The 57,671-nt window shown below is 69.7% G+C and carries 50 protein-coding genes, 5 tRNA genes and 1 riboswitch (2 of these 56 cut by a window edge); of the genes, 45 read left to right on the top strand and 10 right to left on the bottom strand.

Translation table 11 applies throughout. The annotated features are described in order from the left end of the window. The 14 genes from ftsW to nrdR all read left to right on the top strand — a co-directional run. Window positions 1-401, top strand: partial view of a putative lipid II flippase FtsW gene (ftsW, locus tag SD455_RS08370; RefSeq protein ID WP_445507802.1) — the end only. Its footprint begins 1,351 nt before the window's first position; only the last 401 of its 1,752 coding nucleotides appear in the window; its start codon lies beyond the left edge, outside the window; the stop codon is at window positions 399-401. Then, window positions 398-1,504, top strand: coding sequence for an undecaprenyldiphospho-muramoylpentapeptide beta-N-acetylglucosaminyltransferase (gene murG, locus SD455_RS08365; RefSeq protein ID WP_311023924.1), 1,107 nt, complete (start codon window positions 398-400; stop codon window positions 1,502-1,504). Before ftsW ends, murG begins: the two co-directional genes overlap by 4 nt. After that, entirely contained in the window at window positions 1,501-3,042 is a 1,542-nt protein-coding gene (gene murC / locus SD455_RS08360) for a UDP-N-acetylmuramate--L-alanine ligase (RefSeq protein WP_445507801.1), read from the top strand. The genes murG and murC overlap by 4 nt, the downstream gene beginning before the upstream one ends. A 68-nt stretch (window positions 3,043-3,110) precedes the next feature. Next, a complete protein-coding gene (locus SD455_RS08355) occupies window positions 3,111-4,142 on the top strand; it encodes a cell division protein FtsQ/DivIB (protein ID WP_445507800.1) in 1,032 nt (343 codons plus the stop codon). Between the two features lie 407 nt (window positions 4,143-4,549). Continuing rightward, entirely contained in the window at window positions 4,550-5,833 is a 1,284-nt protein-coding gene (gene ftsZ, locus SD455_RS08350) for a cell division protein FtsZ (protein WP_311023927.1), read from the top strand. A gap of 10 nt (window positions 5,834-5,843) precedes the next feature. Next, window positions 5,844-6,614 carry a polyphenol oxidase family protein gene (locus SD455_RS08345; RefSeq protein WP_445507799.1) on the top strand — a complete coding sequence of 257 codons (771 nt, stop codon included), beginning with the start codon at window positions 5,844-5,846 and terminating at the stop codon, window positions 6,612-6,614. Window positions 6,615-6,655: 41 nt separating this feature from the next. Further along, window positions 6,656-7,471 (top strand): YggS family pyridoxal phosphate enzyme, encoded by an 816-nt coding sequence (locus SD455_RS08340; RefSeq protein WP_445507798.1) that lies wholly within the window; start codon window positions 6,656-6,658, stop codon window positions 7,469-7,471. 105 nt (window positions 7,472-7,576) lie between these two features. After that, entirely contained in the window at window positions 7,577-8,281 is a 705-nt protein-coding gene (locus SD455_RS08335) for a cell division protein SepF (protein WP_070162386.1), read from the top strand. 87 nt (window positions 8,282-8,368) lie between these two features. After that, entirely contained in the window at window positions 8,369-8,662 is a 294-nt protein-coding gene (locus SD455_RS08330; protein WP_070162384.1) for a YggT family protein, read from the top strand. A 178-nt stretch (window positions 8,663-8,840) separates the two neighbouring features. Next, window positions 8,841-9,911, top strand: a complete 1,071-nt coding sequence (locus SD455_RS08325; RefSeq protein ID WP_085437819.1) for a DivIVA domain-containing protein — start codon at window positions 8,841-8,843, stop codon at window positions 9,909-9,911. Between the two features lie 20 nt (window positions 9,912-9,931). Continuing rightward, complete coding sequence (gene lspA / locus SD455_RS08320; RefSeq protein WP_083277781.1) at window positions 9,932-10,507, top strand: signal peptidase II; 576 nt, start codon at window positions 9,932-9,934, stop codon at window positions 10,505-10,507. Then, window positions 10,504-11,460: an RluA family pseudouridine synthase gene (locus tag SD455_RS08315; RefSeq protein WP_445507797.1), complete on the top strand. Its 957-nt coding sequence runs from the start codon at window positions 10,504-10,506 to the stop codon at window positions 11,458-11,460. Before lspA ends, SD455_RS08315 begins: the two co-directional genes overlap by 4 nt. Window positions 11,461-11,462: 2 nt before the next feature. Then, window positions 11,463-14,993, top strand: a complete 3,531-nt coding sequence (dnaE, locus tag SD455_RS08310; protein ID WP_445507796.1) for a DNA polymerase III subunit alpha — start codon at window positions 11,463-11,465, stop codon at window positions 14,991-14,993. 114 nt (window positions 14,994-15,107) lie between these two features. Next, entirely contained in the window at window positions 15,108-15,611 is a 504-nt protein-coding gene (gene nrdR, locus SD455_RS08305) for a transcriptional regulator NrdR (RefSeq protein ID WP_070162374.1), read from the top strand. Window positions 15,612-15,723: 112 nt separating this feature from the next. Here the strand turns inward: nrdR and rpe are convergent, their stop codons facing one another. The 5 genes from rpe to SD455_RS08280 all read right to left on the bottom strand — a co-directional run bounded on the left by rpe (window position 15,724) and on the right by SD455_RS08280 (window position 20,849). After that, window positions 15,724-16,401 carry a ribulose-phosphate 3-epimerase gene (gene rpe, locus SD455_RS08300; protein WP_445507807.1) on the bottom strand — a complete coding sequence of 226 codons (678 nt, stop codon included), beginning with the start codon at window positions 16,399-16,401 and terminating at the stop codon, window positions 15,724-15,726. A gap of 71 nt (window positions 16,402-16,472) precedes the next feature. Beyond that, window positions 16,473-18,125, bottom strand: coding sequence for an RsmB/NOP family class I SAM-dependent RNA methyltransferase (locus SD455_RS08295; RefSeq protein WP_445507795.1), 1,653 nt, complete (start codon window positions 18,123-18,125; stop codon window positions 16,473-16,475). Further along, window positions 18,122-19,240, bottom strand: a complete 1,119-nt coding sequence (gene fmt / locus SD455_RS08290) for a methionyl-tRNA formyltransferase (protein WP_445507794.1) — start codon at window positions 19,238-19,240, stop codon at window positions 18,122-18,124. Before fmt ends, SD455_RS08295 begins: the two co-directional genes overlap by 4 nt. Window positions 19,241-19,254: 14 nt before the next feature. Next, window positions 19,255-19,878, bottom strand: coding sequence for a peptide deformylase (def, locus tag SD455_RS08285; protein ID WP_070162191.1), 624 nt, complete (start codon window positions 19,876-19,878; stop codon window positions 19,255-19,257). A gap of 50 nt (window positions 19,879-19,928) precedes the next feature. Further along, window positions 19,929-20,849 (bottom strand): cytochrome, encoded by a 921-nt coding sequence (locus SD455_RS08280; protein WP_445507793.1) that lies wholly within the window; start codon window positions 20,847-20,849, stop codon window positions 19,929-19,931. Between the two features lie 281 nt (window positions 20,850-21,130). On the opposite strand from SD455_RS08280, the gene SD455_RS08275 reads away from it, so the two are divergent. The 14 genes from SD455_RS08275 (at window position 21,131) to SD455_RS08210 (ending at window position 31,062) form a co-directional block, all read left to right on the top strand. Continuing rightward, window positions 21,131-21,204, top strand: a tRNA-Gly gene (locus SD455_RS08275). A 44-nt stretch (window positions 21,205-21,248) separates the two neighbouring features. Then, window positions 21,249-21,319, top strand: a tRNA-Cys gene (locus tag SD455_RS08270). A gap of 35 nt (window positions 21,320-21,354) precedes the next feature. After that, window positions 21,355-21,426 (top strand) — tRNA-Val (locus SD455_RS08265). A 26-nt stretch (window positions 21,427-21,452) separates the two neighbouring features. Then, window positions 21,453-21,526, top strand: a tRNA-Gly gene (locus SD455_RS08260). A 72-nt stretch (window positions 21,527-21,598) separates the two neighbouring features. Beyond that, a riboswitch (FMN riboswitch) is annotated at window positions 21,599-21,730 on the top strand. Between the two features lie 114 nt (window positions 21,731-21,844). After that, a complete protein-coding gene (pnuC, locus tag SD455_RS08255) occupies window positions 21,845-22,615 on the top strand; it encodes a nicotinamide riboside transporter PnuC (RefSeq protein ID WP_311023946.1) in 771 nt (256 codons plus the stop codon). Further along, entirely contained in the window at window positions 22,608-23,864 is a 1,257-nt protein-coding gene (gene ribD, locus SD455_RS08250; RefSeq protein ID WP_237090060.1) for a bifunctional diaminohydroxyphosphoribosylaminopyrimidine deaminase/5-amino-6-(5-phosphoribosylamino)uracil reductase RibD, read from the top strand. The genes pnuC and ribD overlap by 8 nt, the downstream gene beginning before the upstream one ends. Next, window positions 23,846-25,972 (top strand): 3,4-dihydroxy-2-butanone-4-phosphate synthase, encoded by a 2,127-nt coding sequence (ribB, locus tag SD455_RS08245; RefSeq protein WP_445507792.1) that lies wholly within the window; start codon window positions 23,846-23,848, stop codon window positions 25,970-25,972. The genes ribD and ribB overlap by 19 nt, the downstream gene beginning before the upstream one ends. Beyond that, on the top strand, window positions 25,969-26,469 hold the full coding sequence (ribH, locus tag SD455_RS08240) for a 6,7-dimethyl-8-ribityllumazine synthase (RefSeq protein WP_445507791.1): 501 nt from the start codon (window positions 25,969-25,971) through the stop codon (window positions 26,467-26,469). Before ribB ends, ribH begins: the two co-directional genes overlap by 4 nt. A 65-nt stretch (window positions 26,470-26,534) precedes the next feature. Further along, window positions 26,535-26,798: a phosphoribosyl-ATP diphosphatase gene (locus SD455_RS08235; RefSeq protein ID WP_445507790.1), complete on the top strand. Its 264-nt coding sequence runs from the start codon at window positions 26,535-26,537 to the stop codon at window positions 26,796-26,798. Window positions 26,799-26,867: 69 nt separating this feature from the next. Next, window positions 26,868-27,719, top strand: a complete 852-nt coding sequence (gene hisG / locus SD455_RS08230) for an ATP phosphoribosyltransferase (RefSeq protein ID WP_311023952.1) — start codon at window positions 26,868-26,870, stop codon at window positions 27,717-27,719. A gap of 18 nt (window positions 27,720-27,737) precedes the next feature. Further along, entirely contained in the window at window positions 27,738-28,508 is a 771-nt protein-coding gene (gene hisF / locus SD455_RS08225) for an imidazole glycerol phosphate synthase subunit HisF (protein ID WP_445507789.1), read from the top strand. A gap of 49 nt (window positions 28,509-28,557) precedes the next feature. Beyond that, window positions 28,558-28,929 (top strand): phosphoribosyl-AMP cyclohydrolase, encoded by a 372-nt coding sequence (gene hisI, locus SD455_RS08220; protein WP_070162209.1) that lies wholly within the window; start codon window positions 28,558-28,560, stop codon window positions 28,927-28,929. Next, complete coding sequence (locus SD455_RS08215) at window positions 28,916-30,487, top strand: anthranilate synthase component I (RefSeq protein WP_445507788.1); 1,572 nt, start codon at window positions 28,916-28,918, stop codon at window positions 30,485-30,487. The genes hisI and SD455_RS08215 overlap by 14 nt, the downstream gene beginning before the upstream one ends. After that, window positions 30,484-31,062: a Trp biosynthesis-associated membrane protein gene (locus SD455_RS08210; protein ID WP_311023959.1), complete on the top strand. Its 579-nt coding sequence runs from the start codon at window positions 30,484-30,486 to the stop codon at window positions 31,060-31,062. Before SD455_RS08215 ends, SD455_RS08210 begins: the two co-directional genes overlap by 4 nt. 147 nt (window positions 31,063-31,209) lie before the next feature. Here the strand turns inward: SD455_RS08210 and SD455_RS08205 are convergent, their stop codons facing one another. Continuing rightward, window positions 31,210-32,091 (bottom strand): sulfurtransferase, encoded by an 882-nt coding sequence (locus tag SD455_RS08205; RefSeq protein WP_445507787.1) that lies wholly within the window; start codon window positions 32,089-32,091, stop codon window positions 31,210-31,212. Between the two features lie 153 nt (window positions 32,092-32,244). Between SD455_RS08205 and SD455_RS08200 the strand changes: the two genes are divergently transcribed. The 8 genes from SD455_RS08200 (at window position 32,245) to pyk (ending at window position 45,092) form a co-directional block, all read left to right on the top strand. Beyond that, on the top strand, window positions 32,245-32,634 hold the full coding sequence (locus SD455_RS08200) for an HGxxPAAW family protein (protein WP_311023962.1): 390 nt from the start codon (window positions 32,245-32,247) through the stop codon (window positions 32,632-32,634). A gap of 7 nt (window positions 32,635-32,641) precedes the next feature. After that, the gene (gene trpC / locus SD455_RS08195; protein ID WP_445507786.1) at window positions 32,642-33,478 is read left to right on the top strand and encodes an indole-3-glycerol phosphate synthase TrpC; all 837 of its coding nucleotides are present in this window, start codon (window positions 32,642-32,644) and stop codon (window positions 33,476-33,478) included. A 60-nt stretch (window positions 33,479-33,538) separates the two neighbouring features. Continuing rightward, window positions 33,539-34,849, top strand: coding sequence for a tryptophan synthase subunit beta (gene trpB, locus SD455_RS08190; protein ID WP_311023965.1), 1,311 nt, complete (start codon window positions 33,539-33,541; stop codon window positions 34,847-34,849). Beyond that, a complete protein-coding gene (trpA, locus tag SD455_RS08185; RefSeq protein WP_311023966.1) occupies window positions 34,846-35,664 on the top strand; it encodes a tryptophan synthase subunit alpha in 819 nt (272 codons plus the stop codon). Before trpB ends, trpA begins: the two co-directional genes overlap by 4 nt. 140 nt (window positions 35,665-35,804) lie before the next feature. Beyond that, window positions 35,805-36,980, top strand: coding sequence for a prolipoprotein diacylglyceryl transferase (lgt, locus tag SD455_RS08180; protein WP_445507785.1), 1,176 nt, complete (start codon window positions 35,805-35,807; stop codon window positions 36,978-36,980). Window positions 36,981-37,337: 357 nt separating this feature from the next. Continuing rightward, window positions 37,338-41,996 carry a glutamate synthase large subunit gene (gltB, locus tag SD455_RS08175; protein ID WP_311023970.1) on the top strand — a complete coding sequence of 1,553 codons (4,659 nt, stop codon included), beginning with the start codon at window positions 37,338-37,340 and terminating at the stop codon, window positions 41,994-41,996. Then, a complete protein-coding gene (locus SD455_RS08170) occupies window positions 41,989-43,455 on the top strand; it encodes a glutamate synthase subunit beta (RefSeq protein ID WP_311023972.1) in 1,467 nt (488 codons plus the stop codon). Before gltB ends, SD455_RS08170 begins: the two co-directional genes overlap by 8 nt. Window positions 43,456-43,580: 125 nt before the next feature. After that, window positions 43,581-45,092 carry a pyruvate kinase gene (gene pyk / locus SD455_RS08165; RefSeq protein WP_445507784.1) on the top strand — a complete coding sequence of 504 codons (1,512 nt, stop codon included), beginning with the start codon at window positions 43,581-43,583 and terminating at the stop codon, window positions 45,090-45,092. A gap of 166 nt (window positions 45,093-45,258) precedes the next feature. On the opposite strand, the gene SD455_RS08160 is transcribed toward pyk, so the two are convergent. After that, window positions 45,259-45,858, bottom strand: coding sequence for a hypothetical protein (locus tag SD455_RS08160; RefSeq protein ID WP_070159506.1), 600 nt, complete (start codon window positions 45,856-45,858; stop codon window positions 45,259-45,261). A 56-nt stretch (window positions 45,859-45,914) separates the two neighbouring features. Continuing rightward, window positions 45,915-46,175: a hypothetical protein gene (locus SD455_RS08155; protein WP_139827706.1), complete on the bottom strand. Its 261-nt coding sequence runs from the start codon at window positions 46,173-46,175 to the stop codon at window positions 45,915-45,917. Between the two features lie 197 nt (window positions 46,176-46,372). Here SD455_RS08155 and SD455_RS08150 point away from each other — a divergent pair, with 197 nt between their 5' ends. Next, window positions 46,373-46,780, top strand: coding sequence for a four-helix bundle copper-binding protein (locus SD455_RS08150; protein WP_445507783.1), 408 nt, complete (start codon window positions 46,373-46,375; stop codon window positions 46,778-46,780). A gap of 420 nt (window positions 46,781-47,200) precedes the next feature. Continuing rightward, complete coding sequence (locus SD455_RS08145) at window positions 47,201-47,356, top strand: hypothetical protein (protein ID WP_445507782.1); 156 nt, start codon at window positions 47,201-47,203, stop codon at window positions 47,354-47,356. Window positions 47,357-47,632: 276 nt separating this feature from the next. Here the strand turns inward: SD455_RS08145 and SD455_RS08140 are convergent. Continuing rightward, a tRNA-Leu gene (locus SD455_RS08140) sits at window positions 47,633-47,713 on the bottom strand. Between the two features lie 154 nt (window positions 47,714-47,867). Here SD455_RS08140 and SD455_RS08135 point away from each other — a divergent pair. Next, on the top strand, window positions 47,868-48,488 hold the full coding sequence (locus SD455_RS08135; RefSeq protein ID WP_070159513.1) for an ANTAR domain-containing response regulator: 621 nt from the start codon (window positions 47,868-47,870) through the stop codon (window positions 48,486-48,488). A 289-nt stretch (window positions 48,489-48,777) separates the two neighbouring features. Here SD455_RS08135 and SD455_RS08130 read toward each other — a convergent pair whose 3' ends face one another. Continuing rightward, on the bottom strand, window positions 48,778-50,022 hold the full coding sequence (locus SD455_RS08130; protein WP_445507781.1) for a LysR substrate-binding domain-containing protein: 1,245 nt from the start codon (window positions 50,020-50,022) through the stop codon (window positions 48,778-48,780). A gap of 94 nt (window positions 50,023-50,116) precedes the next feature. Here SD455_RS08130 and SD455_RS08125 point away from each other — a divergent pair, with 94 nt between their 5' ends. The 6 genes from SD455_RS08125 to serA form a co-directional block, all read left to right on the top strand. After that, window positions 50,117-51,169, top strand: a complete 1,053-nt coding sequence (locus SD455_RS08125) for an EamA family transporter (protein ID WP_445507780.1) — start codon at window positions 50,117-50,119, stop codon at window positions 51,167-51,169. Further along, the gene (ilvD, locus tag SD455_RS08120; protein WP_070159518.1) at window positions 51,150-52,898 is read left to right on the top strand and encodes a dihydroxy-acid dehydratase; all 1,749 of its coding nucleotides are present in this window, start codon (window positions 51,150-51,152) and stop codon (window positions 52,896-52,898) included. Before SD455_RS08125 ends, ilvD begins: the two co-directional genes overlap by 20 nt. Before the next feature lie 302 nt (window positions 52,899-53,200). After that, window positions 53,201-55,078, top strand: coding sequence for an acetolactate synthase large subunit (locus SD455_RS08115; protein ID WP_311023978.1), 1,878 nt, complete (start codon window positions 53,201-53,203; stop codon window positions 55,076-55,078). Between the two features lie 2 nt (window positions 55,079-55,080). Continuing rightward, window positions 55,081-55,614, top strand: coding sequence for an acetolactate synthase small subunit (gene ilvN / locus SD455_RS08110; RefSeq protein ID WP_085437541.1), 534 nt, complete (start codon window positions 55,081-55,083; stop codon window positions 55,612-55,614). A gap of 58 nt (window positions 55,615-55,672) precedes the next feature. Further along, on the top strand, window positions 55,673-56,698 hold the full coding sequence (gene ilvC / locus SD455_RS08105; RefSeq protein WP_070159520.1) for a ketol-acid reductoisomerase: 1,026 nt from the start codon (window positions 55,673-55,675) through the stop codon (window positions 56,696-56,698). A 95-nt stretch (window positions 56,699-56,793) separates the two neighbouring features. Then, window positions 56,794-57,671, top strand: the 5' portion of a protein-coding gene (gene serA / locus SD455_RS08100) for a phosphoglycerate dehydrogenase (protein ID WP_344685375.1). The gene runs 724 nt beyond the window's last position; the window shows 878 of its 1,602 coding nt (coding positions 1-878); it begins with the start codon at window positions 56,794-56,796; the stop codon falls past the right edge of the window.

The following is a 57,671-nucleotide window of genomic DNA, read 5'->3' as shown; positions in this document are numbered from 1 at the left end:
CTCGCCTGGCCTGCATGGGCATCGCTGCCTGGCTGGTGGGCCAGGCCTTCATCAACATCGGCATGGTCACGGGGCTGCTTCCCGTCATCGGTGTGCCGCTGCCGTTCATCTCCTATGGCGGGTCGGCGCTGACCTGTGCCCTGCTGGCGGTCGGCGTGGTGCTGAACTTCGCCCACCGGCGTCGGCGGCAGGAACGTGCCCAGGATCCTGCCGATCCGAGGGAGGCCGCCCCTGCGGACGTCGCGACGTCCGCGGAGGGACCCGCCCCGGCGCCTTCGGCACCGGCCCGCGCGCCCCGCGGCGCTCCCCCTTCCGTGAGTCTCCCCACCGCACACCGTCGGCGCCCGGCGAGGATCCGCCTCGGCGCCGGCGACGACAGGAAGAAGGCCGACACACCATGAGCACTCTGTCCGTGGTCCTGGCCGGCGGCGGCACCGCCGGCCACGTCTCACCGATGATCGCGATCGCCCACGCCGTCGGGCGCCTCGCTCCCGAGGCGGAGGTGTCGATGATCGGCACCGAGACCGGGCTGGAGACCCGCCTGGTCCCGGAGGCGGGCTTCTCGCTGGACACGATCGAGAAGGTCCCCATGCCGCGTCGACCGTCGCGGGACATGCTGCGCTTCCCCGGACGCTTCCGGGCAGCGATCGACGACGCCGCAGAGATCCTCACCCGGCGCGGGGCCGACGTCGTGATCGGCGTCGGCGGCTACGTCTGCACCCCCGTCTATCTGGCCGCGCGCCGGATCGGCGTGCCGATCATCGTGCATGAGGCCAATGCCAGGCCTGGGCTGGCCAACCGCCTGGGCTCTCGGGTGGCGGCGTTCATCGGCGTGGCGTTCGAGGGCACTCCCTTGAAGGGGGCGCAGTGGGTGGGGATGCCCATGTCCCGGGGGATCTCTCAGTTGGACCGCACCGCCGCCCGCGCCTCGGCCCGTGAGGATCTGGGCTTGGAGCCGGATCGGACGACGCTGGTGGTGACCGGGGGGTCCTCCGGGGCTGCCTCGGTCAACCGGGCCGTGGCGGAGTCGCTGGATGACCTGCTGGCCACGGGAGCACAGGTGCTGCACCTGACCGGCCGGGACAAGGCTGTGCTCGGCGACGACGGTTCCCCGGTCCGCCGGGAGGGGTACCATCAGCGCGAGTACCTGGACGGCATGCAGCGGGCCTATGCCGCCGCCGACCTCATCATCGCCCGGTCCGGTGCCGCGAGCGTGTGCGAGATCGCCGCCGTGCGGCTGCCCGCTGTGTTCGTGCCGCTGCCGATCGGCAACGGGGAGCAGGAGCTCAACGCGAGGGAGCTGGTCGACGCCGGCGGCGCCCTGCTGGTCAAGGACGAGCACCTGACCAGGGAGTGGCTCGGCCGCAATGTGGTGCCTCTGCTGGAGGATCCGCGACTGCTGCGGACCATGGAGGGCCACGCCGCAGAACGCGGCATCACTGACGCCGACGATCGTATGGCGCAGGCGGCGCTCAACGCCGCCCGCCGGGAGGGACAGGCATGACCACCGCCACCGGCTCCGAGCCGAGCCCCGCCGGGGAGCCCGGCCGCGACCCGCTGACCCCGGCCCAGCTGGGGCGGGTGCATCTGCTGGGACTCGCCGGGGTGGGGGTCTCTGCCGTGGCACGCCTGCTGCAGGCGGCAGGAGTGCCCATCTCCGGCACTGACGGCAAGGAGCTGCCGGTCCTGGACGAGTTCCGTGCTGCCGGAGCGCCTGTCCGGGTCGGCTACCGGGCTGAGAACCTGTCCTCGGTGGAGGAGGAGACGGGGGAGCCGATCACCACGATCATCGCCTCCTCCATCGCGACGGCCGGAAACCCGGAACATGACGAGGCGGTGCGCCGCGGTCTGCGGGTCCTTCACCGTTCCGAGGGGCTTGCCGCCGTCATGTCGGGCCGCCGTTCCGTCGCGGTGGCGGGCACGCACGGCAAGACCACCACCTCCTCCATGACGACGGTGCTGCTCGAACAGGCCGGTCTCGAGCCCAGCTTCGCCGTGGGGGCGACGGTCGCCGGCCTCGGTGTCAACGCCGCCGCCGGCGGCGGGGAGTGGTTCGTGGCCGAAGCCGACGAATCGGACGGCTCGTTGCTGAACTATCGGCCCGAGGTGGCGGTCATCACCAATGTGGAGGCTGATCACCTCGATCACCACGGCACAGCCGAGGCGGTGCACCAGGTCTTCGTCGACTTCACCGAGCGCATCCTCGACGGCGGCGAGCTCATCATCTGCCAGGACGACGACGGGGCACGGCGCCTGCTGGCAGAGGTCAGCCCGGCACTGGCCAGGCGTGGCGTCACGGTCACCACCTACGGCTCCTCCGTGGAGGCGGACCTGCGCCTGGGGGAGCACATCGAAGCGGCCGTCGGCGCCCTGGGCCAGCGGTTCGTCGTCACGCGGGCCGGGAACGGTGAGGACTCCGGGGTGACCGCGGGCACGTCGGGGGTGCCGGAGCACCGGGAGAGCGCCGAGGTGCAGCTGGCCGTCCCAGGCCGTCACAATGCGCTGAACGCCCTCGCGGCCCTGGCCGTCGGCCTGCGGGCGGGCCTGGATCTGCACGAGGGCGCCCAGGCGCTCGAGCACTTCCAAGGGGCGGCCCGCCGTTTCGACCACCGGGGCGAGCACCGGGGTGTGCGCGTCTATGACGACTATGCCCACCATCCCACCGAGGTGGCCGCCGTGCTCGCCGCCGCCCGTTCCGCGGTGGGGGAGCACGGGCAGGTCCACGCGGTCTTCCAGCCGCACCTGTTCAGCCGGACGAGTCTCTTCGCCGAGGAGTTCGCCGAGGCCCTGGCCGCGGCCGACACGGTCGCCGTGCTGGAGATCTATCCTGCCCGGGAGGAGCCGCTGCCGGGAGTCACCTCGGGGCTCATCGCTGACCCGCTCTTCGCTCGGGACGACGCTCCACGGGGTGCCCGGATGGGCCGGGAGGACGCGGTGCGGGCGGTGGCCGACGCGGCCCGTTCCGGCGACATCGTCCTCACGCTCGGGGCGGGGGACGTGACCGCCCTGGGGCCGGACCTCGTGGAGGCTCTGCGCGGATGAGCCCCCGCCCACCGCGCCCACCGCGCCGACCTCGTCGACCGACGGGGGCCGCGGCGAGGCCCCCGTCGGTGGACGGGGACGCCGGCGCCGAGCCGCCACAGGACGACGTCTCCCAGGAGGCCCCTGCGCAGGAGACCGCCTCACGGGTCGCCGAGAGCGGCCCGGCAGGGGCCGGGCCCACCGAGGGGGACGTCGTCGTGCCTCTCGAGACCGAGATGCCGCGCCGATCACGGCGCACTGCCGAGGAGGTCTTCGAGGACCCCGGTGACGCGCCTCCGCAACGATCGAGCAGTCGCCCGGTCGCGGGGCCTCCCTCCGAGGCACAGGACTGGCACCTCGACGAGGACGACGACGCCGAGCCGCTGCCCTTCCCCGAGCCCGAGGTGGTCAGCACCCGTCGTCGCCGACGTCGTCGCCTCGGGTGGACGATAGGACTGGTCGGGGTCCTCGTCGCCGTGGTCGGGGTGCTGTACTTCTCGCCGCTGCTGACGATCCATCACATCCAGGTGGAGCGCAACGATCTGCTCACCGAGTCCCGCGCCCAGGAGCTTCTCCAGCCGCTGTACGGCAGACCGCTGCCACAGGTGGGCAACGCCCAGGTCCAGGAGCTGCTCGCCGAGGAGCCGGTGGTGGACGACGTCGTGGTCCAAGGGGAGCTCCCGGACACGCTGACGGTGGAGATCATCGAGCATCCGCCGGTGGCGGAGGTCCTCGACGGCGACGAGCTGCAGTTCTACAACGAGCACGGCGAGGTGATCCGCACCTTCGCGGATCCGGAGGACCCCGAGGCGGACGACCACGCGACGCCGCGGATCAGCGAGGAGGCCGCCCTGCGGGACGACGCCGTGTTCAGCACCATCGTGGCCGTGCTGGGGGAGCTGCCGGCCAGCGCGCGCGACGCCATGGACTCCGCGACGGCGGACTCGATCGACTCGGTCCGGCTGATCCTGGACGACGGCAGGACCGTCGTCTGGGGAGGAGCCGAGCGCGGCGCTGAGAAGGCCGTCGTCCTGGAAGCCATCCTGGCCTCCGAGGCCGAGGACTTCACGGAGGTCGACACGATCGACATCTCCACTCCGGACACGCCCGTGACGCGGTGAACTCGCCCGTCAGGGCTCCGTGGCGCGCCGCCGCGCCGGATGGTCGGGCGGTGTCCAGGCGGCGCCGGTAGAGTGGCGGGCAGAACAACCTTCGAGCCAGGTCGAACGTTCGCGGGAGACCTAAGGTTCAAGTGCAACTTGAACGTTGCCGAGGGTTGTGGACCAGCAGAAGAATGTCATGAGCACGGAGGCTCCCGTCTGCTCGACGAGCGCAGCGACGTCAGGGCTTCCCGAGCACCGGCCCGGTGTGACCGCGAACCATACCGGTCCGGCCGGGAAGTCCGACGGGTCAGCCGGAACAGCCCAGGCGGTTTCGGTGGATGGACAGTGAGGAGTCGCGCAGCGACTCAGCGGGCGACGGGGGTCTCCGTGCCCATGACGTGAGAGACGAGCAAGGGACACACAACGTGGCAACACCGAACAACTACCTGGCCGTGATCAAGGTCGTCGGCATCGGTGGAGGCGGAGTCAACGCCGTCAACCGGATGATCGAGGTGGGCCTGCGGGGCGTCGAGTTCATCGCCATCAACACCGACGCCCAGGCACTGCTGATGAGCGACGCCGATGTGAAGCTCGACGTCGGCCGCGAGCTGACGCGAGGTCTCGGCGCCGGCGCCAACCCGGAGGTCGGCCGACAGGCCGCCGAGGACCACGCCCAGGAGATCGAAGAGGTGCTCACGGGTGCTGACATGGTCTTCGTGACCGCCGGCGAGGGCGGTGGGACCGGCACCGGCGGTGCGCCCGTCGTCGCGCGCATCGCGCGCTCCCTGGGTGCGCTGACCATCGGTGTGGTGACCCGTCCGTTCACGTTCGAAGGCCGCCGCCGGGCGTCCTCGGCCGAGACCGGCATCGAGGCGCTGCGCGACGAGGTCGACACCCTCATCGTCATCCCCAACGATCGTCTCCTCTCGATCTCCGACAAGAACGTCTCGGTCCTCGACGCCTTCCGCTCGGCGGACCAGGTGCTGCTCTCCGGTGTCCAGGGCATCACCGACCTGATCACCACCCCGGGTCTGATCAACCTCGACTTCGCCGACGTCAAGTCCGTGATGCAGGGCGCCGGATCGGCACTGATGGGCATCGGCTCGGCCAACGGCGAGGACCGTGCGGTCAAGGCCGCTGAGCTGGCGATCGCCTCGCCGCTGCTCGAGGCCTCCATCGACGGCGCCCACGGCGTGCTCCTGTCCATCCAGGGCGGCAGCGACCTGGGTCTGTTCGAGATCAACGAGGCCGCCCGTCTCGTGCAGGAGGTCGCCCATCCCGAGGCGAACATCATCTTCGGCGCGGTCATCGACGATGCGCTCGGCGACGAGGCTCGCGTCACGGTGATCGCCGCAGGCTTCGACCAGGTCGACGCCACCTCGGCTCCTGCTCAGGCTCCTGCTCAGGCGGCGCCGCAGGCGTCCGCTCCGCAGGCGCCGCGGGCCGCGTCCCCGGCACCCGCGCAGCGTCCCGCCCCGGCGACCGTTCCGGGGACGGTCCCCGTCTCCGGAAACTCCGTGCCCGGGACCGTGCCCGTCCAGCAGCCCTCCCACGCCGCTCCGCAGCACCACGGCGGCGAGCACGACACCGCGCCGGTCCAGCGCCAGGCGCATCAGGGCCAGGAGGAGCAGGACATCCCGGACATCGTGGAGTCGGACTACACCGGCAGCCGCAGCGATGATCTGGACGTGCCCGACTTCCTGAAGTGACGACCCGTCGATGACGGAGGCTGGCGGAGTGGACTCGCTGTACTGGTGGCACGACACAGCCGCCGGAGGCGACGTCCACGTCGCCTTCACGTCTGTCAGGGCCGGCAATCTGGCCCGACACGTGGGCGATGAGGACTCCGAACAGATCGAGGTCCGCCGTCGCGCGCTGCAGCAGCGCATGGGTGTGGAACCGGGGACCCTCCGGTTCCTGGATCAGGTGCACTCGGCCACGGTGCTCGACGCCTCGGCACATCCTGCCTCTCCGGGCGCCGCACCGACCGGCGACGCCTGGTTCTCCCGGGCCGGCGCCGAGCCCCTGGCCATCATGGTCGCCGACTGCCTGCCGGTGCTGATGGTCGGCCGCACGGCGTCGGGCGGGACGTCCAGGGCCCCTGGCGGCGAGGCCCTGGTGACGGCCGCGGCGCATGCGGGCCGTGCCGGGCTCCTGGACGGAGTGCTGGAGAACACGGTGGCGGCGCTGCACGAGCATGGCGCCGAACGGATCCAGGCCTGGATCGGTCCGGGAGCCTGCGGCTCCTGCTACGAGGTGCCTGCCGCCATGCGGGACGAGCTGGCCGTGCGCAGGCCCGCGATCGCCTCCGAGACGACCTGGGGGACACCTGCTCTGGATCTTCGCTCCGAGGCGGAGGACGTGCTGCGCGGCCGCGGCGTGGAGGTCCGCCAGCTGGCCGGCTGCACCATCGAGGACGACACGCTGTTCTCCCATCGGCGTGCACCGGGCGAGGGTCGGTTCGCGGGCCTCGTCTGGCGCGCACGCTGAGCCACCGGGCATCCGCACCGTCCCTGACCTAGAGTGGAGGGGTGGAACTGCACAGCACCTCATCGCCCGAGCTGGAGGACGACCGCACCGAGGAGCTCCGGGAACGGCTCGACGCCGTCCGGGCGCGCATCGATCGGGCCGTGGCGCTGGTCGGCCGGCGTGAACGCCCGGAGCTGATCGTGGTCACCAAGTTCTTCCCCGCCGAGGATGTCCTGCGGCTGCTGCATCTGGGCGTCACGGATGTGGGGGAGAACCGGGACCAGGAGGCCTCGGCCAAGGCGGACGCGGTGGATCGGCTCATCGCCGCCCACACCGCGGACCATCCAGACCGGCCGCTCGCCCCACCGCGCTGGCACTTCATCGGGCAGCTGCAGTCCAACAAGGCCCGATCGGTCCTGCGCTACGCCTCCAGCGTCCACTCTGTGGATCGCTCCTCGCTGCTCAAGGCGCTGCGACGTGCCGCGGCCGGCAGTGCCGAGTCTCAGGAGGCGGGGGCGCCGGCAGCAGGGCGGGCCCGTGAGGTCGACTGTCTCATCCAGGTGGATCTGCGCACCGAGATCCCCTCGGACGCTCGAGGCGGAGCACGGCCGGAGCAGATCGCGCAGCTCGCCGATTCGGTGCAGGCGGCAGAGGGCCTGCGGCTGGCGGGGCTCATGGCCGTGGCGCCGCTGGACGAGCCGCCCGGCCCGGCATTCGCCAGACTCGCCGAACTGTCCGCGGAGCTGCGCACGGTGCATCCGGAGGCAGTCATGGTCTCAGCGGGAATGAGCAATGACCTGGAGGAGGCCGTGGCGCACGGCGCGACACACCTGCGCATCGGACGGGATGTCCTCGGGAACCGCCCGGCGCCGCGATAGTGTCGGAGACGCGCAGTGACAACCCCAGGACCTCCCGCCCTGCGTGCGATTCCTGCTCGAATCGAGCGGGGCGACGGAGGTCCCGACCTTCCCAGGAGTGACCTCATGGCCGGTGCATTCAAGAAGACCATGATCTACCTCGGCCTGGCCGACGGAGACGAGTACGAAGACGAGCGCGCACGCGCCGAGGAGCGTCCCGCGGCGCGTGCTGAGGCCCCCGCTCCGCGCCAGGGATCCGCCGCGTCGCGGGCTCCCGAGCCCAGTGCCTCATCGCTCCGCACCGGGCCTGTGGCGGCCGTCCCGGCCTCGAGCACCTCGCGGGGGTCCGAGGTCGTCTCGATCGATGCGGCGGCACACGGTGCAGGTGCGGCGAGCAGCGCACGGAACGTCGAGGCGCGGGGAGCCGCCGAGCAGGGGGACTCCTCCGCCTACAACAGCTCCAGCCTCGCGGTGGATCCCGAGTACCGTGCTCCGGTGACCCCCATCAAGCGTGCCCCCTCCTCCCGGGATGAGAGTTCCGCCATGCGTCGAATCACCACCGTCCACCCGCGCTCCTACAACGATGCTAAGGTCATCGGTGAGTCCTTCCGCGACAGCATCCCGGTGATCATGAACGTCACCGATATGGGGGAGGCGGAGGCCAAGCGACTGGTCGACTTCTCTGCAGGCCTCGTCTTCGGCCTGGGCGGGTCGATCGAGCGTGTGACGAACAAGGTCTTTCTGCTGACCCCCAAGAACGTGGAGGTCCTCGCCGAGGAGCGCGCGGCCGGCGATTCGCCGTCGTCCGCGCAGTTCTTCAACCAGAGCTGAGCCTCCGGGGCTGACACGAGGTCCTGCGGGGCATCTGCCCGAGCCCTGACATGACACCGACACTGATCAGAGGAACGACGCCGAACCGTGGACCTCATCGCCGCTCCGATCTATCTGCTGCTGACCGTCTACCAGCTGGCCCTGGTGATTCGGATCATCTTCGACATCACCCAGCAGTATGCGCGCCAGTGGCGCCCCAAGGGCCTGGCACTGGCAGTGGCCATGGCGGTCTATGCGGTCACCGACCCGCCGATCCGCTGGCTCCAGAAGCGCATCCCGCCGCTGAATCTCGGCGGAATCGCCCTGGACATGGGATTCATCATCGTCTTCCTGGGGGTCGTCATCGCCAAGATGGTCGTGCGCGGCATCGGCATGGCCTGATCAGGTCCTTCTCCGGTCCAGCTCCAAGCCTCGCTTGAAGGTTGAGGTCGAACCCCAGGCCGCGGACCGGGTATTCTGTCCGGTGACCGCTCGACATCCCCAGGACGCTGTAGGTCTGCGGGCCGACGATGGGCACCGCGCCTTCACGCTGAACCGCTTCTCGACGAGGTGACACTGCATGGCCCTGACTCCCGACGACCTCCTGAACAAGGAGTTCCCGGAGACCAAGTTCCGTCCCGGCTACGAAAAGGACGCTGTCGACGACTTCCTCGATGACGTCGTCGTCGAGTTCCGTCGCCTGATCCAGGAGAACGAGGATCTCAAGGCCCAGGTCGCGGCCCTCGAGGAGCAGCTCGAGGAGCACCCCGCGAACCTCGAGCCCGACGAGCTCAAGGACGCCGGCCTGTCCGGCTACGCCGGCACGGCCGCCGAGGTCACCGGGACGTTCGCACCGATCACCGAGGACTCGGAGGCGGAGGCGGAGGTCGAGCCGGAGGCCTCCGAGGAGACCGACGCGCCGGAGTCGGAGGAGCAGCCTGAGGCTCCGTCCGCCCAGGACAGCGCCGTCACGGCGTATCCGGAGTACCCGCTGGGCACCCGGCCGGCCCAGCCGGCGCCTGAGGTGCAGACCGTCGACGAGTCCGGTGCTGACGCCGACGGTGTGGCCTCCACCGCCACCGGCGTGCTCGCGATGGCTCAGAAGCTGCACGATCAGTACGTCGCTGAGGGTGAGCAGACCCGCGCGGCCTACATCGCGGAGGGTGAGCAGACCCGGGCGGCCTACATCGCCGAGGGCGAACAGACTCGCGCGGCGTACATCTCTGAGGGCGAGGAGACCCGGGCGGCGTACATCTCCGAGGGTGAGACCACCCGCGAGCAGTACATCACTGAGGGTGAGCAGACGCGGGCGGCGTACATCTCCGAGGGTGAGACCACCCGGGACCAGTACATCGCCGAGGGTGAGAAGACCCGGGCCGAGTACATCGCCGAGGCTGAGCGCAAGCGTGCGGAGATCGTGACCGAGGCGGAGACCCGCGCGGAGAACATGATCGAAGAGGCGGAGCTCACCTCATCCCGGACCCTGGCTGTCCTGGAGCGCAAGAAGGCCGACCTGGAGACCAAGGTCAGCGAGCTCACCAGCTTCGAGCGCGACTACCGAGCACGTCTGAAGGACTACATCGAGGGTCAGCTCGCGGATCTCAACAGCCGCGGCTCCATCGAGAAGGAAGCCACCGGCGCCGAGCTGTGAGCACCGGTCAGCTCCCTCCTGTGTCGACGCCCTCCTCCGCAGAAGGCCCGTCCCGCCGGGCGGCGGTCCTGACGGCCGCCGCCGTGGCCGTCCTGGCCTGGTCCACCGATCAGCTCACCAAATGGTGGGTCGAGTCGACCATGACACTGGGCGAGCAGATCGACGTGCTTCCGCCGGTGCTCTACTGGCGGTACCACCTCAATCCCGGCGCCGCCTTCTCCCTGGGCACCGACCACACCTGGTTCTTCACCCTGGTGATGTCCGGCGTGCTGCTGTTCGTCCTCTGGCACTCCCGCAGGCTTGGGGGATCGTGGCTGTGGGCGCTCGGCCTGGGAGGCCTCGCCGGAGGAGTGGCGGGGAACCTCACGGACCGACTCTTCCGGCCGCCCGGCTTCGGACACGGTGAGGTCGTCGACTTCATCGCGGTGCCGAACTTCGCGATCTTCAACGTCGCGGATTCGTTCATCGTCTGCTCCATGATCGGCATCTGCGCGATGCTGGTCTTCGGCCTCGACATCGACGGGACGCGCGAGGGGAAGGCCCGCGACGCTGAGGAGCAGGCGGACGGCGGCGAACCGGAGGAGGATCCCCGATGACCGGCCTCGAGGAGGCGTCGACGGTGCTCGTCGAGGTCTCTTCGGACCGTGACGGATCCCGTGCGGACGCCGTGCTCGCCGAACGTTTCGGCATCTCCCGCACGGAGGCGGCCGGCTGGCTCGCGTCCGGGGCGGCGGTCCACGCGGACGGGCGGCGCCTGGGCCGTCCGGTGAAGAAGTCCGAGAAGCTGCCGGCGGGCACGTCGCTCCAGGTGACGGTGCCCGTGTGGAACGACCCCCTGGAGGTGGTGGAGGACGTCGTGGAGGATCTTCACGTGCTGCACCAGGACGATGACATCGTCGTCGTCGACAAGCCCGTGGGCGTGGCTGCTCACCCGTCGCCCGGCTGGACCGGGCCCACCGTGATCGGCGGCCTGCTCGCCCTGGGGGTCGAGATCTCCACCTCAGGCGCCCAGGAGCGCCGGGGCATCGTGCACCGGCTCGACGTCGGGACCTCCGGGATCATGGTCGTGGCGAAGACCGAACGGGCCTACAGCGTGCTCAAGGACGCCTTCCGCACCCGGACCCCCAGCAAGACCTATCACGCCCTCGTGCAGGGGCTGCCAGACCCGGTCGACGGCACCATCGACGCGCCCATCGGTCGGCATCCCGGGCACGAGTGGCGCTTCGCCGTCATCGAGGACGGGCGAGACTCCCGCACGCACTACCGGCTGCTCGAGGCCTATGGCCGGGCCAGCCTGGTGGAGGTCTCACTGGAGACGGGGAGGACGCATCAGATCCGTGTGCACTTCTCCGCCCTGGGGCACCCCTGCGCGGGTGATCTGACCTATGGCGCGGACCCGACCCTGGCGGCCCGACTGGGGCTGACCCGTCAGTGGCTGCACGCCTATGAGCTCGGCTTCACCCATCCCGCCTCGGGCGACTGGGTGAGCTTCCGCTCCGAGTATCCGCAGGACCTCGTGGAGGCCCTGCGCATCATCGAGGAGGTCTGACGATGTCCGGAGACTTCGTCCATCTGCACAACCACACCGAGTACTCGATGCTCGACGGCGCCGCGAAGATCGGAGAGCTCTTCGAGGAGACCCAGCGTCTGGGCATGCCGGCGGTGGCCACCACAGACCATGGGTTCCTCTTCGGGGCCTATGAGTTCTGGAAGACCGCGCAGCAGTACGATGTCAAACCCATCATCGGCCTGGAGGCGTATCTGACGCCGGGCACGCACCGGTCCGAGCGTCGTCGGGTGAAGTGGGGCGACGGTGTGGCAGGCGAGAAGGACGTCTCCGGCGGCGGTGCCTACACCCACATGACCATGTGGGCCGAGGACACCCGGGGAATGCACAACCTCTTCCGGATGGGCTCCCTGGCCTCCATCGAGGGCTACTACTTCAAGCCGCGCATGGACCGGGAGATCCTCGAGACCTACGGCAAGGGCATCATCGCCACCACCGGCTGTCCGTCCGGGGAGATCCAGACCCGTCTGCACCTGGGGCAGTACGAGGAGGCCAAGCGGGCCGCCGGTGACTTCCAGGACATCTTCGGCAAGGAGAACTTCTACTGCGAGCTGATGGACCACGGGCTCGAGATCGAGCGAAAGGTCAAGGCGGATCTGCTCAAGCTGGCCAAGGAGATGAACCTCCCGCTGGTGGCCACCAACGACCTCCACTACACCCACCAGCATGACCACAAGGCCCACGGCGCGCTGCTGTGCGTGCAGTCGAACTCGACCCTGGACGATCCGAACCGGTTCAAGTTCGACTCCGAGGAGTTCTACCTGAAGTCGGCGGCGGAGATGCGGCATCTCTTCCGCGACTTCCCGGAGGCCTGCGACAACACGTTGGCGATCGCGGAGCGTTGCCAGGTGGAGTTCAACGAGTCGGCCTCCTACATGCCCCGCTTCCCCGTCCCGGAGGGTGAGACCGAGGAGTCCTGGTTCGTCCAGGAGGTGGAGAAGGGGCTTGCCTACCGCTTCCCCCAGGGAGTGCCGGACGAGGTTCGGAAGCAGGCCGAGTATGAGATCGGGATCATCACCCAGATGGGCTTCCCCGGCTACTTCCTGGTGGTCGCCGACTTCATCAACTGGGCCAAGGAGAACGGCATCCGCGTGGGGCCGGGCCGCGGCTCCGGCGCGGGATCGATGGTCGCCTACGCGATGCGCATCACCGACCTGGACCCGCTGCAGCACGGACTGATCTTCGAGCGCTTCCTCAACCCGGACCGTGTGTCCATGCCTGACTTCGACGTCGACTTCGACGACCGTCGTCGAGGCGAGGTCATCGACTACGTGGTGCGCAAGTACGGCGACGAGCGCGTCGCCATGATCGTGACCTACGGCACCATCAAGTCCAAGCAGGCGCTGAAGGACTCGGCCCGCGTGATGGGTGAGCCGTTCTCCACCGGCGACCAGCTCACGAAGAAGATGCCGCCGGACGCCATGGGCAAGCCCATGCCGCTGTCGCAGATCTATGACGAGAACTCGCCCCGCTATTCCGAGGCTGTGGAGATGCGGGAGTTCCTGGACTCCGATCCGCGGATGAAGGAGATCTTCGACCTCGCGTCGGGCCTGGAGGGTCTGAAGCGCCAGTGGGGCGTCCACGCGGCCGGGGTGATCATGTCCTCGGATCCGCTGATCGACATCATCCCGCTGATGAAGCGTGAGCAGGACGGCGCGATCATCACCCAGTTCGACTATCCGATCTGCGAGTCGCTGGGTCTGATCAAGATGGACTTCCTGGGTCTGCGGAACCTGACGATCATCTCCGACGCCCTGGAGAACATCAGGAACAACAAGGGCGTGGACGTCGACCTGGAGACCCTCGACCTGGACGACCGGCCGGCCTATGACCTGCTGGCCCGGGGGGACACGCTGGGCGTGTTCCAGCTCGACGGCGGAGGCATGCGCTCCCTGCTGCGGCTGATGCGGCCGGACAACTTCGAGGACATCTCCGCGGCGCTGGCGCTGTATCGTCCGGGGCCCATGGGCGCGAACTCTCATACGAACTACGCGCTGCGCAAGAACGGCCAGCAGGAGGTCAGCCCGATCCATGCGGAGCTCGAGGAGCCGCTGGAGGACATCCTCGACACCACCTACGGCCTGATCATCTACCAGGAGCAGGTCATGGCCATCGCCCAGCGCGTGGCGGGCTACTCGCTGGGACAGGCCGACATTCTGCGTCGCGTGATGGGCAAGAAGAAGAAGGCCGAGCTGGACAAGCAGCAGGTCGGCTTCTTCGAAGGGATGAAGGAGAGCGGCTATTCGGAGGCGGCGGCCCAGGCCCTGTGGGACATCCTGCTGCCCTTCTCCGACTATGCGTTCAACAAGGCGCACACCGCCGCCTATGGGCTGGTCGCGTACTGGACCGCCTATCTGAAGGCCAACTATCCGGCAGAGTATCTGGCGGCCCTGCTCACCTCGGTGGGGGAGAACCGGGACAAGCTGGCCCTGTACCTGGCCGAGTGCCGCCGCATGGGCATCACAGTGACGCCGCCCAGCGTGAACGAGTCGGCGCTGACGTTCACCCCGGTCGGTGATGACATGATCCGCTTCGGCATGGGTGCGGTCCGCAATGTGGGCGCCAACGTCGTCGCCGGTCTGGTGGACGCCCGCCAGGAGAAGGGTGCCTACGAATCGTTCGCAGACTTCCTGCAGAAGGTTCCGCTGCACGTGTGCAACAAGCGCACGGTGGAGTCCATGATCAAGGCCGGAGCGTTTGACGAGCTCGGGGACACGAGGCGGGCTCTGGTCTCGATGCATGAGCAGGCCATCGACCAGTCCATCGGGCAGAAGAAGAAGGAGGCCGAGAACCAGTTCGACCTCTTCGCCGACGCCGATGTGGACCTGGGCGACTCGGTGAAGGTCACGGTGCCCGACCTGCCCGAGTGGGACAAGAAGGACAAGCTGGCCTTCGAACGGGAGATGCTGGGACTCTATGTCTCCGACCACCCGCTGCAGGGCCTGGAGCGGGTCCTGGCCCAGCATGCGGACCGCTCGATCTCCTCGCTGCTGAGCGAGGAGGGTCCCCCGGACGGGGCGACGGTGACGATCGCGGGCATGATCACCACGTTGCAGCGACGCATCGCGAAGTCGTCGGGGAACCCCTATGCGAAGGTCGAGGTGGAGGACCTGGCCGGGTCGATCGAGGTCATGTTCTTCGGCAAGGCGTATCAGCCGATCTCGACGGTGCTCGCCGAGGACCTGGTGGTCGCCATCAAGGGTCGGCTGCAGCGGCGCGACGACGGCTCGGTGTCGATCTCCGCCCAGGAGATGATCGTCCCGGAGCTCGACGGCGAGGCCAACAGCGGACCGGTGGTGCTCACCGTGCCCAGCCAGCGAGCCAACGAGAAGGTCGTCACCCAGCTCGGCGAGGTGCTGCAGCGGCATCGCGGCGGCAACGAGGTGCATGTCCAGCTGCTCTCAGGCGACAAGGTGGAGGTCATGCGTCTGGGTCCGCAGTACCAGGTGACGCCGTCGCCGTCGCTGTACGGGGACCTGAAAGTCCTGCTGGGACCGAGCTGCCTGAACGGCTGAGGCACTACATCTTGTGGTGAATGATTTTGTCCGCTCTACATGTTGTGGATACAATCATGGCATCACAGGTCGTGGTCCGGTGCCCCACGATGAGGACGAGAGGAGGGTGCCGAGATGTTCTGTCCGTACTGTCGGCATGACTCCTCGCGAGTCGTGGACTCGCGCATGCTCGAGGACGGCTCCGGCATCCGCCGTCGGCGGCAGTGTCCCCAGTGCTCCAAGCGGTTCACCACCATGGAGACGACCTCCCTCAACGTGATCAAGCGCTCTGGCGCCGCTGAGCCGTTCGACCGCTCGAAGGTCATCAATGGTGTGCGCAAGGCCTGCCAGGGCCGCCCGGTCTCCAGCGATGACCTGGCCGTCCTCGCCCAGGAGGTGGAGGAGGCGGTCCGCGCCTCGGGCAATGCCGAGGTGGACGCCAACGACGTCGGCCTGGCGATTCTGGGACCGCTGCGCAAGCTCGACGTGGTCGCCTATCTGCGTTTCGCCTCCGTCTACCGGGGCTTCGACAATCTCGATGACTTCGAGGAGGCCATCGGGGAGCTGCGCCGCGAGGAGCTGCACCCGGTCGGAGGCGACCACACCACGGTGGTGCAGCCGCGCTTCGGTTTCCGCTAGACTTCCAGATGTACCGGCGGTGCTCTCTTCAGGGGAAGGTTGAGAGCACCGCCGGTTCTGTCATCTCCGGGCCTGTTCCGGGCCGTGAGGCCCGACTGTGTGTCGGCCCCTCTCAGCGGGCCAGCAGCGCCCGCAGGTCGGCGATCGCGGCGTCGGGATCCTCAGCGGAATAGACCGCCGAGCCGGCCACGAATGTGTCGGCGCCCGCGTCCGCGGCACGCAGGATGGTCTCGGCGTTGATGCCGCCGTCGACCTGGATGGCGATCTGCCCGCCGAGGTCGTCGACCGCACGGCGGGCCCGTCGGATCTTGGGCAGCACCAGATCCAGGAACGCCTGGCCCCCGAAGCCGGGTTCCACCGTCATCATCAACAGCATGTCCAGCTCGCCGAGCATGTCCAGGTAGGGTTCGATCCCGGTGGCCGGCTTGAGCGCCATCGCCGCCTGGGCCTGCTGGGCGTGCAGCTCCCGGGCCAGGCGGACCGGGGCCTTCGCCGCCTCCGCGTGGAAGGTCACCGACTCGCAGCCCAGCTCCGCGTACTGCGGAGCCCAGATGTCGGGGTCCTCGATCATCAGGTGGATGTCCAGGGGCAGGTCGGTGGTCTTCCGGATCGACTCCACCACCGGCAGCCCGAGGGTGAGGTTCGGGACGAAGTGGTTGTCCATGACGTCCACATGCACGGCGTCTGCGGTGCTGATCCGGGAGATCTCCCGTGCGAGGTTCGCGAAGTCCGCGTTGAGGATGCTCGGGTGGATGCAGGGGGAGCGTCGGTGCTGGGCGTCGGCCGCCAGGTCGGCAGCAGGGTCGGCAGCAGGGCTGGCAGCAGGGTCGGCAGGAGTGTTCACGGGTCTGATCCTATGCGTCAGTCGGACTGGGTGGGGCGGAACAGGAGGGCGAAGAACATCGCATCGGTGCCGTGGACATGGGGCCACAGCTGCACCGTTCGGCTGTTCGTGCTGGTCTCGCCGCCTGCTTCGCGCAGGGGCTCGGAGCGGAGGAGCTCGGCCCCCTGCGGAGAGCTGACGGCCGTCATGGCGTCATGGGCGTCCAGCAGCCGCAGGCCCGGGCGACGCCGCAGCAGATCCTCGACCTGCACCACTGTCTCGGCCACATGCGGTGAACAGGTCACGTAGGCCAGCAGCCCGCCGGGCGCGAGCACATCGGCGGCGGCGTCGAGCAGATCCTCCTGCAGCACCGTCAGCTCCGCGAGGTCTGCGGGGCGGCGACGCCAGCGTGCCTCGGGGCGCCGCCGCAGGGCTCCCAGCCCGGTGCAGGGGGCGTCCACCAGGATCCGGTCGAACCCGCCATGGGTGGAGACCAGATCAGCCACGGCCGGATCCTCGCCGATGGTGCGGCCGTCGCCTTCGCGCACCGTCCAGGCGTCGGTCCGGATCGGAGCCAGGGCCTGGCGTACCAGCTCGGCGCGATGCGCAGAGGGCTCGTTGGCCACCAGCGCAGCGTCCTGCTCAGCGGCCAGCGCGGCCAGCAGGGCCGCCTTGCCGCCGGGGCCTGCGCACAGGTCCAACCAGTGTTCACCGGCGACGTCGGGGTCCACGGTCTCAGGGGTGAAGGAACCCGCCACGGCGCGGGCGATCCATTGCGAGCCGATGTCCTGGACGCGCAGCTCACCCTCGCGGACGCCGGGCAGGCGTCCGACGTCCCCTCCGCGGAACACCGCCGCCCCCTCGAGCAGGTCGCTGGGCTCCGCGCCTGCCGCCAAGGCGCCGGCGAGACGCGGCTCCCCAGCGGCGGGGAGGTCGACCAGATGCACCACCGGGGCGGCATTGTCAGCGGCGAGGGCGGCCTCCAGCTCGCCGGAGCGACCGTCGAGTCGCAGCGCCTGCTTCATGGCCCGCACCACCCAGGAGGGGTGCGCGTGCCGGAGGCCGAGGTCCTCGTCGGAGCCCGGCTCCAGCGACTTCTCCTCGGCAAGCCGCGTCATCCACGTCTCACGGTCCTCGGCGCTCAGGCGCCGCAGCACGGCGTTGACGAAGCCTCCCGGTCCGGCCCCGATCTCGGCGCGCACCAAGGCCACGGTCTCCGAGACGGCGGCATGGGCGTCCACTCGCATCCCCAGGAGCTGGTGGGCGCCGAGGCGCAGGGCATCGAGCACCGGCGCGTCGAGCGCGTCCAAGGGCCAGTCCACGCAGGCCGCAATGATCGCGTCGTAGGTCCCCTGGGCGCGCAGGGCGCCGTAGGCGAGTTCGGTGGCGAAACCTGCGTCCCGACGGTCCAGCCGGGCGCGACGGATCTCTCCGGGGAGTGTGAGGTTCGCGTAGGCGTCGTCGCGACTCACCGCCCGCATGACTCGGAAGGCCACCAGTCGGGCGGGGTCGGCCTTCCTCCGTCTCCCGCTCGGCGCCTGGGCGCTGCGGCTGCGCGGCCGGGACCCGTCGGGGCCTCCGCGGTTCCGCTGTCGGCCGGTGGCGTCCCGGCGGTCCTCCCGGTGGTCTTCCCGGCGGCGACCGCCGTCGGCTCCGGGGGTGCCGCCTCGGCGTGGGCGCTGTCCGCTCATCGGTCCTCCCGGGACGTGTCGGTGGGGCGTGTGCTGGTGGTGGGGCCGTCGGGGGTGGGGGCGGCCGCCCCCAGCGTCACGCGGCCACGCAGCCCGCGGAGCCAGTCCGCGGCGGCGATCATCCGCTTGCCCGCAGGCTGGACCGCGCTGAGCACCACGCCCCCGTCGACGGCGCGGAGCACGACCTCGGGGTGCTGGGGCGTGCGATCCGCCGGGGCGAGCGAGACCTCGCCGGGTCGGGACCGAGCCAGCGGCTCCGGCAGCTCCGCCTCGTACACCCTCGCGGTGCCCAGCTTGAGCCGCTGGTCGTCGTGGAGGGTCCAGGCCCCCGGCTCCGGGATCGTCGCGTTGATGCGTCGGACCACGGCCTCAGCCTCCTGGTGAGGATCCACGTAGGCGTCCTCCCGGGTGAGCTTGCGGGCATGGCTCGGGGCGCCCTCCTGCGGGACCGGCACGGAGGCTCCGGTGAGGAGTTCGGGCAGCAGCGTGGTCAGCAGAGCGCCGCCGAGGCGTGTGAGGTCCTGCAGGACGACGCCGGCGCTGTGCTCGGGCGAGAGAGGGACTTCGCACATGGCATGGATCGGACCGGTGTCCATGCCGGTCTCCAGCTGGAAGACCGTCGCCGCAGCGGTGGCGTCCCCGGCGAGGATCGCATGCTGTACGGGTGCGGCTCCGCGGTGACGCGGCAGCGCAGAGTAATGCAGGTTCACCCAGCCGCGCGGGAGGGCCTCGAGCGCGGGGGCGGGCAGAAGGGCCCCGTAGGCCACGACCACCCCCAGTTCGGCGTCGAGGGCGGTCAGCTCCTCCAGGGTCGCCGCGTCGACTCGGTCAGCCTTGACCGCGGGGACGTCGGCGTCTTCGGCGGCCTGCGCGACAGGGGAGGGGGTCAGCCGGCGGCGGCGTCCCACGGGGGCGTCGGGGCGGGTCAGCACGCCCGCCACCTGGACGCCGTCGTCCAGCAGGGAGCGCAGACAGTCGGCAGCGATGGGTGGGGTGCCGGCGAAGATGATGCGGCCCTGACGGGCTCCGGCGCGCAGGTCGGCGGGGTCCACGGCGCCATGGGCCTCGTGGAGGTCGTCCTCGGACAGGATCCGTGGTCTCGGTGCGGGGGTCATGATGTCCTCTCGCCTCAGGTGCGGGGTCCGGCGAAGAAGCTGCTTCCGGAGCCTGCGTCGGGGCGGGACTCCGGCCCGGCCCCGGCGGCTCGGCGCTGTGGCCCCTTCCCGCCCGCGGAGGGCTCGCGCAGTGCGCGCATGGCGTGCCGGCGGTCCTCTCCGGTGAGCCTGTCGATGAACAGGCGGCCGTCGAGATGGTCGACCTCGTGCTGGAAGCAGGCCGCGAGGAGTCCGGCGGCCTCGACGTGCACTGCGGCGCCCTCGGGCGTCGTCCCGGTGAGGACGACGGTCTGCGACCGGTCGACGGGGGAGTAGACGCCGTCGACCGACAGGCACCCTTCGCGCAGCAGGTTCTCGCCCTCCGCCGGTCGGCTCGGCTCGCGGGGGGTGGGACCGATCGGACCGGTCAGGGAGAGCTCCGGGTTGATGACGGCGCCGCGGGAGCCGGCGGCGTCGAAGGTGAAGATCCTCAGCCCGACTCCGATCTGCGGGGCGGCCAGCCCGATGCCGCCGGCGGCGTCCATCGTCTGGTACATGTCCTCGACGAGCTGGACGATGCGTGCATCCAGCGCGGGGACCTCCTGAGCCGGGGTGCGCAGGACGGGATCGCCGAGGGTGCGGAGCGGGAGAACTGCCATGTCCTCGATCCTACTGCCGCACGGTGCTGGTCGCTCGACGCTCGGCGTGGTCAGGCCGCCGGTGTGACAGGCGGCACCCCGTCGCCTCCGGGGGCTTTCGCCGTCGGCGTCGTCGCACCTGCCGACGCCGCTGCGGGCGGGGGTGCGAGCGGGCGCAGCGAGGGCCCGGCCTCAGCAGTCCGGCGTCCGTGCTCCCAGACCTGCCGCAGCGCCCAGAACTTGTGCCAGTGCGCCTTCAGCGCCGCGGGGGTCGCCTGGACGGGGACGACCTCCGTCTCCGAGACGGCCACCGCCATCAGAAGGCAGTCCTGTCCGTGGGGCCAGGGCTCCCAGATGCCGGCCTGCGCGTCGACCAGCCGCTCCTCGGCCTGCATGCCGGCCACCAGCTGCATGACGACGGATTCGCTCAGCGGCTTGGCGCGGCCCCTGCGGTCGAGGCCCTTGGTCTTGAAGTCGATCACGCAGGTCCGCCCGGCGATCTCGGCGATCAGGTCCAGGGTTCCGGCGTAGCCGATCGTGTGGTTCCAGACCGTGACCTCCGCGGCCAGGGGGCGCACCCCGTAGAGGTCCCACCATTCGTCGAAGCGGTCGGCGAAGGCGGTCTCGCCATGCTGGACCAGCGTCGCCCGCGCGGTGTCGACCTCGTGGTCGGTGCCCAGAGCACGCAGCGCGACCTGCTCCGCGTAGTGGTGGACGCGATCACCGCGTTGCGCCGCCGCGTCGCGGAACCGCTCGGCGGCCGAGGCAGCGTGACGGGCCAGGGTCTTCAGCTGGGAGGCGGAGCCGACGGCGGCGGCGAGGCGATCGTCCTGGATCAGTTCCTGGGTGGCCAGGTGGCCTGCCCATCCGGTGAGGTCCTTGTGCTCCTGGCCGATCACCGTGGTGATGGAGGGGACCTCGGGCGCGGAGGTGAGCGAGCGGGAGTACATCCGACCGAACTCGGTGGCGTGGGCGAGAGTGGGCTGTGTCATCGGGTCCAGTCTGCCACGCAGGCGTCTCGGGTCCGCAGGGAGGCCCGGACGCGTGTCCGGCGCTGCCCGCGCGTCGCCTCGGAGCGCGATGCGGCTCACCGGTGAAGCCCGGAACCCCCGGAATGACAGGGATCCGCCAGGTCAAAGGCGGGTATGTGAGGGTGGTCACAGGGGCTCGATTGGACGAGGGGCCGAGGGCTGAGCTAGAGTTTCATGTCGTCGGAAAGCGGACAGCACGGACGGTCGAAAGGCCTTCCGGAAAGCCGCGGAGAAGCCGATGTGCGGATGTAGCTCAGCTGGCTAGAGCATCACCTTGCCATGGTGAGGGTCGCGAGTTCGAATCTCGTCATCCGCTCGATGGGCTCGAAGGAGTCGATCCCGAATCCCGGAGACGGGGACGGTGGGGTGGCCGAGTGGCGAGGCAGCGGCCTGCAAAGCCGTATACGCGGGTTCGATTCCCGTCCCCACCTCGCTCGGGCCGCCTGCGGTCCGAACAGTTGAATAGGCGCGATTGGCGCAGCGGTAGCGCGCTTCCCTGACACGGAAGAGGTCACTGGTTCGATCCCAGTATCGCGCACTGAGTGGTCTATACTGATCACTCGTGCGGATGTAGCTCAGCTGGCTAGAGCATCACCTTGCCATGGTGAGGGTCGCGAGTTCGAATCTCGTCATCCGCTCAGCAGAAGGCCCGGAATCCCTCGTGGATTCCGGGCCTTCGTCGTCGGTGTGGCAGACTTGTCCCCGACACACTTCGTGCTCCGGGGTCGGTGAAAGTCCGAACCGGCGGTGAAAGTCCGCGACCCGAGCCGCCTCGGCGGCCTCGGTTGATCCGGTGGAACTCCGGTACCGACAGTCACAGTCTGGATGGGAGAAGCACGAAGGCCGGTCGACGGCGGTGCCTCTGGCGCACCCTCGACGTCTTTCCGGCCGCCGCGCAGGCATCGTCATCCCCGGAGCCGACTCCACCGTCGGGTCTGGGAAGGACGAGCTGCTGAATGGACGCCCTGCGCTGGCTTCTCGAGGCCGAAGTCCTGGTCTTCGGCAGTCCTCTGCTGCTCCGTGAGGTCCTCGGCAATGTCTTCGGCCTGGCCTGCGCCCTCGGCGGCATGCTGCGCCGTGTCTGGGCCTGGCCGGTGGGCATCGCCGGCAACCTGCTTCTGCTGACCGTCTTCCTGGGATCCTTCTTGGGTCTCAGCGATGACCCCGCGCTGCTTGGGCAGGCTGGGCGGCAGGTCATGTTCCTCATCGTCTCGGTCTACGGCTGGCACCAGTGGAGGTCGGCGCGTCGGGCGCAGCAGTCCGGCGGCGGAGTCGCCGCCGTCGCCCCCCGCTGGGCGCCCCCGCGTGCCCGGCTCGCCCTGATCCTGGCCCTGGTGCTCGGCACCGCCGCGCTGACGCCCGTGCTGCGTGCCCTCGGCTCCTATGAGCCGGTGTGGGCCGATGCGTGGACCTTTGTGGGATCGCTGCTGGCCACCTACGGCATGGCCCGCCGCTGGGTCGAGTTCTGGCTGCTGTGGATCGCGGTCGACGTCGTCGGAGTGCCGCTGCTGTGGTCGGCCGGCTACTACGCCTCCGCCGGAATGTACGCCGTCTACGGCGTGTTCACGCTGATCGGATTCATCGTCTGGAGCCGAGTCCAGCGACGTCAGACCGCAGACGTCGCGACGACTGGCGTCCGCCACGACGTCGCCGCAGACACCGGGGAGACCCCCGGCGCCCCGGGGGCGTCCCGATCACGGCCTCGGGAGGTGTCCCTCGATGGATGAACCGGTCGACGTCGTCTGCCCACCGGATCCCGCCGGTGCGCATGAGCAGACCATGCGGCTCGCGATCGAGGCCGCGCACCGTGGGCCGCGCGGCGCGAACCCCCTGGTCGGCGCGGTGCTGGTCTCCCCGGAGGGAGAGGTCCTGGCAGTGGGACACCACCGGGGGGCCGGACACCTCCATGCCGAGCGTGACGCGCTGCGTCAGGTCGCGGCGGGCGGTGACCACGGAGCCGTGGATCTCCACGGGGCCACGCTCTACTGCACGCTGGAGCCCTGCCGCCACCACGGCCGTCAGCCCCCGTGCACCGAGGCGATCCTCGAGGCCGGCGTGGGACGTGTCGTCTATGGGGCCGACGACCCGACGCCTGACGCCTCCGGAGGAGCGGCGGTGCTTCGCGCAGCTGGCGTCGAGGTGGTCTCCGGCGTGCTCTCCGGCCCTGCGCTCGCGGTCAACAACCGCTGGGCCCGGGCGCGCCGGGAGGGTCGGCCCTTCGTCACCGTGCACCTCGCCCAGAGCCTCGACGGGCGCATCGCCGCCGCTGACGGCACCAGTCAATGGATCACCTCATCGGCCTCCCGGCTGCACACGCACCGCATCCGGCGTCGCATCGACGCGATCCTGGTGGGCAGCAACACCGCCGAGGTGGACGATCCCCGGCTCACCGCCCGCCTGCCGGACGGGACCCTGGCCGACCGGCAGCCGCTGCGCTGCGTGATGGGGCGGCGACCGCTGGCGGAACGTGCCCGGCTGCGACAGGGGCGGCCCGAGGGAGACGGCTGGGTGCAGCTGCGCACCCACGACCCCCTCGAGGCGCTGCAGCGGCTGGGGGCGATCGAGCATGACGGGCATCCGGTCCGTCATGTGCTGGTCGAAGGCGGCTCCCGGGTGCTCGCCGCGTTCTTCGCCCAGGATCTGGTCGACGAGATCTTCGCGTACCAGGCGCCGCTTATCCTCGGCGCCGGGGCGTCCAGCGTGGGGGACATCGGCGTCACCACGCTGGCCGAGGCGAGGCGCTACACCCGCGATCAGGCGGAGGGCGGAGCAGTCCGGATCCTCGACGACGACGTCTGCGTCCATCTCCAGCCGGCAGAGGGCGCTCTGACCTGGCCGGAGCAGAGCACGGACCCGCTCAGCATCGGGCCGCGCGGCGCATCCGCGCCCACCCATCACGCATCGGACGCGGCGGCCGACCTGGCCGGCGCCGGAGAAGACAGGAGCTGCACAGACCCATGTTCACCGGAATCGTGACAGGCGTCGGCCGGGTGCTCGAACGGCACCCCGACCCGGCCCGCGGGGTGGAACGGCTGACCTTCGAGGCGCCGGGACACGTCGAGGGACTGGCCCTGGGAGGCTCGATCGCCGTCAACGGCGTGTGCGTGAGCGCCACGGCCATCGACGATGAGAACGTCACCGTGGACCTCATCACCGAGACGCTCAAACGCACCACGATGGGACAGCTCGGCGTCGGCGACGCCGTCAACCTCGAACGGTGCCTCCCCTCGGGAGCCCGGCTCGACGGTCACGTCGTCCAGGGCCATGTCGACGGGATGGGCACCCTGGTGGAGCGTGACCTCCACGACGGGCGCCACCGCTTCGCCGTGCCGCGGGATCTGGCGCCCTTCCTGGCGGAGAAGGGCTCCATCGCCGTCGACGGCGTCTCGCTGACCGTCACCGCGGTCTCCGCACCCGGTGCGCTCGAGGCATGGTTCGAGGTGGGCCTGATCCCCACCACGCTCGCCGAGACGACGCTCGGCGGACTCGCAGACGGCGGCCAGGTCAACCTCGAGGTGGACGTGCTGGCCAAGTACACCCGGAGGATGCTCGACCTCGACGCCGAGGCGGGCAGCAGCGCACTCGAGCGCGGCGCGGAGGGGCCCGCGCTCGTGGAGCCCGCGCCGGCGGCCTCCGCACCCGGTGCGGCCGTCACGCCGGCGGTGCGCCGTCCCGACACTCCCGCGCCGGTGCTCGACCCTGTGGAGGTCGCCCTGAACCAGCTGGCGAAGGGCCGCCCCGTCGTCGTCGTCGACGATGCCGACCGGGAGAATGAAGGCGACCTCATCTTCCCCGCGGCGGCGGCCACCGAGGAGCTCATGGCCTTCACGGTGCGGCACTCCTCCGGGGTGATCTGCGTGCCGATGAGCCGGGAGCGGGCCGACCATCTGCGCCTGCCTCCCATGGTCACCGACAACCAGGACCCCAAGGGCACCGCCTACACCATCAGCTGCGACGCCGCCTCCGGCATCACCACCGGCATCAGCGCGGCCGACCGCGCCCGCACGGCTGCGCTGCTGGCCGACGCCGCCTCAGGGCCCGAAGACCTCACGCGGCCCGGACATCTGTTCCCGCTCATCGCCGACGACGCCGGCGTGCTGGGTCGGGACGGCCACACCGAAGCCGCCGTCGATCTCTGCCGGCTCTCCGGGCACCCGGAGGTCGGGGTCATCGCCGAGCTGGTCCACGACGACGGGCGCATGATGCGACTGCCGGCGCTGCGCGAGTTCGCCGACGATCACCGGTTGGCGTTGATCTCCATCGCGGACCTCATCGCCTACCGCGGCGGCGAGCCCAGTCCGGAGGCCGTCATGGACGCCGTGCAGGCGTCCTGGGAGCACCCCGAGGAGGAGTCCAGCGCCCTGGTGACCCCTGGGCCCGTGGTGACCCTGCCCACCGACCATGGGATCTTCGCCGCCCAGGTATGGACCGAGCACTCGACCGGTCATGAGCACCTGCTGATCTCCGCCCGGTCCCGCCCGGCCTCCGAGGCCGGTGCCCAGGAGCACCGCCCCCTGATCCGGATGCACTCGGAGTGTGTCACCGGTGATGTGCTGGGCTCCCACCGCTGCGACTGCGGCACCCAGCTGGCCTCCGCCCTGGAGTCGATCCAGCGCGACGGCGGCCACCTGCTGTACCTGCGCGGCCACGAAGGCCGGGGGATCGGGCTGGCCAACAAGCTGCGTGCCTACAAGCTCCAGGAGGAGGGCGCGGACACGGTCGAGGCCAATGAGATGCTGGGCCTGGCCGCGGAGCTGCGGAACTACACCGGCGCGGCGGCGATCCTGCACAGCTGCGGCATCACCCGCCTGAGGCTGCTGACCAACAACCCGGACAAGGTCGAATCCCTGCAGAAGGCCGGTCTGGACGTCGAGCAGGTTCCGGCCGACGGCGTCGTCCATGACGAGAACCGCCGGTACCTGCGCACCAAGCGGGACCGGATGCGCCACCTGCTGGACCACTTGGGCCTGGAGGATCGTGAGGCCCGTGGCGCAGGGCATGACCTGCCGCCGGAGGAGCTGGTGGCCGACCATGAGGAGCCTGCGGAGCGCACGCGTCCGCTTGACGAACAAGGAGAGAGATGAGCAGCACCGGAACCCCTGAGATCGACGCCACCGAGCTGGAGCAGCTGCGCACCGCGGCCGCCGAGAAGCCCCTGCGTGTGGCCGTGGTGGCCTCCCGCTGGCACACCCCGGTCATGGACGGCCTGATCGCCGGCGCCCGTCGCTTCCTGGACGGCATCGGCATCCATGACGTGACCCTGGTCCGCGCCCCGGGCAGCTTCGAGCTGCCGGTTCTCAGCGCGGCCGCCGCGACGCGCCACGACGTCGTCATCGCCCTCGGCGTGGTCATCCGTGGCGGCACCCCGCACTTCGACTACGTATGCCAGGCGGCCACGGACGGGCTGGGCCGGGTGGCTCTGGACTCCGGCGTCCCGCTCGGCTTCGGCCTGCTGACCTGCGATGACGAGCAGCAGGCCCTGGATCGCGCAGGTCTGGACGGCTCGAAGGAGGACAAGGGCTTCGAGGCGGCGCATGCCGCCGTCTCCGCCGCCGTCGAGGTGGCACGGCTCACGTCATGACGTCCCAGGTGACGCATCCGCGCAGGAAATCGTCCTCGACCCACGGAAAGGCATACCCTGGGACGGTGAAGAACTTCGACCAGCTCTACGCCGAACTCGCCGAGAAGGCCGTCGCCCGCCCCGAGGGGTCCGGCACGGTGGCTGCCCTCGACGCCGGCGTCCACAGCATCGGCAAGAAGATCGTCGAGGAGGCCGCCGAGGTCTGGATGGCCTGCGAGCATGAGTCCGACGAGGCCGCCGCCGAGGAGATCTCCCAGCTGCTGTACCACCTGCAGGTGATGATGCTGGCCAAGGGGCTCAGCCTCGAAGACGTCTATCGACATCTCTGAGGGTCGGCCGCAGGCCGACGGCTCCGTGCACCACACCCGAACGACATCCGAACAGGGAACGACACCTCCATGCTGCGTGTAGCTGTACCGAACAAGGGCGCCCTCTCCGAGGCCGCCATGGCCATGCTCTCCGAGGCCGGATACGTCCAGCGCCGTGACAAGCGCGAGCTGGTCATGGTCGACGAGGAGAACGGCGTCGAGTTCTTCTACCTCAGGCCCCGGGACATCGCCGTCTATGTCGGCTCCGGGACCCTCGACGTCGGGATCACCGGACGCGACCTCTTCCAGGACGCGCGGGTGGACCATGGCGCCGAGGAGATCATGGGACTGGGCTTCGGCGGGTCCACGTTCCGGCTGGCCGGACCGGCTGGGCGGTTCCGCTCGGCCGAGGACCTGGCCGGCAAGCGGATCGCCACCAGCTATGACGGTCTGCTCAGTCGGTGGCTCGAGGACCAGGGGCTCGACGACGTGGAGGTCGTCCACCTCGACGGCGCGGTCGAGACCGCGGTGCGTCTGGGAGTGGCCGATGCGATCGCCGACGTCGTGGAGACCGGGAACACGCTCAAGGCCGCCGGCATGGAGACCTTCGGGGAGGCGATCATGCGCTCTGAGGCGATCATGATCTCCCGCCACGGGGAGCGTCCCGCCGGGACCGACCGGGTGACCCGCCGTCTGCAGGGCGTGCTCGTGGCTCGGCAGTACGTGATGATGGACTACGACATCCGTCGTGAGCACCTTCAGGCCGCCAGCGCGATCACCCCCGGACTGGAGTCGCCGACCATCTCTCCGCTGGCCGACGAGAACTGGGTGGCCGTGCGCTCCATGGTTCCGGCGAAGAAGACCAACCAGCTGATGGACGAGCTCTACGAGCTCGGCGCTCGGGCGATCCTGGTCACCTCCATCCACGCCTGCCGGGTCTGAGCAGGGAGGGCACACCACATGTCACTGGCCGTCAGAGTCATCCCGTGCCTCGACGTGGACGCCGGCCGCGTCGTCAAAGGCGTGAACTTCGAGAATCTGCGCGATGCGGGAGATCCGGTGGAGCTGGCGCACCGGTACAACGACGCCGGCGCCGACGAGCTGACGTTCCTGGACGTCACCGCCTCGTCCTCCGACCGGGAGACCACCTATGACGTGGTCACCCGCACCGCGGAGGAGGTCTTCATCCCGCTGACCGTCGGCGGCGGGGTGCGCACCCAGGAGGATGTGGCCACACTCCTGCGCAGCGGGGCGGACAAGGCCTCCATCAATACGGCCGCGGTGAACCGACCGGAGGTCATCGACGAGATCACCGACCGCTTCGGCTCCCAGGTCCTGGTGCTGTCCCTGGACGCCCGCCGCACCGATGGCCCGCAGATCGCCTCCGGCTTCGAGGTCACCACCCATGGAGGTCGCCGCGGCACCGGCATCGACGCGATCTCCTGGTGCCGCGAGGCCTCCGCGCGCGGAGTGGGGGAGATCCTGCTGAACTCCATCGACGCCGACGGCACCCAGGCCGGATTCGATGTGGAGATGATCCGTGCGGTCCGCCAGGTGACCTCAGTGCCGCTCATCGCCTCCGGCGGCGCCGGCCGCCCCGAGCACTTCCCGGCCGCCATCGATGCCGGCGCCGACGCGGTGCTCGCCGCCTCCATGTTCCACTTCGGCCCGGTGGACATGATCGCCCGCGTCAAGGAGGCCATCCGCGCCGCCGGCCATCCCGTGCGCTGACGCAGCCCCCAGCACACCTCCCGCCCGCCCACCTGCCGAGGACCTCCCCATGACCACGACCCCGCTTCCCGCCGAGATCCGCCAGAAGGTCAGCTTCGACGACGCCGGCCTCGTCCCGGCCATCGCACAGGACGCCGTCAGCGGCGAGGTGCTGATGATGGCCTGGATGGATGAGGAGGCTCTCGCGGCGACGCTGTCCACCGGCCGGGCGACCTACTGGTCCCGGTCCCGCGGTCAGCTCTGGCGCAAGGGGGAGACCTCCGGACATGTGCAGCAGGTCCGCCGTGTGGCCCTCGACTGCGACGGGGACACCGTCCTGCTGACCGTGGACCAGACGGGCCCGGCCTGCCACACCGGCACCCGCACCTGCTTCACCTCGCGGGAGATCACCCTGGAGGGAGGTCGCGATGACCAGGTCTGATCGGCGCTTCGGAGTGGTGTCCCCGAGTGCGGAGGAGTTCTCCGAGCTCGCCTGCGACCACCGGGTCATCCCGGTGACCATGCGCCTGCTGGCCGACGGCCACACGCCGCTGAGCATCTACCGGACGCTGGCTGACGGGCGGCCCGGCAGCTTCCTCATGGAATCCGCCGCTCCCGGCGCTGCGTGGTCCCGGCACTCCTTCATCGGCGTGCGCTCGCAGGCCACCCTCTCCGAGCGTGACGGCCGGGCGGTCTGGCTGGGAGACCCTCCTGCCGGCACCCCGCAGCAGGGCACCACTGCTGAGGTGCTGCGGGCCAGTCTCGACTTCCTGGGCGGCGACAACGGCCGGGCACGCACGGTGGCCCTGCCGCATCTGACCTCCGGGCTGGTCGGGTACATCGGCTGGGAGGTCGTGCGTCACTGGGAGCGGCTGCCGCACCGGCCCGCTGACGACCTGCATGTGCCCGAGATGGCCATGAACCTCGTGAGCGACCTCGTCGTGCACGACAACCGGGACGGCACCGTCACCCTGGTGGCGAACGCCTTCAACCAGGACGGACGCGACTCCGGCGTCGAGCGGGCCTACGCCGATGCGGTGGCCCGGCTGGAGCGGATGCGTGCCGCGCTCGCCGAACCGGTCCGCCCCGGGGTCGCGGTGGCCCCGTCGGACTGGCAGGAGACGGTCGAACGAGATCTCGAGGACCGCGTCGAGCATGCCTGGGACCAGGACGAGTACCTGGCCACGTTGGGCAGGGCCAAGCAGGCGATCATCGACGGCGAAGTCTTCCAGATCGTGGTCTCCCGGCGCTTCCAGGTCGCTACGGAGGTGGACGCGCTGGCGGTCTACCGCATGCTCCGGCTGCTGAACCCCAGCCCCTACATGTACCTGCTGCACTTCGAGACTCCCGATGGGGAGCCCTACCAGGTGGTGGGCGCTTCCCCGGAGGCGCTGGTCACCGTGGAGGATGACACCGTGGTGACACATCCGATCGCCGGCACACGTCCGCGAGGTGACACCCCCGCGGAGGACGAGGCGCTCGCCGATGACCTGCTCGCTGATGAGAAGGAGCGTGCCGAGCACATCATGCTGGTCGACCTGGCCCGCAACGATCTCGCCAAGGTGTGCGTGCCGGGCTCGGTGCAGGTCACGCGGTTCATGGCGGTGGAGCACTTCAGCCATGTGATGCACCTGACCTCGCATGTGCAGGGAGAGCTGGCGCCGGAGGCCTCGTCCTATGACGTCCTGGCGGCGACTTTCCCGGCCGGCACCCTCTCCGGAGCGCCGAAGCCCAGGGCCCTCCAGCTGCTCGACGCCTGGGAGCCGGCTCGACGAGGGGTCTACGGGGGAGTGGTCGGCTATTTTGACCTCTCTGGGCGGATGGATGCGGCCATCGCGATCCGCAGCGCATTGCTGAAGGACGGCCGGGCCTACGTGCAGGCCGGCGGCGGCATCGTCGCGGACAGCGACGACGACGCCGAACGTCAGGAGACGGTGAACAAGGCCGCCGCGCCCCTGCGTGCGGTGCTGGCCGCCGATCGGCTCCAGGAGCAGCCATGAGCCGCCGCGCGGTGGTGCTGGTGGGCCTGGCCGCAGGCGTGCTGCTGCTGGCCTCGGCCACACAGACGTGGGTGACCGCCGTCGGGCTGGGGGACACCTCCGCGGCGGGCCAGGTGGAGATCCCCGGCACCGATGTCTCAGACACGGTGACCGCCATGGCCCTGGTCGGGCTGGCCTCCTCCGTGGCTGTGACGATCGCCCGACGCATCGCTCGACTCATCATCGGCGTCGTGATGCTCGCCGCGGGCGTCTCGGCCGTCGTGACGGTGGCCCGGGTGATCGCTGCGCCCGGGGAGGCCTCGCTGCCCGCCCTGGGGGAGGTCACCGGCACCACGGAGCTCGCCGGTGAGTATGTCCTCGGTCCGGCGGTGTGGGCTGGTCTGGCCGGTGCTGTGCTGCTGGCGCTGGCGGCGCTGGCGCTGCTGATCTTCTCCCCGCGCTGGCGGGATCGGTCCTCGCGGCGATACGCCACAGCCCGCGAGGCAGGCGCGGCGCCGCAGGAGGACCCCGATGAGTTCGACCTGTGGGACGGACTCAGCGCCGGGGACGACCCGACCTCCGAGCGTCGAGGCTGAGCCCGGCGGACTCTGTCACCGCCCCCAGCCTCCTCCTCTGCGCCGAGGGTCGGCAGACACGGCCTCTCCCGGTGCGCTCGTCACGCGCTGTCCCGACGGCGGAGTCTGCCGAACCTCGAGAAGGAGGCGCAGATCATGCGGTGGGTCTCATTCGCCGACGGCGACCTCCAGCTCGGCATGCTGAGACCACTGGCTGAAGCTGCCCGGGTACAGCACGGCGTCGAAGCCGGCCAGGTGGGCCGCCAGGGTGGCGTGGGCTGCGTTGACGCCGGAGCCGCAGTAGCTCACCACCGGCCGGTGGTCGTCCGCGCCGGCCGCCAGCAGCCGCTCACGCAGCGCCTGGGGCGTCAGGAACCGGCCGGCGGCGTCGACGTTGCCGGCCGTGGGGAGGTTCCGCGCCCCGGGGATGTGGCCGGCCCGCGGATCGATCGGCTCGTGCTCTCCGCGGAACCTCTCCGGTGCGCGGACGTCCAGCAGCACGGCGTCGGCAGGGAGCCCCTGGCTCAGCCGGGAGGAGAGGTCTCGCACGGACTCCAGATCGACGGCCGCCGCGGCAGCCGTGTCGGTGACGTCCCGCTGCGGGTCCTGAAGCCGGATCGTCGACGGCTCCGGGCGCACATCGCCTTCCTCCAGCGGCAGTCCTGCCCGCCGCCAGGCCTCCAACGCCCCGTCGAGCACCCGGACGTCGCGGACTCCGGCCCGGCGCAGCAGCCACCAGGCGCGGGCCGCGGCGAGGTTCTGCAGGTCGTCGTGGACCACCACGGTGCGTCCCGGCAGGAGCCCCCACCGTCGCGCGGCCTGCTGCAGCGTCTCATGCCGCGGGAGCGGGTGACGTCCTACGACGGCGGGACGCCCATGGTCGCTGAGCTCATGGTCCAGGTCCACGTAGACCGCACCGGGGATGTGGCCGGCGCGGTGGTCGGCGGAGCCGTCCGGCTGGTCGAGCCTCCATCTGACGTCGAGCACATGCGGCGGCTCGGCGGAGCCCAGCAGGCTGTGGAGCTCGTCGGCGGTGATGAGTGTCTGCATGACCACCACCCTGCTCCGAGACCCCTCCGCTGTCCAGCCCGCCGCCACAGCAGGGGAGACCACCTGGTCTGCACGGGAGGAAATCTGGTCGGGCCGCGGGGAGCAGGCATGGCAGAATGGATGCTGAGCTGAAGTGACCGAGAGAGGACTCTGATGACCACCACGCAGCAGCGGACCGTGCGCGATGTCGAGCAGCAGCCGGCCGTCGGCGAGCAGCCGGATGACGCCTTCATCCACTATGACCACATCGGTCACGGGTCGACCCCTGCCGCCTGGACGCTGAGCCTGACGCTGATCGTCGGCTCGATCATCGCCGGCATCGGCTTCGTCGCCGAGATCTGGGTCCTGGCCTACATCGGTGCGGCCTGCGTTCCGCTCGCCCTGATCTTGGGCTACGCCCTGAAGAAGGCGGGTCTCGGCGTCGAGATGGACAGCTCGTCGGTGCTGAAGCACGGCGAGGACCCTCGGCGCCACCAGGGGCCCGCCGTGCCGGACAACACCTCCGGCAAGGGCGAGCGCATCCCCGACGCCTCCACCAACTGAGCCGCCGGTGAACACCGAGACACCCGCCTCCGCCGCCGGAACCGGCACGGTGCTGGACGGCATCATCGCCGGCGTCCGTGAGGATCTGCAGGTCCGTCGCGCCGAGGTTCCGCTGGCCGAGCTCCGCGCCCGCGTCGCTGACGTCCCGCCGGCCCTCGACGGGCTGGCCGCGCTGCGCGGCGGCCGTGACGACGCCGCAGGAGTCCGCATCATCTCCGAGGTGAAGCGGTCCTCGCCGTCGAAGGGCTCCCTGGCCGAGATCCCCGATCCCGCGGAGTTGGCCCGGGCCTACCAGGCCGGCGGAGCCTCCGCCGTGAGCGTTCTGACGGAGCGTCGCCGATTCGCCGGATCGCTGGCGGATCTGGACGCCGTCCGTGCCGCCGTCGACCTTCCCGTCCTGCGCAAGGACTTCATGGTCGACGAGTATCAGTTCCTCGAGGCCCGCGCCCATGGCGCGGACCTGGTCCTGCTCATCGTGGCCGCCCTCGACGACACTCGGCTCTGGGACTTCCTCGCGCTGACCCATGAGCTGGGGATGGAGGCGCTCGTAGAGGCCCATACGGAGGAGGAGATCTCCCGCGCCGTCGACGTGGGCGCCCGCATCGTCGGTGTCAACGTGCGCAATCTGAAGACCCTCGACGTCGACGTGGCGCACTACGGCACCATGGCCCGCCATCTTCCCGATGGCGTCGTCCGTATCGCGGAGTCCGGCGTGGACGGTCCGGACGTGGTCGCCGACTACGCCTCCCGGGGTGCGGATGCGGTGCTCGTGGGGGAGGCGCTGGTCCGCGACGGCGACCCTGCCGCCGCCCTGGGCCGCTTCCGATCAGCCAGCCGCTCCTGACTCCGGCTCCCGGCACGGCGTCGCCGAGCGGCACGCACCATCACCTGAACAGGAGAACCCATGACTGCAGAGTCCGACTCCGCGAGCTACCGCGACGCCGCCGGCCCCTACTTCGGCCCCTACGGCGGCCGATGGATGCCCGAGTCCCTGGTCGCTGCGCTCGACGAGGTGGAGAGGACCTTCCTCGAGGCACGCGAGGATGAGGAGTTCATCGCGGAGTTCGAGCGGCTCTGCCGGGACTACACCGGTCGTCCCTCGCTGCTGGCCGAGGTCCCGCGGTTCGCCGCCGAGCAGGGTGCGGCCCGTGTGTTCCTCAAGCGGGAGGACCTCAATCACACCGGCTCCCACAAGATCAACAACGTCCTCGGGCAGGCGCTGCTGGCGCGCCGGATGGGCAAGACCCGGCTGATCGCCGAGACCGGGGCAGGCCAGCACGGGGTCGCCACGGCGACGGCGGCGGCGCTGATGGGCATGGAGTGCGTGGTCTACATGGGTGCCGAGGACACTCGGCGTCAGGCGTTGAACGTGGCCCGCATGCGGCTGCTGGGTGCCGAGGTCGTCCCCGTCGAACATGGCGCTCAGACCCTCAAGGACGCGATCAACGAGGCGCTGCGCGACTGGGTCGCCACGGTGGAGAACACCCACTACCTGTTGGGCACCGTGGCCGGTCCGCACCCGTTCCCGGCCATGGTCCGCTGGTTCCATCAGGTCATCGGCGAGGAGGCCCGGCAGCAGATCCTGCAGCAGACGGGGCGTCTGCCTGACGCCGTCTGCGCCTGCGTCGGGGGAGGGTCCAACGCGATGGGCATCTTCCACGGCTTCCTCGACGACGCCGATGTCGCCCTGTACGGCTTCGAAGCCGGGGGCGACGGTGTGGACACGGGTCGGCACGCGGCGGCCATCACGCTGGGCCGTTCCGGAGTGCTCCACGGTGCACGCTCCTACCTCATGCAGGACGAGGATGGGCAGACCGTGGACTCGCACTCCATCTCCGCAGGACTGGACTACCCGTCCGTGGGCCCGGAGCACGCCCACCTGGCCGACGTGGGCCGGGCCGTCTACGAGCCGGTCACCGACGCCGAGTGCATGACCGCCTTCGAGGCGCTCTGTCGCACCGAGGGGATCATCCCGGCCATCGAGTCGGCCCACGCCCTGGCGGGGGCGGCCCGGCTCTCGGCGCGTTGGACGGAGGAGGACGCCGAGGCCGCGGCGCACCGCATCATCATCGTCAACCTCTCCGGGCGCGGCGACAAGGACGTGGCCACCGCCGCCGAATGGTTCCGCCTGCTGCCGGGCCAGGAGGCCGAGGGTGCTGACGGGGAGACCGACGACCATGCCGGCCGCGCGCCGGAGACGGGAGTGCAGGCATGAGCGTGCAGACCAGCCGCGGGGCAGCTGCTCCGTCGAAGACGGCGACGGCCATCGAGGCCGCCCGTGCCGCAGGACGTTCGGCCTTCGTGGGCTACCTGCCGGCCGGCTACCCGGACCGTGAGACCTCGATCGCCGCGGCGATCGAGCTGGCCCGTAACGGGGCCGAGGTCATCGAGATCGGCATCCCGTACTCGGACCCGGTCATGGACGGGCCCGTGATCCAGCAGGCCACCACCCAGGTGCTCCGGCGCGGGTTCCGCATCGACGAGGTCTTCGAGATCGTCCGAGCAGTCACCGAAGCCACCGACGCCGCCGTGCTGGTGATGACCTACTACAACCTCATCGACCGCATGGGAGCCGAGGAGTTCGCCCGCCGTCTGGCCGAGGCCGGGGGAGCAGGGGCCATCACGCCGGATCTGATCCCGGACGAGGCCGAGGACTGGATCGCCGCGACCGACGCGTACGGTCTGGACCGGGTGTTCCTCTCCGCGCCCACCTCATCTGCGGAGCGTGTCGCCAAGATCGTGGAGGCCTCCCGCGGATTCGTCTACGGCGTGTCCCTGATGGGTGTCACCGGAGCTCGCTCGGAGGTCTCGGACGCCGCGGAACGAGTCGTCCGGGCCGCCCATGAGGCCGGGGCGGAGCGGGTCTGCGTCGGACTCGGCGTCTCCACCCGGGCACACGTGGAGGAGATCGGTCGCTACGCCGACGGCGTCATCGTCGGCACTGCGCTGGTGGCCGCTCTGCGCGACGGTGGCCCAGCGGCGGTCGGCCGGCTCGCCGGCGAGCTCTCCGGCCGCCCAGCACCGGCCTGAGGTGGGCGCCTCGCCCGTCTGCGGGGCGCGCCCGAGGAGTCAGCCTGGTCGCCATGATCAGCCTGACCGCTTAGACTGCACCCGGCCGTCCCGCCACCTCAGGGGCGGTCCAGCCCCACCACCGAGAGGACGACGCGTCAATGACTTCCACTGCAGCGGCGGCCGCGACCGACGGCGACCTGCTGGCGGGATTCCCCGCACCGCCCTCCAGCGGACTCGACCTGGGTCCGCTGACCCTGAACTTCTACGCGCTGTGCATCGTCGCAGGCATCGTCGTGGCGATCCTGCTGACCTCCAAGCTGTGGAAGTCGAGGGGCGGCAGCTCCGAGAACGTCATGGACGCCACCCTGTGGGCGGTGCTGCTGGGCATCGTCGGTGGACGGCTCTACCACGTCTTCTCGTCTCCTGACGCCTACTTCGGCCCGAACTTCGACGGCTCCGGCGATCTCTCGCTGATCCCGCAGATCTGGCGCGGAGGACTCGGCATCTGGGGCGCCATCCTGCTGGGCGCGGTGGGCGTCTGGTTCGCCTGCCGTCGCTACGGCATGAAGTTCGGCGCCTTCGCCGACGCCGTGGTGCCGGGGGTGCTGCTGGCCCAGGCCATCGGGCGCTGGGGCAACTGGTTCAACCAGGAGCTCTACGGCGGACCCACGAACCTGCCCTGGGGGCTCAATGTCGAGCTGGAGCACCGGGTGCCGCAGGTCTCGCACATGAGCGAGTCCACCCTGTTCCACCCGACGTTCCTCTACGAGAGCGTCTGGAACCTGCTGGGTGTGGCCCTCCTGCTGGTCCTCTACCGGCGCTTCCAGGTCAAACAGGGGCTGCTCGCCTGGACCTACGTGGCCTACTACACCTTGGGCCGCTTCTGGATCGAGAGCCTGCGCATCGACGAGCTCGACAAGTCCACCCAGTTCATCAACATCTTCGGGCTGGACTGGCGTCTGAACATGTGGGCCTCCGTGCTCACCTTCCTCGTCGCCGTCGTGATGCTCTACGTGCTGTGGTCCAAGCGGCCTCGCACCGCAGAGCAGCTGGCTGAGGAGCAGGAGGTCTTCCGCGCGGGGCATGGTCCTCGCGCTGAGGGGACCGACGCGGGCGAGGCGGAGCTGGATGAAGCAGAGACTGCGCTGGACGAGGTCGAAGCCGACGAGTCTGAGCTGGACGAAGCCGAAGCCGACGAGTCTGACGAGTCTGACGAGCAGGATGCTGCCGAGCCGGCCGACGCGGAGGACGAGTCCTCCGTGATTCCGGATGCTGAGACACCTGTGGCGGAGGACGGGCCCGATCCTCGGGAGGACTCTCGCAGAGAGAGCTGAACCACTCGGAGGGCCGCCGGCAAGGTCCAGATCGTGAGATGCGATTTGCTTCCGGGGTGCCTGCACGCGGAAGATTGATCTGATCAGCCTGAGACTCAGGCAACACTGGTGTGCCCGTCGACTCGCACCCGTTGGCGACGGGCACCCGATGCTGGCGTCGGCCCATGCCGGAGCGCGCACCCCGCGCTCGGCCTGCGCGCCGCGACGCATGAGACGCATATCGAGGGCCCCCGACCGTCCACCACGCACGACGGCGGCGGTGCGGTCCGTCGGGTCGACCTGCGTCACTCCAGCTCATAAGGGGTCGATGATGTCCCCTCCCATGGAACGTCCGTATGCGGAGGAAGGAACACCGTCATGTCCACACAGGGATTGTCGGCTACGCACAGCTCGGCTCCCGCCGACGTCGCGCCGGGCGCCGACGACGGCGTCGTCAGCCCGTTCGTGCGGTTCTCCGCGTACCCGGAGAAGGCGGGGCTCTACAGCCCCGAGAACGAGCACGAGAACTGCGGGATGGCCGCCATCGCCACGCTGCGCGGTGAGCCCGGTCACGACATCGTCGACCACGCCCTGGTCGCTCTGCGCAACCTCGAGCACCGCGGTGCCGTCGGCAGTGACGTGGGCACCGGCGACGGTGCAGGCCTGCTCACTCAGGTGCCGGACGAATTCTTCCGGGCGGTGGTCGACTTTGAGCTCCCCTCCGCGGGCGAGTACGCAGTCGGCACGGCCTTCCTGCCCCAGTCCGAGTCCGAGCGGGAGCAGATGTGCGCCTCGTTGGAAGATCTGGCGGCGGAGCAGGGGCTGACGGTCATCGGCTGGCGTGAGGTCCCCATCGACGATTCGATGATCGGGACCCTGGCCCGGGAATCGATGCCGCACTTCCGGCAGCTGTTCGTCGCGCTGGCCGAGGAGGACTCTGAGGAGTTCCGCTTCTCCGCCTCCGGCACCCTGGACCAGCGCGCCTGGCGGCTGCGCAAGCGCGGCCAGAACCGGCTGGGCGTCTACTTCCCGTCGCTGTCGTCGAAGACGATCACCTACAAGGGCATGCTCACCACGGCGCAGCTCGAGCCCTTCTTCCCGGACCTCTCCGACGAGCGCTTCAAGACCACCTTGGGCATCGTCCACTCGCGGTTCTCCACCAACACCTTCCCCTCGTGGCCCCTCGCGCAGCCGCTGCGCAACATCGCCCACAACGGGGAGATCAACACCGTCAAGGGCAACCGGAATTGGATGCGTGCCCGCCAGTCCATGATGGCCGGAGAGCTGCTCGGCGAGGACCCTGAGTACCTCTTCCCGATCTGCACGCCGGGGGCCTCCGACTCCACGTCCTTCGACGAGGCCGCTGAGCTGCTGATGCTCTCGGGCCGTCCGCTGGCCCAGGCCATGCGCATGATGGTTCCTGAGGCGTGGGAGAACCACGAGTCCATGGACCCGGACCTGCGGGCCTTCTACCGGTACCACTCCATGCTGATGGAGGCCTGGGACGGTCCGGCGGCCATCGCCTTCACCGACGGTCAGCAGGTCGGCGCGGTCCTGGACCGCAACGGACTGCGCCCGGCGCGCTACTGGGTGACCGACGACGGGCTCGTGGTGATGTCTTCGGAGGTCGGCGTCGTCGACCTCGATCCTTCCACGATCGTGCGCAAGGGGCGTGTGGCTCCCGGCATGATGTTCCTCCTCGACACGGTCGAGGGGCGCATCATCGAGGACGAGGAGATCAAGTCCGGCTTCGCCTCCTCCCAGCCCTGGCAGGAATGGGTCGAGGAGAACCTCATCGAGCTGGAGGACCTCCCGGAACGGCTGCACGTGCGCCACCCCACCGAGTCGGTCCGCCTGCGTCAACAGACCTTCGGGTACACGCATGAGGAGCTGCGCATCCTGGTCGGTCCCATGGCCTCAACCGGCGCGGAGCCTATCGGTGCCATGGGTACGGACACGCCGATCGCCGTCCTCGCGGACCGACCTCGGCTGCTGTTCGACTACTTCGTGCAGAACTTCGCCCAGGTGACGAACCCGCCGCTGGACGCGATCCGCGAGGAGCTGGTGACCTCCTTGGGGCTGCACATCGGCCCCAACGGCAATGTGCTGACCACGGAGAAGGTCACGGCCAAGCAGGTCGCCCTGGACTTCCCCGTCATCGACAACGACCAGCTCGCCAAGATCGCGAACATCCGCAGCGACGAGGGTCAGAAGATCGCCATGAAGGTGCGCGGTCTCTACCGGGTGGGCAGCTCGGAGGAGGAGTTCCGGCAGCGCATCCGTGACCTGTGCGAGCAGGTCTCCGCGGCGGTCAACCGCGGAGTGGGCTACATCGTGGTCTCCGACCGCGACTCCAATGCCCAGTGGGCCCCGATCCCCTCGCTGCTGCTGCTCTCGGCGATCCACCATCACCTGCTCAAGTCGGCCAACCGGACCCGTGCCTCGCTCATCGTGGAGGCCGGCGACGTCCGCGAGGTCCACCATGTGGCCTGCCTGATCGGCTACGGTGCGGCCGCGGTCAACCCGTATCTCGCCATGGAGTCCGCCGAGGACATGGTCCGGCGCGGGGAGATCACCGGGGTCACCGAGTCCCAGGCGGTGCACAACCTGCTCACCGCCCTCGGCAAGGGCGTGCTGAAGATCATGTCCAAGATGGGCATCTCCACGGTCGCCTCCTACTGCGGGGCGCAGACCTTCGAAGCGATCGGTCTGGCGCAGAACGTCGTGGACCAGTACTTCTCCGGCACCCACTCGCCGATGGGCGGGGTCGGTCTGGACGTCATCTCTGCGGAGGCCCTGGCCCGTCACGCCAAGGCCTACCCGCAGGACGGCAACGACCTCGGGCGCGGTGACGAGCTGGAGATCGGGGGAGAGTACCAGTGGCGGCGCGAAGGTCCGCCGCACCTGTTCAACCCCGAGACGGTCTTCAAGCTGCAGCATTCCACGAAGTCGCGTCGCTATGACATCTTCAAGCAGTACACCAAGGCGGTGGACGACCAGTCCCAGGCGCTGATGACCCTGCGCGGTCTCATCCGCTTCACCAGCGGCCGCGCCCCGATCCCGGTCTCCGAGGTCGAGCCGGTCAGTGAGATCGTCAAGCGGTTCAACACCGGGGCGATGAGCTACGGCTCCATCTCCCAGGAGGCTCACGAGACGCTGGCGATCGCCATGAACCGTCTCAAAGCACGGTCCAACACCGGTGAGGGCGGCGAGCACCCGGCCCGCCTGGTGGATCCGGAGCGGCGCAGCGCGATCAAGCAGATCGCCTCCGGCCGGTTCGGCGTCACCAGCCAGTACCTGACCCACGCTGATGACCTGCAGATCAAGATGGCCCAGGGCGCGAAGCCCGGCGAGGGCGGCCAGCTCATGGGGAAGAAGGTCTACCCGTGGGTCGCCGAGACCCGGCACTCCACCCCGGGGGTCTCGCTGGTCTCGCCGCCGCCGCACCATGACATCTACTCGATCGAGGACCTCGCCCAGCTGATCTACGACCTCAAGCGCTCGAACACGGGTGCGCGGGTCCATGTGAAGCTCGTGGCGCTCAACGGTGTGGGCACTGTGGCAGCCGGCGTGACCAAGGCCAAGGCCGACGTCGTGCTGATCTCCGGTCACGACGGCGGCACCGGTGCCTCTCCGCTGAACTCGCTCAAGCACGCCGGGGCGCCCTGGGAGCTCGGCCTGGCCGAGGCTCAGCAGACGCTGATGCTCAACGGTCTGCGCGAGCGCGTCACCGTGCAGGTGGACGGACAGCTCAAGACCGGGCGCGACGTCGTGATCGCCGCGCTGCTGGGTGCCGAGGAGTATGGCTTCGCGACCGCCCCGCTGGTGGTCTCCGGCTGCATCATGATGCGCGTCTGCCATCTGGACACCTGTCCCGTCGGCGTGGCCACGCAGAACCCGGTGCTGCGTGAGCGGTACACGGGTCAGGCGGACCACGTGGTGAACTTCTTCGAATTCGTGGCCCAGGAGGTGCGGGAGTATCTGGCCGAGCTGGGCTTCCGGAGCCTGGACGAGGCGATCGGGCACATCGACGCCCTCGATCTCGACGACGCCAAGCGCCACTGGAAGACCGAGGGCCTGAACCTCGACGCAGTGCTGGGCGGCTACGACCCCGAGGACCCGACCGTCGAGGCCATGCTGCGCCGCACCGGCGGGCAGGACCACGAGCTGGAGAAGCACTTCGACGTCGCGCTGATCGAGCAGGCCCAGCCGGCGATCCGCCACGGACAGCACGTGCGCCTGGAGCGCAAGGTCATCAACACCGATCGGTCGGTGGGCACCATGCTGGGGCACGAGGTCACCAAGGCGCTGGGGCTGAAGACCCTCGACCAGGACACCGTCGAGGTGGACCTGGTGGGGGAGGCCGGCCAGTCGCTGGGAGCGTTCCTGCCCCACGGCATCACGCTGCGGCTCTCGGGGGATGCCAACGACTACGTCGGCAAGGGCCTGTCCGGCGGACGCGTCGTCGTCCATCCGGACCCCACGGCACCGCTGCAGGCGGAGTCCAACGTCATCGCCGGCAACGTGATCGGCTACGGCGCGACCTCCGGCGAGCTGTTCCTCCGCGGGCAGGTCGGAGAACGTTTCCTGGTGCGCAACTCGGGGGCCACAGCCGTCGTCGAGGGCATCGGGGACCATGGCTGCGAGTACATGACCGGGGGCCAGGCGCTGATCCTGGGCCCGACCGGACGCAACTTCGGCGCTGGGATGTCCGGAGGCACGGCCTTCGTGCTGGACTTCGACGAGGACCGGATGAACACCCAGGCTCGCTCCGCCGGGGACCTGCTGCTCCTGCCGCCGGACGAGGAGGACCAGCAGATCATCCTCGACCTGCTCCGCCGACACCTGGAGGAGACCGGGTCGACCGTCGCCGAACGGCTCCTGGCCGACCCGGCGGGCGCCTTCGGCCGTATCACGAAGGTGCTGCCCCGCAACTACGACGCCGTGCTTCGTGCCCGTTCCACCGCCCTGGACGAGGGGCTGGATCCGAACGGGGACGAGACCTGGCAGAAGATCCTGGAGGTGACCCGTGGCTGACCCGCGCGGATTCCTGAAGCACCGTGAGCGGCAGGACCGGCCCTCACGCCCCGTGCCCGTGCGCATCATGGACTTCAAGGAGGTCTACGAGCGTCAGCAGAAGGGTGCGGTGCAGACGCAGGCGAGCCGCTGCATGGACTGCGGCATCCCGTTCTGCCACACCGGTTGCCCGTTGGGGAACCTGATCCCGGAGTGGAACGACCTCATCTGGCGGGACCAGATGGAGGAGGCCTCCTCGCGGCTGCACATGACGAACAACTTCCCGGAGTTCACCGGTCGCATCTGCCCGGCTCCGTGTGAGACGTCCTGTGTGCTGGGGATCAACCAGCCCGCGGTGACCATCAAACAGTCCGAGGTCTCCATCGCCGATGAGGCGATCGCCAACGGCTGGGTGGAGCCGGTGCTGCCGCAGCGGCTGACCGGCAAGACCGTGGCCGTGGTGGGCTCGGGACCGGCCGGTCTGGCGGCGGCCCAGCAGCTGACCCGAGCCGGTCACACCGTCGCCGTCTATGAGCGGGACGACCGTCTCGGTGGCCTGCTGCGCTATGGCATTCCGGACTTCAAGATGGAGAAGCACCACATCGACTTCCGCATCGACCAGATGGAGGCCGAGGGGACCCGCTTCTACACGTCCACCGCGATCGGTGAGGACATCACCTGGGACTCGCTGCGCGAGAGCTATGACGCCGTGGTGGTGGCCACCGGCGCCATGGTGCCTCGCGATCTGCCCATCCCGGGCCGTGGTCTGGACGGGGTGCACTTCGCGATGGAGTATCTGGTCCAGTCCAACAAGGCCCTTGCCGGAGACGACGTCCCCGAGCAGATCCACGCCGAGGGCAAGCACGTGATCGTGCTCGGCGGCGGCGACACCGGCGCCGACTGCATCGGCACCGCGCATCGCCACGGTGCGGCCTCGGTGACCACGCTGGCGATCGGTACGCAGCCGCCCGAGTCGAGGGCCGCCCACGAGCCGTGGCCCATGGACCCGAAGGTCTTCGAGGTCACCTCGGCCGACGAGGAGGGCGGGGAGCGTCGCTACTTGGCCTCCACCGTGGAGTTCCTCGGGGACGAGAACGGCCACGTGCGTGCGCTGCGCGTCGCAGAGACCCAGTACAACGACGACGGCTCGCGTACGCCGATGCCTGGTACCGAGCGCGAGATCCCCGCGGATCTGGTGCTGCTGGCCCTAGGCTTCACCGGGGCGGAGCAGGAGACGCTGTCCGGTCAGGGATCGGTGGAGTTCGACCGGCGCGGGAATGTCCAGCGTTCGGAGGACTACATGACCTCGGCCGAGGGCGTCTTCGCGGTCGGCGACGCCGGCCGCGGGGCCTCTCTGGTGGTCTGGGCCATCGCGGAGGGCCGGGCGGCCGCCAAGGAGGTGGACGAGTACCTCGAAGGGTCCTCCCGCCTCCCGGCGCCGGTGAAGCCGTCGGATCGGGCGATCTCGCTGAGCGGGTGAGCCCCGAGCCTGAGTGAGATAGGCTCTGTCATGTCGGCGCCCGGAATTCGGTGCGCCCTCCAGCTGGCCCAACGTCGTGCCAGGGGATCAGAAGATCGAACCGTCCTATACGACAAGGGTGAGGCATGAGACACGCGAAGATCGTCGCCACCTTCGGCCCGGCGACCGCCGGCTATGAGAAGACGCGCCAGCTCATCGAGGCAGGTGTCGACGTCGCACGGGTGAACATGAGCCACGGCGACTACACCGTCCATGAGGAGACGTACCGGACCGTCCGCGAGGTGTCCAAAGACCTGCGCCAGGCGGTGGCCATCTTCGCCGACCTCCAGGGCCCCAAGATCCGGCTGGGGCGTTTCATCGAGGGCGAGCACGAGCTTGCCGAGGGCGACCGCTTCACGATCACGGTCGACGACGTCGAGGGGACCAAGGAGCGCTGCTCCACCACGTTCAAGGGTCTGCCTGGTGACGTCAACGTCGGCGACACCCTGCTCATCGACGACGGCAAGGTCTCCCTGCGGGCGGTCGAGGTGACCGAAACCGATGTGGTGACCGAGGTCGTCGTGCCGGGCAAGGTGTCCAACAACAAGGGCATCAACCTTCCCGGTGTGGCCGTCTCCGTACCCGCCCTGAGCGAGAAGGACGAGGAAGATCTGCGGTGGGCCCTTCGCATGGGCTTCGACATGATCGCGCTGTCCTTCGTCCGGGATGCCGCCGACATCGAGTCGGTGCACCGGATCATGGACGAGGAGGGCCGGCGCGTGCCGGTCATCGCCAAGGTGGAGAAGCCGCAGGCGGTCGACGCCCTTCAGGACGTCGTCGACGCATTCGACGCGATCATGGTGGCCCGCGGGGACCTCGGCGTGGAGCTTCCGCTGGAGGAGGTCCCGGTGGTGCAGAAGCGCGCCATCGAACTGGCTCGGCGCTGGGCCAAGCCGGTCATCGTGGCCACCCAGGTCCTGGAGTCCATGATCGACAACCCCCGCCCCACCCGGGCGGAGGCCTCCGACTGCGCCAACGCGGTGCTCGACGGCGCCGACGCGGTCATGCTCTCCGGTGAGACTTCCGTGGGCAAGTACCCGGTCAAGACGGTGGAGACCATGGCCGCGATCATCGAGGCGACCGAGAGCAAGGGCCTGGGACGCATCCCCCCGCTGGGCTCGACTCCGCGGACCCGCGGCGGGGCAGTGACCCGCGCGGCGGCCGAGATGGCCGAGCAGCTGGGAGTGAAGTACCTCGCCACGTTCACGCGGTCCGGCGACTCTGCTCGCCGGCTCTCACGTCTGCGCCGGGAGCAGCCGATCTTCGCCTTCACGCATGTGGAGCACACGCACAACATCATGTGCCTCAGCTGGGGCGTGCAGCCCCGGTGGGTGGAGTTCGCGTCCCACACGGACAAGATGACCGCCCAGGTGGACAAGCTCCTGTTGGAAGAGGGCATCGCCCAGCCGGACGAGCTGGTCATCATCGCGGCCGGTTCGCCCCCCGGGCAGGCCGGGACCACCAACATGGTCAAGGTGCACCGCATCGGCGACATCCCGGAGGCCGCGGACATCGATTCCTTGCGCCGCGGCGACGCGCCGCCGAACCGCGAGCCGGTCGGCCCGTGGCCGGCCCGGAGCGCAGACAGCGCGCTCTGAGCGGAGCACGGCGGGGCTGATCCCGCTGGTGGACCGTAGACACGACGGAGCCCCGTGACGCCTGGACGTCACGGGGCTCCGGCGTGTCTACGACGTCCGGTCCCAGGCCCACCTGCGCCCCGGTTCCTACGGCCCGGGCGGTTCGGGACATGGAACCGCACCCGGGTCACCCCGGGTACTGCGGAGCCAGGACGAGGAACGCCGTTCCCGCCGCGCCTCCGAGCAGGCTGCCTGTGACGACCTCCAGGGCGCTGTGCCGCCTGAGCGTCAGGCGGGACCAGCAGACCAGCAGCCAGCCAGTTGCGCCCAGGACCCACCAGACGGTCCCGGACAGTCCCGCGGGAATGACGAGGCCGGTCAGGGCGCCGAGCACGGCGTGGACGCTGATCTTCAGCCTGGTGTTCACGATCATGACGATCAGCAGGGTGAGGATTCCGATCGCTGCGGCGAGTCGCACGTCGGCGGTGGTCGGCAGGATCACCAGCAGGGCCATGCCGAGGAGCATGGAGCCCAGCGCCAGGGCGTAGACCAGGTGCCGCTGCTCCCGGTGTCGCACGTGCAGATCCGTGGCGGCGCCCCGACGCACCAGCACCAGAGTGATCGTCCACGGCAGGGCGGCCAGGAACGTCACCGCGATCGTGGAGGACCACCACCAGGCGGGGTCAGTGGCCACCGCCACCCGGACCAACAGTACGGCGATCAGGGGAGAGGGACTCAGGACTTCGGTCACGATCCGGGCGAGACGGAGGAGGGCGCGGCGCGGCATGGTCCCCGATTCTATGCCGGACGGCCATCGCCTCGTGCTGACGCCATGGGGCGCCGTCAGCGCAGCGTGTCCTCAGGCGGCGGCAGCGCCGTCGCCCAGGAGATCCACCCGTCGCGGGCCAGATGACGCTCGGCATCACGGAGGCCTTCGGCGCGGGCGGTGGCCACGGTATCGGTCAGCCACGCGTCGAAGGCGTCGGCGTAGGCCCGGCGGGCGGCGTCGATGTCCTGGCCCGGGCGAGGGCGGTGGTGCTGGAGGCAGCCCTCGGCGAACAGGGCACGGACCTCCTCGGTCGGCATGGGTCGTGTCGGTCCCATGAGTCTCCCCTCATCCTCCGCCTCGGGCCAGCGGACTCTGAGACTACGGCGGACCACTGACAACGGTCTGCGCCGCCGCAGGCACGGCGCCCTGCGGGGGAGGACGGGCTGTGGGAACTTGAGCGGTGCGGCGGCGACTCGCTAGCGTCGGCGCAGGGGACGCCGACGGAGTCCGAGACCCTCAGGAGGTTCCACCCATGTCACGGATCACGGAGATCATCGAGAGCCACCCGAACACCCCCGATGGGCTGCACGTGCAGACCCTCTCCGAGTGCATCGTCGCCTGCCTCGAATGTGCGCAGGCCTGCACCGCCTGCGCCGACGCCTGCCTCGGGGAGGAGGACGTGGCTCACCTGGCCCAGTGCATCCGCACCGACCTGGACTGCGCCGACGTCTGTACGGCGACCGCCTCGATCCTGAGCAGGAGCACCGGGGGAGGCCTCGCGACGGTCCGCGCTGTGCTCCGGGCCTGCCAGGCGGCCTGCGCCCAGTGTGCGGCGGACTGCGAGGCGCATGCTCAGATGCACGAGCACTGCCGCCTCTGCGCGGAGGCGTGCCGGCGCTGTGAGCAGGCGTGCGCTGATCTTCTGGCCGTCATCGGGTGAGCCCACCGAGGGGGCACCTGGGGCGACAGACGGTGCTCGCGCGGATGCTTCCTGTGTCGCCGAGGTGCGTCCAGCCGACGGTCAGTGGGGCACCGGGCTTCGGTCAGGACAGGGCCTTAGGCCGGTTCTGCCTCATCAAGGTGCGAGTGATTCGGGCCCCCGAGGTCTGGTCGATGCAGCGTCCCCCTCACGCTGGCCAGACCCGGGGGCCTTCTCGCGTCCGAAGCCCACTCGGTCGGCAGGGGCGGCGCGCCGCCCCGTCGCCGGCGACTGCCGGCTCCGACACCGACGGTTCGGCCAGGGGACCCTTCTGGCCGCCAAGGGTGCTCCGACGGGATGGTCACGGTTCGGCATCCGCGAACACCGCACCTGTTCGCCGAGCATGGACACGCGTACATTCGAAGTATGTGGACACTCATCGTGGTATTGCTCATCGCCTGGGCGGTGCTCGCCATCGTGGGGTTCGTCTTTGAGGGCCTCATGTGGCTGGCAGCCGTCGGCATCGTACTCTTTGTCGGCACGTTGGTCGTCGGCTTCATCCGCCAGAGGGCTGGACGGGCGAACCCCGCCGTCTGAGTCGGCGCCGCGCGCGTCATGCGTCGACGCACACCGCCTCGGCTCCATGGCGCTCTGTCACAGCTGCGGCACCGGGCCGCGGACTCTCCCGCGGGGTCACCGCCCGAGCCGCCTTCGTGACCTGCTTGACGGAGGGCCTGCCCTTCTCATAGCAGGCGTGGGGCGGACAGATGCCACGGCAGGTACGTCATGTGCCTGCCATGACGTCTCGTTGGCATCTCGCCAACAAATCCGGCTCTTTCGCCACCAATCGGCGTGTGATCCGCGTCATTTCGGTGCCCGAAGCGGGACTCGAACCCGCACACCAGAGGTACCGCATTTTGAGTGCGGCGCGTCTACCAATTCCGCCATTCGGGCTGGTGCCAGCACCGTCGCCGGGCCTGCAAGGACAACGCAGGCGCCTTCGAGGTGCCCCCACAGCATACCGGGCGATACCCTGAGGGGGACAACTGACCCGTCCACCTGTCGTCCGGCGTCGAGCCGGCGGCGACGACCTCATCCAAGGAGAACGGTGACTGAAGAGCAGCAGGCAGCCCAAGGCGCCGACGCCTCGGCAGAGAACGAGGGCCGCCGAGTCCTCGTGGCCGAAGACGAGACCCTCATCCGTCTGGACATCGTGGAGATCCTCACCGGTGCCGGCTATCAGGTGGTCGGAGAGGCCGACAACGGTGAGCAGGCCGTGGAGCTGGCCCGCGAGCATGTGCCCGACCTCGTCGTCATGGATGTGAAGATGCCGAAGATGGACGGCATCACGGCGGCCAAGACGATCGCGGAGGAGCGCCTCGCGCCGGTGGTCATGCTGACGGCCTTCTCCCAGCGGGACCTGGTGGAGTCGGCACGAGAGGCCGGGGCGATGGCGTACGTGGTGAAGCCGTTCACGGAGAACGACCTCATCCCCGCCATCGAGGTCGCGGCGGCTCGGTTCGATGAGATCCGGGCGCTGGAGGAGGAGGTCACCGATCTCGCCGACAAGTTTGAGACGCGCAAGCTGGTGGACCGGGCGAAGTCCCTGCTGACCACCAAGATGGGGCTGAGCGAGCCCGAGGCCTTCCGGTGGATCCAGAAGACCTCGATGGACCGTCGGCTCTCCATGCGGGAGGTCGCGGAGACCGTGGTCGACCAGATGGGCTGAGCTGGGCGGGGAGGGCACCTGGGCGCCATTCCCGCCGACGACGGGGAGCCTCCCGAGCAGTCACGACGGAACCGGTGGAAGCCCCCGTGTCGGAGTGCCTACGAGTGGTTCGGGGAGCGTCTGGAGTGGTAGGTCGAGCAGGACTTCAGGGGCGGCGGCCACGGCCGGGGTGCCGAGGCCAGATTCCTCCGTCCGGGCGGATGAGGGGACCCTCACTCGTCTGCGGGGCCGGCTCATCTGATCCGGCGTGACGGGACCTCCTGGACGACCCGCTGAGCTGGGCGGCACCTCACGGATCAGCGGTGCCGTCCAGGTCGAAGTACGCCGGATGGTGTCGGCCGCAGCCGGGATTGAACCGAGCGGCGCAGGCGGTGCACCGGTCTGTGTCCAGATATTCGGCGATGCTGAATCGGTGTCGACAGACCCCGCACAGCAGCGCCTGGGCCTCTCGTCGGGCCGCGGGCCAGGGCAGCACCGGGTGGTCCTCCGCCTCGGCGTGGCAGTGCAGGCACGGGTACCAGCGTCCACAGCAGTGGAAACGGATCGCGACGACGTCGAGCGGCGACGCATAGTGCGCGCAGCGTGTCTCGTCGTCCACCACGGAACCGCCGACCTGGCCCTGCGGGAGCTCCCTGCGGACGGACTCCAGCTCGGCACCTGCCTCCTGGAGCATGGCCGTCACTGTGCGCACCGCCAGGCGGGCGTGGCGATCGCGTCGGCTCAGCGCCACGATGGTCCGCTGGGCCCGGACGCCGCCGAGCGGACGCAGCACGAGGCCCTCCCGGGGTCTGGTGGTGAAGCCGGGCAGGACGGCGGCGCCCATCCCGGAGACCACCAGGGACTCCACCAGTCGGTTGTCCCGCAGTCGGACCCGGCGGGGGAGCGCGGCTCCGAGCTGGTTCTCCATCGCCACCAGCACCATGTCGAACGGATACCCGTGGGGCACACCGATCCAGTCCAGGCCGGCGGCCTCCTGCGGGCCGATCATCTCGGCCGCCGCCGCGGGATGATCGGCGGGAAGGGCCACCCGGAGGGGTTCACGCGCCAGGACAGTGCAGGTGAGGCCTTCCGCCCCGAGGGGCACGTCACCACTGAGGCTGTGGGCGATGACGACGTCGGCGTCGTGCGCCCGAGCCGCGTAGTCACCTTCCGCGAGGTCGAAGTCGTCGAGGTCCAGGGTGATGCGGGTCTGATCGATGCGGGCCAGAAGGCCAGACATGAGAGCTTCGCCGGCGCTCGGCAGCGTGCCGAGGGAGACCACGCCGGCCGGCTGGCCGCGGCGCGCGTCGAGCGTGGACTGCAGCTGCGCCATGCGCTCGGCGATCTCCTCCGCCCCGGCGGCCAGCAGCTCTCCCTCCGGGGTGAGCCGCACGGTCCGGGAGCTGGGCTCCACGAGCGGCACCCCCAGGTCACGCTCGGCGGCGCGCAGTTGCTGGGACACCGCCGACGGCGAGCGATGAGTGGCCTCGGCGACGGCCGCCAGCGTGCCGCGGGCGGCGATTTCGCGCAGCAGCTCCAGATGTCTGTGCTCCATGCCGTCATCATCGCATCGATTCTTCAGTTCTGCTTCACCTGACCTGAAGAACTCTTCGCTGGTGCTGATGAGTCGTCGACGGAAGACTGGGGCCATGCCGATCCGTCACGTGGCCCTCGCCCTCGCTGTCGCCGTCCTGTGGGGGCTGAACTTCCTGGCCATCCATCTGAGCCTGGAGCAGTTCCCGCCGCTCTTCCTCGTCGCTCTGCGCTTCGCCCTGCTGGCGATCCCGACGCTGGTGCTCGTGCCGCGGCCCGATGTGCCGCTGCGCTGGCTGATCGGCTATGGCCTCGGGTTCGGGACCCTGCAGTTCTTCGGGCTGTATCTGGGCATGGCGGCTGGGTTCCCCGCCGGCCTGGCGTCCCTGGTGCTGCAGTCCTCGGCTCCGTTCACCGTGCTGCTGGGGGCCCTGCTGCTGCGTGAGCGGCTCAGCGGCCGTCGCATGACCGGGGTGGCGGTGGCCGTGGCCGGTCTCGGGGTCGTCGGACTGGCACGGGGCGGGTTGGACGGTTGGGTCCCGTTCCTGCTGGTCGTCCTGGGCGGGTTCGGTTGGGCACTGGGGAATCTCGCCTCGCGGCAGGCCAAAGCCGAGCGGCCCATGCATCTGGTGCTCTGGATGGCGGTGGTGCCGCCGCTGCCCATGCTGGCGCTCTCCCTCGCCGTCGAGGGACCTGCGCAGATCGGCGACGCGCTGGCGGGCGCGTTCACCGCAGAGGCGCTGCCGGCGTGGCTGGGACTGCTCTACACGATCGTCGCCGGCACGGTCGTCGGCTCAGGCGTCTGGGTGTGGCTGATGGCTCGGCATCCCGCCAGCACGGTGGCACCCTTCTCGATGCTCGTGCCGGTGGTGGGGTTCGTCGCCGCCTGGGCATGGCTCGGAGAGGTCCCGCTGCGGGGCGAGCTCGTCGGCGGCGTGCTCGTGGTCCTGGGGGTGCTGTGGGCCAACGGGCGATCGCTGCGCCGACGCGACGAGGTGTGGGCGACGCCGTCTGCCGCCTCGACGCCTTCCGGCCGACGGCCCGCACCGTCGGGGCCGGTGCTGGACGATGCCGCCGAGCCTGTCTCACATACCAGAACGACGGCGAGGCTCATCCCGGCGCGTCCCCGGGCGGGTATACGATCTGGCTATGGCACAGAGCACCAGTGAGGACACTCCGTTCACCCCGCCGCAGCCGGTCACCGGGCCCTCCAGCGCGGAGAAGCCCCGCAGCTGGCAGGTCACCGACGGCTATACCCGCGCTCCCGCCCGCGGCATGCTCCGCGCCGTCGGCATGGGGGATGAGGACTTCGGCAAGGCCCAGATCGGCATTGCCAGCTCCTGGAACGAGATCACGCCCTGCAACCTGTCGCTGGACCGCCTGGCCCGCGCGTCCAAGGAGGGCGTGCACGCCGGAGGCGGCTACCCGCTGGAGTTCGGCACCATCTCCGTCTCGGACGGGATCTCGATGGGCCACGAGGGCATGCACTACTCGCTGGTCTCTCGCGAAGTCATCGCGGACTCCGTGGAGACCGTCATGCAGGCTGAGCGCCTCGACGGATCCATCCTGCTGGCCGGCTGCGACAAGTCCCTCCCTGGCATGCTCATGGCCGCCGCCCGGCTCGACCTGTCCTCGGTCTTCCTCTACGCCGGCTCGATCATGCCGGGTGTGGCACGGTTCTCCGACGGCACGGAGAAGGAGGTCACTCTGATCGACGCCTTCGAAGGCGTCGGAGCCTGCGCGCGCGGCACCATCAGCGAAGATGATCTCGACGTCATCGAGCGGGCCATCTGCCCGGGCGAGGGCGCCTGCGGCGGCATGTACACCGCCAATACGATGGCCGCGATCGGCGAAGCCCTGGGCATGTCTCTGCCGGGCTCGGCCGCGCCGCCGTCTGCGGACCGGCGCCGGGACAGCTACGCCCACCGCTCGGGCGAAGCCGTGGTGAACCTGCTGCGTCAGGGCATCACCACTCGAGACATCCTCACCAAGCCCGCCTTCGAGAACGCCATCGCCGTGACCATGGCCTTCGGAGGATCCACCAACGCGGTGCTGCACCTGCTGGCCATCGCCCGCGAAGCCGGCGTGGACCTGACCCTGGAGGACTTCAACCGCATCGGGGACAAGGTGCCGCATCTCGGCGACCTCAAGCCGTTCGGCCAGTATGTGATGGCGGACGTGGACCGGGTCGGGGGAGTGCCGGTCGTCATGCGGGCGCTGTTGGACGCCGGACTGCTCAACGGTGACTGCCTGACGGTCACCGGCAGAACTGTGGCGGAGAACCTGGAGGCCATCAACCCGCCGGACATCGACGGCAAGATCATCCGCTCGCTGGACAACCCGATGCACCACAACGGCGGCATCGCAGTGCTGCACGGCTCGTTGGCTCCGGAGGGGGCGGTGGTGAAGTCGGCCGGATTCGACGCCGAGGTCTTCGAAGGGACCGCCCGCGTCTTCGAACGCGAGCAGGCCGCCCTGAAGGCGTTGGAGGAGGGGCACATCCAGTCCGGCGACGTCGTCGTCATCCGCTACGAGGGCCCCAAGGGCGGGCCCGGTATGCGAGAGATGCTGGCGATCACCGGAGCCATCAAGGGCGCAGGACTCGGCAAGGATGTCCTGCTGATCACCGACGGGCGCTTCTCCGGCGGCACCACGGGACTGTGCATCGGCCACATCGCCCCGGAGGCCGTCGACGGCGGCCCCATCGCCTACATCGCGGACGGCGACCCCATCCGAGTGGACATCGCCGGGCGCTCCATCGACCTCGTGGTCGAAGAGGACGAGCTCGAGCGCCGCCGACAGGACTGGACCCCGCTGGAGCCTTACGTGACCACCGGCGTGCTCGGCAAGTACGCCAAGCTGGTCCGCTCGGCCGCCGAGGGAGCCTTCTGCGGCTGACGGTCCACACAGTGAGACGGGGTCATGGTCTGTTGACACCCGCCACACGCCGGGGAAGCATGGGGGCCATGCGTCACCTGCTACGAGTAGCCGTACTCGCCGCCGGGGGAGTCGTGGAGTGATCCACCTCCTCAGGGCGGCCCGAACCCTGCTCGACGAGGGCGGGTCGACGGCCGCATCCTGAGATGACGCGCACGCTCACCCCGGTAGAGAGCCCCAGCAGGGTCGCTTCTCTGTCGGGGTTCCTTCTTTCCGGGTTCCCGCATCACCCGCCCATGGGACAGGACAACAGGAAGTCAACGATGAGCAGAACACCTGCGACGAGCCCCGCGGCGATGGCCGCGAAGAAGCCTCGCCCGAGTCATACGACCTCGGCCGACCGCCGTCTCTACGGCCCCGGCCGTCCGGTGGAGCCTGTGGAGGTCACCGGCTCCGAGTCGATCATCCGCAGCCTCGAGTCGCTCGGCGTGACCGATGTGTTCGGGATCCCGGGCGGTGCGATCCTGCCGACCTATGACCCGCTCATGGACTCCTCCACGGTGAACCACATCCTGGTCCGCCACGAACAGGGTGCCGGTCACGCGGCCCAGGGGTACGCCATGGTGACCGGAGAGGTCGGAGTCTGCTTCGCGACGTCCGGGCCCGGCGCCACCAACCTGGTCACACCGCTGGCGGACGCTCACATGGACTCGGTCCCGATGGTGGCCATCACCGGGCAGGTCAACGCCCAGGTGATCGGCACCGACGCCTTCCAGGAGGCCGACATCGTCGGCATCTCCACCCCGATCACCAAACACTCCTTCCTCGTCACCGATGCGGACACGATCCCTCAGGTCATGGCGGAGGCCTTCCACCTGGCCTCCTCGGGCCGACCCGGGCCCGTCCTGGTGGACATCACCAAGTCCGCGCAGACCGCGAAGACCACCTTCTCCTGGCCCCCGAAGATCGAGCTCAACGGCTACCGGCCGGTGACCCGCGGGCACGCCAAGCAGGTCCGTGAGGCCGCCAAGCTCATCCGTGAGGCCCGCCGGCCGGTGTTCTATCTGGGAGGCGGCGTCATCAAGGCCGACGCCTCCGAGGAGTTCCGGCAGCTGGCTGAATCCGTCGGTGCCCCGGTGGTCAACACCCTGATGGCCCGCGGGGCGTTCCCTGACTCTCACGAGCTCAACGTCGGGATGCCCGGGATGCACGGCACCGTGGCCGCCGTCGCGGCCCTGCAGCGCTCGGACCTGCTCATCACCCTCGGCGCCCGCTTCGACGACCGCGTCACCGGTCAGCTGGCCACCTTCGCCCCCGACGCGAAGGTCATCCACGCGGACGTCGACCCCGCGGAGATCTCCAAGAACCGCCTGGCGGACGTGCCGATCGTCGGCTCGCTGAAGGAGATCATCCCCGAGCTCGACGCCGCCGTCGCTGACCTCTTCGAGAAGGAAGGGGCCCCGGACCTGGACGGCTGGTGGCGCCAGCTGCGCCGTTTCCAGGAGACCTACCCGCTGGGCTGGACCGAGCCGGAGGACGGCGCGATCGCACCGCAGAAGGTCATCGAACGCATCGGCAAGGCCGCCGGTTCCGAAGCCGTCTATGTGGCCGGCGTCGGGCAGCACCAGATGTGGGCCTCCCAGTTCATCGACTACGAGCGTCCCCGGCAGTGGCTGAACTCCGGAGGGCTGGGCACCATGGGCTACTCGGTGCCGGCAGCCATGGGTGCCCAGGTCGGCAACCCGGACCGAGTCGTCTGGGCCATCGACGGCGACGGCTGCTTCCAGATGACCAACCAGGAGCTGGCCACCTGCGCGATCAACAACATCCCCATCAAGGTGGCCGTGATCAACAACTCCTCGCTCGGCATGGTGCGCCAGTGGCAGACGCTGTTCTATGAATCCCGCTACTCGAACACCGACCTGAACACCGCCTTGAACCCCTCTGGCGAGGAGGTCGTCCGGATCCCGGACTTCCTGAAGCTGGCCGAGGCCTACGGCTGTGTGGGTCTGCGCTGTGAGCGCGAGGAGGACATCGACGACGTCATCGCGCAGGCCATGGAGGTCACCGACCGTCCGGTGGTCGTCGACTTCGTGGTGAGCCGTGACTCGATGGTGTGGCCCATGGTGCCTGCCGGAGTCTCGAACAGCGACATCCAGGTCGCGCGCAACATGACGCCGGACTGGGACGAGGAGGAGTGACCATGACCAGCCCTCAGCCGAACCCCGGCACGCAGCGCCGCACCCTGTCCGTGCTCGTCGAGGACGTGCCCGGTGTTCTGACCCGCGTCTCGGGCCTCTTCGCTCGTCGCGCGTTCAACATCGACTCCCTGGCCGTCGGCCCTTCCGAGATCGCCGGGCTCTCCCGGATCACGGTCGTCGTCGACGCCGATGCGGAGCTTCTCGAGCAGATCACCAAGCAGCTCAACAAGCTCATCAACGTCATCAAGATCATCGAGCTGGCGCCGGAGAACTCGGTGCAGCGCGACCACCTGCTGATCAAGGTCAAGGCCGACTCGCCGACCCGACTCCAGGTGACCCAGGCGGTGGACCTCTTCCGCGCCAAGATCGTGGACGTCTCCGTGGACTCGCTCACCATCGAGGCCACCGGCGCCCCTGACAAGCTCAACGCCCTCCTGGAGGTGCTCGAGCCCTATGGGGTGCGCGAGATCGTGCGCTCCGGCACCCTGGCCATCAGCCGCGGGTCGAAGTCCATGACCGACCGGGCGCTCCGCTGAGCGACCGGCTCCCATACGACATCCGAACAACTCACCCATCATCCAAGGAGATCTCGACGTGACTGACCTCTACTACGACGACGACGCAGACCTGGCGGTCCTCAGCGACAAGAAGGTGGCCGTGATCGGCTACGGATCCCAGGGGCACGCCCACTCGCTCTCCCTGCGGGACTCCGGCGTGGACGTGCGGGTCGGTCTGAAGGACGGCTCGAAGTCCAAGGCCAAGGCCGAGGAGCAGGGGCTGACCGTCAAGCCGGTGGCCGAGGCCGCCGCCGAGGCTGACATCATCATGATCCTGGTCCCGGACCAGCACCAGGCCGACGTGTACGCCTCAGAGATCGCTCCGCATCTGTCCGCGGGCAACGTGCTGCTGTTCTCGCACGGTTTCAACATCCGCTATGGCTTCATTACGCCGCCGGAGGACGTCGACGTCGCGATGGTCGCCCCCAAGGGCCCGGGCCACGTGGTGCGCCGCGAGTACGAGGCCGGCCGCGGAGTGCCGGCGCTGATCGCCGTGGAGCAGAACCCCTCGGGTCGGGCCAAGGACATCGCGCTGGCCTACGCGAAGGGCATCGGCGGCACGCGTGCCGGCGTCATCGAGACCACCTTCACCGAGGAGACCGAGACCGACCTCTTCGGCGAGCAGGCAGTGCTCTGCGGCGGCGCCTCGCAGCTGGTGCAGTACGGCTTCGAGACCCTCACTGAGGCCGGCTACAAGCCTGAGATCGCCTACTTCGAGGTGCTCCACGAGCTCAAGCTGATCGTGGACCTCATGGTCGAGGGCGGCCTGACCAAGCAGCGCTGGTCCATCTCCGACACTGCCGAGTTCGGTGACTACGTCTCCGGCCCCCGGGTCATCTCCCCGGAGGTCAAGGAGAACATGAAGGCCGTGCTGGCCGACATCCAGGACGGGACCTTCGCGAAGCGCTTCATGGACGACCAGCGCAACGGCGCCTCCGAGTTCGCGGAGCTGCGTAGGAAGAACGAGTCGCACCCGATCGAGTCCACCGGGCGCGAGCTGCGCAAGCTGTTCTCCTGGATCACCCAGGAGGACGACTACACCGAGGGCACCGCGGCCCGCTGAGCGGCTAGAGTGTGTGGGGTCGGGTCGCCGTGCGACCCGGCCCCACATGTCTGACCGCAGAACCCCCGACCATCAGCACCGAGAAGAAGGACACTGTGAGCAGCAACCGCCCCGTCGTCGTACTTGCCGAGGAACTCTCTCCTGCCACCGTCGAGGCCCTCGGGCCCGACTTCGAGATCCGTCAGTCCGACGGCACCGATCGTCAGCGGCTCTTCGCCGACGTCGCCGACGCTGAGGCGATCATGGTGCGCTCCGCCACCACGGTGGATGCCGAGGTGTTCAGCCACGCCCCTCGGCTCAAGGTCGTCGCCCGCGCGGGCGTCGGTCTGGACAACGTGGACATCAAGGCCGCCACGGCCGCCGGCGTCATGGTGGTCAACGCCCCGACGTCGAACATCGTCTCCGCCGCGGAGCTGACCTGTGCCCACATCCTGGGGCTGGCCCGGCACATCGCCCCCGCCACCCAGGCGCTGAAGGGCGGGGAGTGGAAGCGTTCGAAGTACTCCGGCGTGGAGCTGCAGGACAAGGTCCTCGGCGTCATCGGGCTCGGCCGCATCGGCGGGCTGGTGGCCGAGCGGATGAAGGCCTTCGGCATGGAGCTCATCGCCTACGACCCCTACGTCACCTCGGCCCGGGCCCACCAGATCGGGGCCCAGCTGGTGAGCCTCGACGACCTGTTCGCCAAGGCGGACGTCATCACCATCCACATGCCCAAGACCCCTGAGACTCTGGGCATGCTCAACCGCGAAGCCTTCGAGAAGATGAAGGACACCGCCTTCGTCGTCAACGTGGCCCGCGGCGGTCTCGTCGACGAGGCGGACCTGGATGCCGCTCTGGCGGAAGGCCTCATCGGCGGCGCGGCCATCGACGTCTTCTCCTCCGAGCCGTCCACGGACCTGCCGTTCTTCGGTCGGGAGAACGTCGTCGTCACCCCTCACCTGGGAGCCTCGACGTCGGAGGCCCAGGAGAAGGC

It is taken from the genome of Nesterenkonia sp. K-15-9-6, assembly GCF_052656005.1.
Note: the sequence above shows the minus strand (reverse complement) of the source record. Positions and strands in the feature narration are given on the sequence as shown.

Coding starts and splice junctions, on each gene's coding strand:
- murG (WP_311023924.1), top strand. CDS start 398: ATGAGCACTCTGTCCGTGGTCCTGGCCGGCGGCGGCACCGCCGGCCAC.
- murC (WP_445507801.1), top strand. CDS start 1,501: ATGACCACCGCCACCGGCTCCGAGCCGAGCCCCGCCGGGGAGCCCGGC.
- SD455_RS08345 (WP_445507799.1), top strand. CDS start 5,844: ATGACGGAGGCTGGCGGAGTGGACTCGCTGTACTGGTGGCACGACACA.
- SD455_RS08335 (WP_070162386.1), top strand. CDS start 7,577: ATGGCCGGTGCATTCAAGAAGACCATGATCTACCTCGGCCTGGCCGAC.
- SD455_RS08325 (WP_085437819.1), top strand. CDS start 8,841: ATGGCCCTGACTCCCGACGACCTCCTGAACAAGGAGTTCCCGGAGACC.
- SD455_RS08315 (WP_445507797.1), top strand. CDS start 10,504: ATGACCGGCCTCGAGGAGGCGTCGACGGTGCTCGTCGAGGTCTCTTCG.
- dnaE (WP_445507796.1), top strand. CDS start 11,463: ATGTCCGGAGACTTCGTCCATCTGCACAACCACACCGAGTACTCGATG.
- nrdR (WP_070162374.1), top strand. CDS start 15,108: ATGTTCTGTCCGTACTGTCGGCATGACTCCTCGCGAGTCGTGGACTCG.
- SD455_RS08295 (WP_445507795.1), bottom strand. CDS start 18,125: ATGAGCGGACAGCGCCCACGCCGAGGCGGCACCCCCGGAGCCGACGGC.
- fmt (WP_445507794.1), bottom strand. CDS start 19,240: ATGACCCCCGCACCGAGACCACGGATCCTGTCCGAGGACGACCTCCAC.
- def (WP_070162191.1), bottom strand. CDS start 19,878: ATGGCAGTTCTCCCGCTCCGCACCCTCGGCGATCCCGTCCTGCGCACC.
- SD455_RS08280 (WP_445507793.1), bottom strand. CDS start 20,849: ATGACACAGCCCACTCTCGCCCACGCCACCGAGTTCGGTCGGATGTAC.
- pnuC (WP_311023946.1), top strand. CDS start 21,845: ATGGACGCCCTGCGCTGGCTTCTCGAGGCCGAAGTCCTGGTCTTCGGC.
- ribD (WP_237090060.1), top strand. CDS start 22,608: ATGGATGAACCGGTCGACGTCGTCTGCCCACCGGATCCCGCCGGTGCG.
- ribB (WP_445507792.1), top strand. CDS start 23,846: ATGTTCACCGGAATCGTGACAGGCGTCGGCCGGGTGCTCGAACGGCAC.
- ribH (WP_445507791.1), top strand. CDS start 25,969: ATGAGCAGCACCGGAACCCCTGAGATCGACGCCACCGAGCTGGAGCAG.
- hisG (WP_311023952.1), top strand. CDS start 26,868: ATGCTGCGTGTAGCTGTACCGAACAAGGGCGCCCTCTCCGAGGCCGCC.
- hisF (WP_445507789.1), top strand. CDS start 27,738: ATGTCACTGGCCGTCAGAGTCATCCCGTGCCTCGACGTGGACGCCGGC.
- hisI (WP_070162209.1), top strand. CDS start 28,558: ATGACCACGACCCCGCTTCCCGCCGAGATCCGCCAGAAGGTCAGCTTC.
- SD455_RS08215 (WP_445507788.1), top strand. CDS start 28,916: ATGACCAGGTCTGATCGGCGCTTCGGAGTGGTGTCCCCGAGTGCGGAG.
- SD455_RS08210 (WP_311023959.1), top strand. CDS start 30,484: ATGAGCCGCCGCGCGGTGGTGCTGGTGGGCCTGGCCGCAGGCGTGCTG.
- SD455_RS08205 (WP_445507787.1), bottom strand. CDS start 32,091: ATGCAGACACTCATCACCGCCGACGAGCTCCACAGCCTGCTGGGCTCC.
- SD455_RS08200 (WP_311023962.1), top strand. CDS start 32,245: ATGACCACCACGCAGCAGCGGACCGTGCGCGATGTCGAGCAGCAGCCG.
- trpB (WP_311023965.1), top strand. CDS start 33,539: ATGACTGCAGAGTCCGACTCCGCGAGCTACCGCGACGCCGCCGGCCCC.
- trpA (WP_311023966.1), top strand. CDS start 34,846: ATGAGCGTGCAGACCAGCCGCGGGGCAGCTGCTCCGTCGAAGACGGCG.
- lgt (WP_445507785.1), top strand. CDS start 35,805: ATGACTTCCACTGCAGCGGCGGCCGCGACCGACGGCGACCTGCTGGCG.
- gltB (WP_311023970.1), top strand. CDS start 37,338: ATGTCCACACAGGGATTGTCGGCTACGCACAGCTCGGCTCCCGCCGAC.
- pyk (WP_445507784.1), top strand. CDS start 43,581: ATGAGACACGCGAAGATCGTCGCCACCTTCGGCCCGGCGACCGCCGGC.
- SD455_RS08160 (WP_070159506.1), bottom strand. CDS start 45,858: ATGCCGCGCCGCGCCCTCCTCCGTCTCGCCCGGATCGTGACCGAAGTC.
- SD455_RS08155 (WP_139827706.1), bottom strand. CDS start 46,175: ATGGGACCGACACGACCCATGCCGACCGAGGAGGTCCGTGCCCTGTTC.
- SD455_RS08150 (WP_445507783.1), top strand. CDS start 46,373: ATGTCACGGATCACGGAGATCATCGAGAGCCACCCGAACACCCCCGAT.
- SD455_RS08130 (WP_445507781.1), bottom strand. CDS start 50,022: ATGGAGCACAGACATCTGGAGCTGCTGCGCGAAATCGCCGCCCGCGGC.
- SD455_RS08125 (WP_445507780.1), top strand. CDS start 50,117: ATGCCGATCCGTCACGTGGCCCTCGCCCTCGCTGTCGCCGTCCTGTGG.
- ilvD (WP_070159518.1), top strand. CDS start 51,150: ATGGCACAGAGCACCAGTGAGGACACTCCGTTCACCCCGCCGCAGCCG.
- SD455_RS08115 (WP_311023978.1), top strand. CDS start 53,201: ATGAGCAGAACACCTGCGACGAGCCCCGCGGCGATGGCCGCGAAGAAG.
- ilvN (WP_085437541.1), top strand. CDS start 55,081: ATGACCAGCCCTCAGCCGAACCCCGGCACGCAGCGCCGCACCCTGTCC.